Below are 47746 nucleotides of genomic sequence, written 5' to 3'. Positions count from 1 at the left end.
GAACCTATTGAAACCAACCCAGGAAAGCAAGAAGTTTCTCAACTCTTTCTTCCCCTCAAAACCCCCGAAACCGAAGCTCCGAAGCCCTCAGGGCCGGCCCGTTTCCGAGCGAGGCGGTCCTATACGGGCCACCCTTTTAGCCCGCAACCAGATTCTGACAGATCAGTGAAGATTCTCGCCAACTCCCGATCGGCGAACAGCCGCGCTTGCCGCAGGGGCGTCGGCCCGCGCGGCGCTGGAACCGGACGCCTGCCAGATTGTTCTTGATCCGAAGCTGGGCCTCAATGCTATCGAACTCCATGCTAACGCCCCCTGAGGCTGCGGCCGACGCCCTTTGACCCTGACGTTCTCGTCGTCGCCATGAGGACGGCTCTCGCAGCCGCCGCCTGGCAGATCGGCCGTCTGGCGCATCCAGCCTCGGCGACGGCTCTGGCCTTTTCGCGACGATAGTCCCTGTATGCCCCGCCGACCGAGGTCGGCTCTGTCGGCCCGGATCGAGGCCGTGCACCTGGACGGCGCGTCCGCGTGACAACCTCCGCGCGGACCCTGGGCGGAATCACTGCGGCGTGACGGCGATGGCGGAAAGATCGGTCTGTGGGTCCAGAGGGACGCCGACGGCCTTGCGCTCGGAATAGCGGTCGACCAGCTGGGTCGCGTGGGGCCGCAGCAGGATGGTGAAGCGCACCAGCTCCTCCATCACATCGACGATCCGGTCGTAATAGCTTGAGGACTTCATCCGGCCGTCGTCTTCGAACTCGTTGAAGGCCATGGCCACGCTGGACTGGTTGGGGATGGTGAACATCCGCATCCATCGGCCCAGCAGGCGCAGGGTGTTGACGGCGTTGAAGCTCTGCGACCCGCCTGAGACCTGCATCACCGCCAGGGTGCGGCCCTGGGTCGGCCGCATCCCGCCCAGGCTGAGCGGCAGATGGTCGATCTGCAGCTTCATGATCCCCGAGACCTGACCGTGCCGCTCCGGGCTGCACCAGACCATGCCCTCGCTCCAAAGGGCGTGTTCGCGCAGTTCATGAACCGCAGGATGGTCGTCCGCGACATGCTGGTCCGTCAGCGGCAGATCGCGCGGATCGAAGATCCGGGTTTCGCACCCCATCCATTGCAACAGCCGCGCCGCCTCCTCGACGCACAGACGCGAATAGGACCGGTCCCTGAGCGACCCGTAGAGCAGCAGGATCCGGGGCGGCGGGTCGTTCGGCCCCAGCCCCGCCGCCGGATCGCGCGCCAGATAGGCCGGGTCCAGGGCGGGCAGATGATCGGGGTCCGGCAGGGGCCGCAGACGGTCGAAACTCATGAAATGGCCTTGGTCATATAGGCGGCGGACGCCGGGCAGAGCGCCGCGAACTCGCGCGCCCGAAGGATGGCCTCGGGGGCCGTCTCACGCGCGCCGCGCACAAATCCTCGTCGAGCGAAGAAGGCCTCCGCCGTAGTCGTCAGCAGGTGCAGGGTCTCCGCCCCCAGATCCCTGGCCACGTCTTCTGCGGCGGTCAGGAGGCGCGCGCCTGCGCCCCGCGCCCGATGATCGGGAAGAACGACCAGCGACCGCAACAGCAGATGCCTTCCCTCGCCTTCCAGCCCGACATAGGCGACCAGATCGCCGTATTGCGTCGCGCCGAAATAGCGGCCGGCGCCAGGCTCGGGCAGGCCGGCCTCAGCCAGGGCTGCGATCAGGCCGCGATCGCTGGCGTCAACCACACGCAGGGCGACCATCAGGAGTCCGCCGGCGGGGCCGTGTCGGCGAACCAGCGCCGCCCCATCCACAGGGCGACCGACACCAGCAGGATCAGCACCGGCACCTCGACCAGGGGGCCGATCACCGCAGCGAAGGCGACAGGCGACGTCAGGCCGAAGGCGGCGATGGCGACGGCGATGGCCAGTTCGAAATTGTTCGAGGCGGCGGTGAAGGCCAGGGCCGTGGTGCGCGGATAATCCGCCTCGATCAGCTTGCCCATCAGGAAGCTGACGACGAACATCACCAGGAAATAGATCGTCAGCGGCACGGCGATCCTCAGCGCATCCAGCGGCAGGGCCACCACCTCGCCGCCCTTCAGGCTGAACATGGCGACGATGGTGAACAGCAGGGCGACCAGAGTCATCGGTCCGATGCGCGGCAGGAACCGGGTCTCGTACCAGGCGTCGCCCTTGCGCCGGATCAGGACCAGGCGGGTCAGGAAACCGGCCAGGAAGGGCACGCCCAGATAGATCAGCACCGCCCCCGCTATGGTCCAGAAACTGATCGCGACCACGCTGCCCTCCAGCCCGAACAACGGCGGCAGGACCGACAGGAAGAACCAGGCGTACAGGCTGAAGAACAGGATCTGGAAGATGGAGTTGAAGGCGACCAGACCGGCCACATACTGATTGTCGCCGCGCGCCAGCTGGTTCCAGACCAGGACCATGGCGATGCAGCGGGCCAGGCCGATCAGGATGACCCCGGTCATATATTCCGGCTGATCCCGCAGAAAGATCACCGCCAGAGCGAACATCAGCACCGGCCCCAGCACCCAGTTCTGGAACAGGGACAGCAGCAGCACCCGTCGGTCCGCAAACACCTGCGGCAGGGCCTCGTAGCGCACCTTGGCCAGGGGCGGATACATCATCAGGATCAGGCCAATGGCGATGGGGATATTGGTCGTGCCGACCGACAGCCCGTCCAGCCAGGCCGGCAGGCCGGGAACCAGGGCGCCCAGCAACACCCCCAGCCCCATGGCGACGAAGATCCACAGGGTCAGCCCGCGGTCGAGGAAGGATAGCCGCCGGGGCGCGGCCGCAGAGGCTGGGGCGACCGGCGTATCGACCATCAGCGAACCCTCCGCCCCTCGGCGTCGATCACCACTTCGCCGTCTTCCTTGACGAAGGGATTGAGCCCATCGTCGGGCAGCAGATCCAGCACCGCCTCGGACGGCCGGCACAGGCGCACGCCGCGCGGCGTGACCACGATCGGACGGTTCAGCAGCACCGGATGGGCCTCGACGGCGTCCAGCAGTTGGTCGTCGCCGACGGCTGGATCGCCCAGCCCCAGTTCGGCGAAGGGCGTGCCCTTTTCGCGCAGAAGATCGCGCAGCGGCGCGCCCGTCCGCGCGGCCAGGTCCTGGATCAGGGCGCGGCTGGGCGGCGTCTTCAGATATTCGATCACATGCGGCTCGATCCCCACGTGCCGGATCAGCGCCAGGGTGTTGCGCGACGTCCCGCAGGCGGGGTTGTGATAGATGATGACGTCCATGGATTCCTCAGTCGCGGCAGAGCGCGAGTTCGGCGAGTCTGGGCTCGCAAAGATCGGCGCGACCCTGGCAGCAGTCCTCCAGCAGAAAGACCGTCAGGGCGCGCAGGCGGCTCAGATCGGCGCGATAGATGATGGACCGGCTGCGCCGCTCGGCGCTGATCAGGCCGGCCCGCGACAGCACGCCCAGATGGGCCGACATGGTGTTGGCCGGAATCGCCAGCCGATTGGCGATCTCGCCGGCGGCCAGTCCCTCCGGCTCGTGCCGCACCAGAAGCCGGAACGTCTCCAGACGCGTGTTTTGGGCGAGCGCGGCCAGGGCGAAGATGGCTATCTCTGATTCCATATTTCCAATATAATGGAAATAATAGGCGCGACAAGTCGCATCCAAGTTTCGCCGCTCTGTTCAGCTAGTGGCGCGCCACATCCAAAATGCGATTCACGCTTTGCCCCGAGCGCGTCCTACAAGCGTATGAAGACCTTGCCACCCCATGCCGATGCCCAGAATGCACCTCACCGCATCACGCCGCCTTTCCGTGGCGCCTATGATGGACTGGACCGACCGCCATTGCCGGGCCTTCCACCGGGCCCTGACCGCTCGCGCCCTGCTCTATACCGAGATGGTGACGGCGCCGGCCGTCCTGCATGGCGACCGGGATTATCTGCTGGGCTTCGATCCGGTCGAACATCCGGTAGCCCTGCAACTGGGCGGTTCGAATCCGAAGGAGTTGGCCGAGGCGGCCAAGGTGGGCGAGTCCTATGGCTATGACGAAATCAACCTGAACGTCGGCTGTCCGTCGGATCGGGTCCAGTCCGGCAAGTTCGGCGCCTGCCTGATGCGCGAGCCCGAACTGGTGGCCGACTGTATGGCGGCGATCCGATCGGCGGTGTCGATCCCGGCCACGGTCAAATGCCGGATCGGCGTCGATGATCAGGAGCCGGAGGTCAGCCTGTTCGCCACGGTGGACGCCTGCGCCGCCGTGGGGATCGAGGTCTTCATCGTCCATGCGCGCAAGGCCTGGCTGCAGGGTCTGTCGCCCAAGGAAAACCGGGACGTGCCGCCGCTGGATTATGATCTGGTGCGCCGGCTCAAGCGCGAACGGCCGCATCTGAACATCTCCATCAACGGCGGGATCGCCAGTCTGGACGAGGCGGAGGCCCATCTGGCCGAGACGGACGGTGTGCGGCTGGACGGCGTCATGCTGGGCCGCGCGGCCTATCACGAGCCGGCCATCCTGGGTCAGGCCGACCGCCGCCTGTACGGCGCCGACACGGCGGACGTGGACGCCTTCGCGGCCCTCGACCGCTACCGGCCCTATATCGCCGCTCGGCTTGAGGAGGGGGTACGCCTGCCCGCCATCACCCGCCATATGCTAGGCCTGATGCACGGTCGTCCCGGCGCGCGCGCCTTTCGCCGCATCCTGACGGTAGAGGCCATTCGGCCGGGCGCCGGGTTGGAGGTGGTGGATCAGGCCGCCGACGCCGTGCGCGAGGCCGAGGCGCGTCGCGACGAGGCCGCCTGAGACACAGGCTTACGGAACCCCGACCCATGACGACGACTTCCGGAAGGAGATCCCTTTCCTCCTGGAGTCGACCGCATGAAAACCCTCGCCCTGACCGCCGCTTTCGCGGCCTTGCCGGCGGCGCTTATTGCGCCGGACGCCCTTGCCCAGGATGCCGGTCGAGGCCGTTTCGCTGTCGGCGCACAGGTCGGCACGCCCGGCGCGGGGGTCCAGGCCCAGTATTCGGTGAACGATTATATCGTCCTGAGGGGCGGCTACGACGTGCTGCAGTGGGAGACGGATGACACCTATGACGGCGTGGACTATGAGGCGGACATCGATTTCCAGTCGCCTGGCGCCTTTGTCGATCTGCACCCGTTTGGGAACGGCTTCTTTGTCTCGGCCGGGGCCTATTTCGGCGATCGTGGCGTCGATCTGACATCCGACCCGGATCAGGATGTCGAGATTGGGGGCTTCACCTTCACCCCCGAACAGGTCGGGACCCTCACCGGCCGGATCGATCTGGAAAGCACTGCGCCCTTCCTGGGCCTGGGCTATGACAACACATTCACGCGCGACGGCCGTTTGGGCTTCCGAATCCTGGCCGGGGCGGCCTTCGGGGACGCCCCTCAGGTGGACTTGAACGCATCGGGCGGAACCCTGTCGAACCAGGCCCTTTTCCAGGAATTACTGGTTCAGGAAGAGCAGGACATTCAGGACGAAGCGGACAATTACAAGGTTCTTCCGGTCGTGCAGATCGGGCTGAACTACCGCTTCTGATCGGCTCGCGGGAGGTAAGCTAGGGCCGGCGCGACAGCGCTTGCCCCTTTCTGGCCACAAGTTAACGCGACAAACCCGGCGCCGGCGGCGTTGGGAGCCGGTGCTGTCATGAGCAAATCAGATGATCGGCGCTTCCGCTGCCTTCGCCATTCTGTGGGCTGCCGTATCCTCGCTGTCGAGCGGACCGGTCCCTTACAATGTCGCTGTCGCGGCGGATGCTGCCAGGGTTGAAACCCCGGCGCCCGAGATCGGTTCCACCGACGCCTCGCCCGAGATCGTTTTTGATCTGGACGCCGTCCAGGCCGAGCTGATGGCCGGCGATCCGGACTGGCGCGCTTCGGCCCGCCTCTATCACGCAGGCGGCGGCGGGGCGACGGGCAATGATTCCCTGGGTTGCCGACCGATCGCCATGCGCACCGTCGCGGTCGATCCCCGCGTCATTCCCCGCCGCACCAAACTGTTCATCCGCGAGACGGTCGGCCTGCGCCTGGCCGACGGTTCGATCCACGACGGCTACTGGTACGCGTCCGACACCGGCGGCGCGATCAAGGGCCAGAAGATCGATCTCTACACCGGCAACGGCCGCGGCTCGATGGCCCAGGCCCGTCGCCTGAACATGCAGACCCTGACCATCGCCGACGCGGGCCGTTTCGACGGCTGCCCCCCGGCCTGGGAAAACGCCTCCAACTGATGACGTCGCGGTACGAAAAACGCCGGTGCGCCTCACGGCCGCCGGCGTCTTTGCGTTCGCCCTTGCGGTCGAACCCTATTGCAGTTCGCTGACCTTAAGCGTCGACTGCACCATGTCGTCGCCATAGGTGCCGACCCAGACGTCGTAGCGACCGCTCTGCGGATTGGTGATCAGCACCTTGGGGTTCACCCCACCGCCGCTGTCGTCGTCGCAGTACCAGCGACCGTTCGGGGCGTTGATCAGCAGGGTCGTGTCCTCGGACGCCTCGACGAGGAAGGTCAGGTCCAGGTCGCCCGGCTCGAAGACGACCTGATAGTCCGCCGCCGCACTGACCTTGCCCTCGCAGCCTGATTTGGCGCTGGCCGCCGGGATCGAACCGCCGGCCAGGATCGGCTTCTCGTGCGGGTCGGGCGTGAAACCGGTGCGCAGGTTCACCGAACCGAAATTGGGCTCCAATTCGGTGTTGGGCGCGCCGTCGCCGGACGCGTCCGATTCGCCCAGTTCGCTGATCTCCAGCGTCGACTGGACCATGTCGTCGCCATAGGTGCCCAGCCAGATGTCGTAACGCCCGCTCTGCGGATCGGAGATCAGGACCTTGGGGTTCAGGTCGCCGCCGTTGTCGTCATCGCACAGCCATTCCCCGCTCGGCGTATTGACCAGAAGCGTGGTGTCCTCTGACGCCAGCGCGCGGATGGTCAGGTCGAACTCGCCCGCCTCGAAGGTCAGTTGCAGGTCCGGCGCGGCGCTGACCGAACCTTCGCAGCCCGACCGGACGGCCGAGGCGGGCACGGAGCCGCCGGCCAGGATGGACTTGGTCCACGGATCCGGCGTGAAGCCGGTCTCTAGCGAAACCTCGCCATAGTTGGGATCAAGCGTGAAATCCGGCTTGGCGCCGCTCTTTTGCGCGACGCTGACGCCGGGTGCGAGCACGATTGCGGCGCTGGCCGCGATGGCGATGAGCTTCATGGACAAGGTCCCTCCCTTGCGGCCTCCCGCCGCAGGCCGATCCTATCCGCTTCAGCCGCAGGGCACAGCTTCAAATCACGCGGAGGTCGCTAGAATCCCCGCCGACCTGACGCCGTCTCGAAGAACAGACGGAAGTCGCCCATCAGGCTCCACAGCGGATATTTGAACGTGGCCGGTCGGTTTTTCTCGAAGAAGAAATGGCCGACCCAGGCAAAGCCGTAACCGACCAGCGGCATGGCCAGCAGCCACCAGGGGTTCAACGTCACGACGAAGGCGACGAAGGCCAGGATCACCAGACCGGTGCCGACGACGTGGATCCGCCGACAGGTCCGGTTGGAATGCTCGTGGATATAATAGGGATAGAAGGCCTCGAACGAGGCGTATCGTCCCGCAGGGTCCGACGGCGTGCTCATGGGCGGAGGGTGCGCCTCCGCCCACGATCAGGCAAGTCTCAGCCCTTGGGCTTGCCCTTGAAGCCGTCCTTCTTGAAGCCCGGCTTGGCGTTGAACGGCTTCTTGGCGAACGGCTTGTCGGCCGCCGCATTCGAGCGCGGGTTTCCGCCGCCGCCATCGGACTTCGGCGCCCAGGGCTTCTTCTTGAACGGCGGGCGGGCGTCGCCCTCGCCGCCGTCGGCGCGCTTGTAGGGGGTCTTCTTGAAGGGACGATCGCCCTCTTCGCGGTTCGGCTTGCCGGAGAAACGGCCGGCCTTCATCGACCCGGGCGTCGGGGCTTCCGACGACGTGATCTTGACCTCGTCGTTCGAGGCGGCGACGGCCTCGCGGAAGGCCTTTTCGTGGGTCTTGGCGATCTCGAACCGCGTCTCTTCCGGGAAGGTGCGGATGGCGCCGATCTGGGGCTTGGAGATGCCGCCGATGCGGCAGATCAGCGGGATCAGCCATTTGGGGTCGGCGTTCTTGTTGCGGCCCACGTCCAGGCGGAACCAGACCACGTCGTCCGCGCCCAGACGGTCGCCCGGCCAGGGCTGGGCGGCCGTGCCGTCTTCGTTGCGCACGGTGCGCTCGCGCTTGACGGGGCTGCGATCAGAGCCCGGATCGGACAGTTCTTCCGGCGCCGGCTGTTCCTTGCGCAGCAGACGCACCAGGGCGGCGGCGATCTCGTCGGGCGTGCGCTCGGCGATCATCCGCTTGGCGACAATCATGTCCTCGTCGGTGACTTCGGCTTCGAAAAATTCCGGCGACAGCAGACGGCCTTCGTCGGCCTTGCGGATCTCGTCGAAGGTCGGCGCGCCGGACCAGACGGCGTCGATCCCGGCGTCGTCCATCAGACGCTCGGCCTTGCGGCGGCGCGAGTGCGGCACCAGCATCACGGAGACGCCCTTTTTGCCCGCCCGGCCCGTCCGGCCCGAACGGTGCAGCAGACCGGCGCGGTTCATCGGCAGTTCGGCGTGGATGACCAGGCCCAGGTCCGGCAGGTCCAGACCGCGCGCGGCCACGTCGGTGGCGACGCAGACGCGGGCGCGGCCGTCACGCAGCGCCTGAAGCGCGTCGGTGCGTTCGCGCTGACCCATCTCGCCCGACAGGGACACGGTCGAGAAACCGCGTTCCAGCAGCGAGGCCTGAAGGTGGCGCACGGAATCCCGCGTCGAACAGAAGACCATGGCGCGCGGCATCTCGTACCAGCGCAGGGTGTTGACCACCGCGTGTTCGATCTCGTTGGGGGCGATGCGATAGGCGCGGTATTCGATGTCGGCGTGCTGGCGCGTCTTGTCGGTGGCGTCGATCCGCACCGCGTCCTTCTGGTAGCGCTTGGCCAGGGTGACGATCTCGCGCGCGATGGTGGCCGAGAACAGCAGGGTGCGGCGTTCGGCCGGCGCTTGGTCCAGGATGTGCTCCAGGTCCTCGCGGAAGCCCATGTCCAGCATCTCGTCGGCCTCGTCCAGGACGGCGACCTTCAGCTCGGACAGGTCCAGGTTGCCCCGGTCGATATGGTCCTTCAGGCGGCCGGGCGTGCCCACGACGATATGGACGCCAAAGCCCAGGGCGCGCGCTTCACGCCGCGCATCCATGCCGCCGACGCAGGTGGCGATCTTGGCGCCCGAGTCGGCGTACAGCCATTCCAGCTCGGCCGCGACCTGCATGGCCAGTTCCCGCGTGGGCGCGATGGCCAGGCACAGGGGCGCGCCGCCCGGACCGAAGATCGGCTTGTCGCCCAGCAGGGTCGGGGCCGCGGCCAGGCCAAAGGCGACCGTCTTGCCCGAGCCCGTCTGCGCCGAGACCAACAGGTCGCGTTCGGCGTATTCGACTTCCAGGACGGCGGCCTGAACCGGGGTCGGTTCGGCATAGCCCTTGTTGACGAGAGCGCGGTCGAGCGCGGGATGGACGGCGGGAAAGGGCATCGGCTACCTGGGACAACGGACAAGGCGGTCGTCGAAACGACCGCGCCCGGCCGAGGACAGTCCTCAGGCCGGGCGAGTAATGCCGCTCTATACACAGATAAAGGCGCGAGCGGGGCAAAAAACGCCGTTCACCACGACGCGCCGCTCAAGAACGACCCCGGATCAGACCCTGCACGACAGGAAACCGTCGTCCACCGCCACGGTTGAGCCCTCGACGGCGGAGCCGGCGTCGGTGAACTGTAAGAAGACGCCGGACCGGGACGAAACCCGATTTCCGACATTTCATCGTTCACCCTGTTTGTTTCCCGGGCGTTGACGGAGAGCATTCAGACTTCAGGCTGAAGGAGACCGTCATGCAGGTTATGCCCATCGCCGCCGGCGGAATGATGAACGCCCAATCGAGGTTCGAGGCCAGCGCCCGCCGCACCGCGACCGCGCCCCTGGACAACCTGGCCGCTGAGACGGTCGAGCGGATTCAGGCCAAGACCGCCTTCACAGCCAACGCCGCCGTGGTCCGCACCGCCGACGACATGAGCGGAACCCTGCTGGACATGCTGGCCTGACGGTCGTCGGCGGCGGTCCGCCGGTCTAGAATTCTTCCCAGCCGTCCGCCGACGGCGCTGCCTGCGCCTTGGGCGCCGCCCCGCCGCGCCCAAGGGTCTTCAACGCCGCCGCCATATGGGGCGCCCGCGCGGGCGCTGGAGCTGAGGCTCGAGGCTGAGGCGACGCCGATGCCCGCGCCGCCGCAGGGGCTCCGACCTGGAATTTCGCCACCGACGCCTGCAGGGCCTCGGCGTCCTGGGCCAAAGATTGGCTGGCGGCGGTCGATTGCTCGACCATGGCGGCGTTTTGCTGCGTGACCTGATCCATCTGGTTCACGGCCGTGTTGACCTGGGCCAGGCCCACGGCCTGTTCCTGGGCCGAGGCCGCGATTTCCGTGACCAGGGCGTCGATCTCGGCCACCCGGTCCACGATGCGCTGCAGGGCCTCGCCGGTCTGACCGACCAGTTTGACGCCCGAGCCCACCTGGGTGGTCGAGGTCGAGATCAGGGTCTTGATCTCCTTGGCCGCGTCCGCAGAACGCTGGGCCAGGGCCCGCACTTCGGAGGCGACGACCGCAAAGCCGCGCCCCGCTTCACCCGCCCGCGCCGCCTCGACGCCGGCGTTCAGGGCCAAGAGGTTGGTCTGGAAAGCGATCTCGTCAATGACGCCGATGATTTGGTTGATCTGGCTGGACGAGGATTCGATCGCCTGCATCGCAGAGACCGCATCGCCAACGATGACGCCCGATGTCTCGGCGTCGCCCTTCGCGGCCTGAACCACGTCCGAGGCCTGACGCGCGCCTGAAGCGGTCTTTTTCACCGTCGCCGTGATCTCGTCCAGGGCGGCGGCGGTCTCTTCCAGCGAGGCGGCCTGTTGTTCGGTGCGGCGCGACAGGTCGTCGGCGGCCTGGGAAATCTCGCCGGCGCCCGAGCGGATGCTGGCCACATTGCCGACCACGACCGACACGGCCTGCTGCAACTGGGCGATGGCGGCGTTGAAGTCCGACTTCAACTGTTCGGCGCGCGGGGCGACTTCAGTGGTGAATCGGTGGGTCAGATCGCCGTTCGACATGGCCGCAAGACCTTGGCCCAGAGCCGTCAGGGCGACACGATCCTCTTCGGCGATACGCGCCTTCTCGGCTTCGTTGGCGCGATGCTCGGCTTCGCTGATGGAACGCTGCGACTGGGTCTCGGCCTCCAGCCGGATCTTCTCGGCCGCATTGTCGCGGAAGGTGCCGACCGAGGCGGCCATGCGGCCGATCTCGTCGCCGCGGCCCTGGGCGGGAATGGCGACCTTCAGGTCGCCGGCGGCCAGTTGATCCATGGCGCGTGTCATGGCCACGATCGGCTGGCTGAGCGCCCGCACGAGCCACAGGGTCATGGCCGCCGCCACCAGAAGGGCCAGCACCCCACCTATCACCAGGGCGGCGTAGCCGCTGGTGAAGGCCGTGCGCTTCTCGGCGTTCTTGCGGGTCAGCACGCCTTGCGTCAGATCGTCGATCGACTTCACGGCGGCGCGGACATCGGTCAGGCGCGCCGTTCCAGTCAGCTGCGCCAACGCCTGCGGCCGCAGGGAAGGATCGCGGGCTAGGTCCATCAGGGCCTGGGACTGCTGGTTGAATGCGGCGGCCGCAGCCGTCATCGCCTGGAACCGACCGGCGTCGACGCCGTCGGCGTCGCTTGTCTTCAGAGACTGGACAGCCTGATCAAAGGCCGTCTTCGACTCCGCGTATTTCGTCAGGGATTCCGCCTCGCCCGTCGCCACATAGGAGCGCATGGCGTTCTGCTGTTCCACGGCGGCGGCCAGGGTCTGGTCCGCAGCCCGGCTGATCTGGGTGGCCGATCGTTCGGCGTCGTCAGATCGCTGCAGGGAGACCAGGCTGAACAGGACCACCAGGGTGGCCACACCGCAGGCGCTCATCATGGCGCCTAGGGCGATCATGAGTTTGATGGAAATAGACAAGGACTTGAACACGTCCGCCTCCAAAGCAACCTGAGAAGGTTGTGCTAAGGCTCAGGTGTTACCAAACCTTGCTAAGGTCACGCTTTCCGTCGCTTTTTCCGGGAGGTGGAAGAAGTCGATGAACCGCTCGAACACCCCCTGGTCTCCGTCAATCGTCATGTCCCCCCCCAGGGTCGCGAGCGGAACCTTGCCGTAGACAGCGGCGACGAGCAGCGGCGGCTGGGTCGTCACCGTCACGTCCACGCCCCCGATCTCGCCACGCCGCGCCTGAAGACGACCTTCGGACACCGTCACCTGGAAACTCTCGTCGCCGAAGACGAAACCGAGCGCCATGGCGGCCTTACCGGCTCGACCGGCGTCGAACATCGTCTTGAACGACAGCATGGTCGAGACGGCGCTGATCGGCAGCGTCGGATCATGCGCCGGCGACCGTGCGGCCCAGCGCCCCAGAACTATGAAGACCGGTTCGATTTCATACCCCCAGTCCGTCAGCTCATAGACCTGCACCGAGGCCGGCGGCGGCAGCTTGCGGCGACGCACCACGCCCGCCGCCTCAAGTCCCTCCAGCCGCTGCGTCAGCACATTGGCCGACAGGCCGCAGAGATCCTTTCTCAGATCACTGAACCGACGCGGCCCCATCATCAGTTCACGCACCACCAGAAGCGCCCAACGCTCGCCCACCAGATCCAGCCCGTGCGCGGCGCCGCAGGCGTCGTGATACCGCCGACCCGACTTGGTAGTTACTTTTTCTAACTTCATGGTTGACTGTTCTAATCTCACGCGGCACGGTTCGCAAACATAGGGAGAGGAGAGACGTATGACCCAGCTGATTTTCATCAATCTGCCCGTCGCCGACCTGAATCGGTCCATCGCCTTCTATGAAGCCGTCGGCACCACGAAAAACCCGATGTTCAGCGACGAGACGGCCGCCTGCATGGTCCTGTCGGACGTGATCCACGTCATGCTGCTGACCCACGACAAATGGCGCACCTTCACCGATCGCCAGATCCCCGACGCCCATGTCTCGGCCCAAGTGCTGCTTTGCTTGTCGCGAGACAGCCGCGAGGCGGTCGATGCGGTGGTGGCCCAGGCCGGGGCGGCAGGCGGAACGGCGGACCCCAACAGGCCCCAGGACTACGGCTTCATGTACGGACGCAGCTACGCGGACCCGGACGGCCATATCTGGGAGATGATGTGGATGGACCCCGCCGCCATTGCCGCCGCGCCAGAGACATTCGCCGCCAATGCACTGACACCGGCCTGAGCGGGAGACCTGACATGTCCGGCCGTTTCGAACTCGGCGTCACTCGCCTGATCCAGGCCTCGCCCGAAGCCGTGTGGAAGATCTATGTCGAGCGGACAGTGGAATGGTTCTGCCCCCGGCCCTGGACCACGCCCGTGGTCGATTGGGACCTTCGCACCGGCGGCCGCGCCAATGTGGAGATGCAGTCGCCCGAGGGCGAGCGCCACGCCTATTCCGGCATCTTCCTGGAGGTGGTTCACGGCCGGCGACTGGTCTCGACCGGCGCCCTGACCGAGGGCTGGGTCCCGCAGGCGGGTGAGATGAACTTCGTCCGCATCGACACCTTCGAACCCGAGGGCGAGGGTACACGCTATACCGCCGTCGCCCGGCACTGGGATGAAAAGGCGATGCAGACCCACCGCGCCATGGGCTTCGAACAGGGCTGGGGCGCGGTAGCCGATCAATTGGCCGAACTGGCCGAAACCAACAGCTGAGGAGGACGACCATGACCTATGTGACCGGGTTCGTGACCCCCGTAAAGACTGCGGACAAGGACGCCTATCTGAGGTGCGCCCAGGCCGCCGCGCCCATCTTCAAGGAGTTCGGCGCCCTCTCCGTCATAGAGAACTGGGGCGTCGACATTCGCGACGGCAAGCTGACGGACTTCAAGATGGCGGTGAAGCTGGAACCCGACGAAACCGTGGTCCTGTCCTGGATCGTCTGGCCCGACAAGGCGACCGGGGACGCAGCCGAGAAGAAGATGATGGAAGATCCCCGCTTCCACGAAATGGAAATGCCCTTCGACGGCAAGCGGATGGTCGTCGGCGGCTTCGAGACGATCTTCGAGGCCTGAGGTCGGTCTCCTTCGCTATCGTCCGTTCACCCCGTTGCAATACCTTCGCGGCAGACTTGCTCTTCCACGGGGAAGCTGCCCATGCCGAGCAGTCAGACGACGGACATCGCCACATTCGATGTGGCGCAGTTCTGTCAGGCGGTCGAACATTCACCCATCGGCACGGCCGTATTCGGGCTGGACGGCGTCTGGCTGAACGGCAACGCCGCCCTGCGTCGCTTCCTGGGATACAGCAGCGACGAACTCAGGAAGGTGAACTTCCGGGACGTGACCCATCCGGACGATCTGGACGCCGATCTCGTCCTGTTCGAACAACTGACCTCCGGCCGCATCCCGTCCTACGAGATCGAGAAACGCTATATCCGCAAGGACGGCCACGTCGCCTGGGCGGCTCGCACCGTCTCCCTGGTTCGCAGCGCGGTGGGCGAGCCCCTGTTCTATATCTCTCACGTCCAGGATATCGCCGGCCGCAAGGCGGCGGAAGCCGAGCGGCTCAAGCTGGCTGACCGCGCCACCCTGGCCGCCCGCGCCGCCCAGATCGGAATCTGGGAACTGGACCTGAACACCAACGCCCTGTCGTGGTCGCCGGAGATGTTCGACCTCTTCCTCACCCCGGCTCCGGACGTCCTGGACCTGGATTTTTTCACCAGTTTCGTTCTGGAGGATGATCGCGAAACGCTCCAAAGAGACACCGCCGCCGCCCTGAACGGCCTCCTGCTGGACACTGAGTTCCGCATACTCCGGACGGACGGCGAGATCCGGCACATCAAGGGATTCGGCAGCCTGGAGCGCGGCGTCGGCGGCGCGCCGGACAGGCTGGTCGGCGCCAACTGGGACGTAACGGAAATGCGGCGGCTCGCCGAACGGGCGGAGGCGGCCAGTCGCGCCAAGTCGCAGTTCCTCGCGGTGATGAGTCACGAAATCCGGACGCCCATGAACGGCATACTCGGCATGACCCAGGCCATGCAGGCCGATCCCCTGCCGGCCCTGCAACGCAAACGCCTGGATATCGTCGCCGAGTCCGGCGCCGCCTTGCTGACCATCCTCAACGACATCCTTGACCTGTCCAAGGTCGAGGCCGGCAAGATGGAGCTGGAAAGCGTGGCCTTCGATCTGGGGATCCTGCTGGGCAATCTCCGCTCGACCTATGCGTCCACCGCCGACGATCAGGGCCTGATCCTGGCCCTGGATCTCGGCGACGCCGCCGGCCTCTATCGCGGGGATCCGACCCGCCTGCGGCAGATCCTGTCGAACCTGATCTCCAACAGCCTCAAGTTCACGGCTCAGGGCCGCATCGATATCGCTGCGCGCCGCGACGGCCAGACCCTGGTCCTGACCGTCGCCGACACAGGCGTGGGCATGACGACCGAGGTCATCGCGCGCATCTTCAATCCGTTCGCCCAGGCCGACGCCTCGACCACGCGCCAGTTCGGCGGCACGGGACTGGGCCTGTCGATCGTGCACGAATTGACCCGACTGATGCAGGGCCGGATCGACGTCGACAGCCGGCCGGGCGAGGGCTCCCGATTCACCGTCGTCCTGCCCCTGCCCTGGCTCGGCCCAGCGGTCGGAACACCCGCCCCCTCCGCCTCCGACATCAGACAGGGCGGCGCCGGTCTGCGGGTTCTGGCCGCCGAGGACAACGCCATCAACCGCCTGGTCCTGCAAACCCTGCTGGGTCAATTCGGCATCGAGCCGACGATCGTCGAAAACGGCGCCCAGGCGGTCGAGGCCTGGCTGGGCGGCGATTGGGACATGGTCCTCATGGACGTGCAGATGCCGGTCCTGGACGGTTTCGGCGCCGCCCGCGCCATCCGCGAACGCGAGGCCGCCCAGGGTCTGCCCCGCACTCCGATCATCGCCCTGACCGCCAACGCCATGCCGCATCAGCGCGACGAGTGCCTGGCTCATGGCATGGACGCCGTCGTCGCCAAACCCATCGACGTCCGCGCCCTGATCTCGGCCCTGGAGACGGTGGGCCAAAAGGGCGCGCATCTGACGGAAAGCGGCCGCGCCACCGCCTGATCAGCCCCGGGCCGCCTTGAGGTTCCGGGTCAGCGTCTTGCGGCGCGCGCGATAGGCCTGTTCCAGGTCCGCCCGCTTCGCCTTCAGTGCTTCAAGCTGATCGTCGAAGGACGACGAAGCGGCCTGATGGTCGGCGTCCAGCCGGTCCAGCTCGGCTTGCAGTCTTTCGAGCTTCGCACGCCGGGCTTTCGACGGTTCTGCAGCCTTCGGCCTGGCCGCCTTTCCGATCTTGCCGACATCGATCGCCAGGCCGCGCTCGATCACCTCGCCCGGCGCCGCCAAGGCGGCGTCATGGTCGGGGCCGCCGCTCAGTTGGCTGGCCAGGCCCGTGGCGAATAGGTCCTGTTTCGACCCCCAGGCCTCCAGCGCCTTGGGGCGGGAGCTGGCGGCGACCGTGAAGGCGTGAAATCCGTCCGACCAGGTGAAGACCTTCAACCTCGGCGCCATACGTCTGTCCCTGACCGGGCGGACGCCGGAATGGCTCGCCGCCTAGCGGCAGAAACGCGTGTCGGTGGCTTCCAGATGCAGATGGTCGAAATGCACCGCATTATAGTCGGGGCTCAGGGTCGTGCCGAAGATGCGGCAAGCGTCGTCGCGGATGCGGCGCAGGAAACGGGCCTCGGCCCCCTCGCCGTTCCAGCCGTTCGTGACCGTGATGCGCCGCCCGTCGCGCAGCCGCACCCCGGCGAAGTCCAGGGCCGCCGCCTGCGAATGGGCGCTGATCCGGGTCGAGCCCGCGCCATTGTTCACATTGCGACAGGCGTAGGCGCCCATGTGATCGATCTGGACCACATCGGACCCCAGTATCTCGCGCGCCGCCGGCTCCAGCGACTGCCGCCGCCAGATGCTCAGGGCCAGGGCCGTCTGACAGGTCATCTGCACATCGCCCGGCGCCATCCGCGCCACCGTGCCCATGTCGGCGCCCAGCACCCCGCCCTGTCTCAGGCCGCAACTTGCGCTGTTGGTCCTGTCCGGCACGGGGCTGAACGTCACCCGCGCGGCGCTCAGTTCGGCCAGGCACCGGCCCAGGTCCGCGCCCACGCGCACCACGGCCCCCTGGGTTCCCCCATCGACAGGCCGGTCGATCAGCCCACCGACCAGGGGCGCAGGCGTCCGTCCCGGATAAGGCGACGGCCGCAGCGGCTCGGGCGCGCGTCGCACGCAGCCGCTCAGGATCAGCAGGACCGCCAGACCGACCGACACACGCATCATCAGGACATTGGAAGCCATCGCCCGAGTCCTATCCGATTCCCGCCGGGCGCGTCGGTCACGAGGCGGAGAGCGGCCTATCGCCGTTCCGGGGCCGCGCCGGCGGCCCGACACTGGTCCGAACAGAACCGCACCTGATCCCAGTCCCGCGCCCATTTCCTGCGCCAGGCGAAGGCCAGGCCACAGGCGGCGCAGACCTTTTGCGGCAGGTCGGCCTTGTCGGGCGCACGGCCCAGATTGACGTGTTTACGACCCATCAGCCTCCAGACCAGCGATTCAGGACGACAGCAAGTCCGACCTATTTCCGCGCCACTGGTGACCGCCCCAGGGAACGGCCGGACCCGTTGCGACCACCCCGAAAACTGATATATGCGCCCTGTCGCCTAGGCGATCGTAAGCGTCTCACGTCAGGCAACGCATCCATCCCGGTTTTCGGCCGGGGCCGGACTTTCCGGCGGATGCCCATTGCCGAAGACCAAATTGAGAGACGCACACATGCACCCTCACCCTGCGATCATCCGCTTCCGCCGACTGCCCGCGCGCTATGCGCCGGTCATCATGCCTCTGATCCTGTCACTGTTCATGACTTTCGTGGTCTCGGCCATCGCCACTGCGCGCAATCTGGGCTTTGTTCCAGCCTTCCCCTCCGCCTGGATGCAGGCTTGGGGCTGGTCCTGGCTGATCGCCTTTCCTGTCCTTCTGCTGATCCTGCCCCTGGTCCGGCGTATCGTCGCCGCCCTAGTCGAACCGGCGCGCTGAACGAAGAAGGGGCGGCCCTTTCGGCGCCGCCCCTGATCGTCTTCAGCTGTCCAGGAAGGAGCGCAGCTTGCGCGACCGGCTGGGGTGTTTCAGCTTTCTCAGCGCCTTGGCCTCGATCTGACGGATACGCTCGCGCGTCACCGAGAACTGCTGGCCGACTTCTTCCAGCGTGTGGTCGGTGTTCATGCCGATGCCGAAGCGCATCCGCAGGACCCGTTCCTCACGCGGCGTCAGCGACGCCAGCACGCGGGTGGTGGTCTCGCGCAGGTTCGACTGGATGGCGGCGTCGATGGGCAGGACGGCGTTCTTGTCCTCGATGAAGTCGCCCAGATGGCTGTCTTCCTCGTCACCGATGGGGGTTTCCAGCGAGATCGGCTCCTTGGCGATCTTCAGGACCTTGCGCACCTTCTCCAGCGGCATGGCCAGCTTCTCGGCCAGCTCTTCGGGGGTCGGCTCGCGGCCGATCTCGTGCAGCATCTGGCGAGACGTGCGGACGATCTTGTTAATCGTCTCGATCATGTGAACCGGGATACGGATGGTGCGCGCCTGGTCGGCGATCGAGCGGGTGATCGCCTGACGGATCCACCAGGTGGCGTAGGTCGAGAACTTGTAGCCGCGGCGGTACTCGAACTTGTCGACCGCCTTCATCAGGCCGATGTTGCCCTCCTGGATCAGGTCCAAGAACTGCAGGCCGCGGTTGGTGTATTTCTTGGCGATGGAAATCACGAGGCGCAGGTTGGCCTCGACCATTTCCTTCTTGGCCTGACGGGCTTCGCGCTCGCCCTTCTGCACCGTCTGGACGATGCGGCGATAGTCGTCGATCGGCAGGCCGGCTTCGAGGGCCACGGCGGCCACGTCGGCGCGGATGGTGGCGATCTGGGTGGCTTCGTTGTCGCTGAACTTGGTCCAGCGCACACCCTGTTCCTTGATCCGCTCGGTCCAGGTCGGGTCCAGTTCGGCGCCGAAATAGGCCTTCAGGAACTCGGGCCGCGAAATGCCGTAGCTGTCGGCCAGACGCAGCAGACGCCCTTCCAGACCGATCAGGCGCTTGTTGATCGCATAAAGCTGCTCGACCAGGGCCTCGATGCGGTTGTTGTTCAGCTTCATCGTCTTCAGACGATCCGAGATGGATTTCGTCAGCGTCTGATAGGCCTTGGAGTCCTTGGCGCTCAGCACCTCGCCCTTCAGGCGGGTCTGGACCAGCTTGTCCTGCAGGCCCCGAAACTCGCTGAAGTCGGCGGCGATGAGGTTCAGCACCTCCATCACCCCGTCGCGCAGCTCGGCTTCCAGCGCCGACACGGACATGCCGCCGCCGTCGTCGAAATCATCGTCGTCGTCGTCGTCGGACTCAGGCTTTTCTTCAGCGGCCGGCTTTTCTTCGGCCTCTTCTTCCTCTTCCGCCTCGGGCTGGACGGCGCCGGGCAGGGATGAGGGGTTCAGCACGCCATAGGTGGCGTCCAGGTCGATGACTTCACGCAGAAGGATGCGGTTGTTCTCAAGCTCGTCGCGCCACACCATGATGGCCTCGAAGGTCAGGGCGCTTTCGCACAGACCCGAGATCATGGCGTCACGACCGGCCTCGATCCGCTTGGCGATGGCGATTTCGCCCTCGCGGCTCAGCAGTTCGACCGAGCCCATTTCGCGCAGATACATCCGCACCGGGTCGTCGGTGCGGTCATAGGCGGCCTTGGCGGGCGCTTCGGCGACGGCGGTTCCGGCGGCGGCGGCGACGTCGGTGGACTGCTGCTCCTGCGCGTCCTCCTCGGCCTCGACGACGTTGACGCCCATTTCGGACAGCATGGCCAGGGTGTCTTCAATGGCGTCCGGCGTGACTTCCTCGGACGGAAGGACCTTGTTCAGCTCCTCCATCGTCACATAGCCGCGCGCCTTGGCCTGTTTGATGAATTTCTTGACGCCGGCGTCAGTCAGATCGAGCAGGGGCCCGTCGGTCGTAACCTCGGCGTCCTGCGTCTCGGTCTGTGCGTTCATATTCAGTCAGTCTCCGGCCGGAGGGGTGATCAATCCACCCCGGCGAAAAATACAATGCCTGACGAGCCGTAAGGTTACGCGCCCGTGCTGTCTTCCCAATTCCTTCCGGCTTTGATCGCATGGCGAAGCATGTTCCGCACGACCTTCCGTCGGCGAAACGCTTCATCCTCGCCCGAACGCATCACGCGCTGGGCTGAGGCGCCCGCCAACCCATCCAAACTCGGAGGTTGGAACGTCGAACGCCTGCGACCATCGGACCCTTGCCTCGGCGAGGGGCGCATTTGCGGCCAGGAATGGCGCGTCGGGCTTTGCCGCCGCCTTCTCGACCTCGCGCACTAAGGCATCATGATCCGATTGCGCCAGATGGCGTCGCAAGGCGGCAGAGTCAAGGCCGCCTAACCAGGACGCAGCCAGTTCTCAACCCGCAGTCCGGGCACACGCGAGAATTCACGTTCATTGTCGGTCACCAGGATACAGTCCAGCGCCAAGGCGTGCGCGGCGATCAGCAGGTCGTTGGCGCCGATGGGTCGGCCGGTCTTCTGAAGATCGGCGCGGATGAGGCCGTAGATGTGGTCGGCGGGAACATCCCAACCCTTGACCGACAAACCGGACAGCACCTTTTCCAGTTGCCACGCGATCCGGACCGATCCGGATTTGGCGACGCCGAAGCGCAACTCGGCCACAACGATAAGGCTGACGCAGATCTCGCCCGTGCCGATCACCGCCATACGCTGACCCACGGGGCCGACAGGATCGTACATGATGTCGGACACCGCATTGGTGTCCAGCATATAGCCGCTCAAAGATCGACCGGCTCAGGCGGCGGGTCCTCAAAGGGATCAAGCCGTTCGTCGATAGGCTCCATGGTCGACAGCACCGCCAGCAGCCGTTCGACCGACCCCATCCGCAGCCCCGCCCGCTCGATGATCAGCCGCTCCCCCTCCTGGCGCACCACGGCGTCGGCCGGGGCGGAGACGCCGCTCGGCAGGTGAACGACCTGGTGGTCGCCGTCGCGCGTGATCCTGACAGGTTGGGAACCGTCCATGGCGCCAATATATACCAGTACAGGGCGGCCAACCAACTGTTAGTGGACAGCAGCGGGCTCTGACCAGATTTCACCGCTGGAAATGAACCGGTCCAACGCATCGCGCTGGCCCTTCAAGCCGGCGAATGCCTGACTGTCGAAGCTATGCTCCGATTTCATCTCATTCATCGCTCGGCTCAATGCCAGAGACTGCAGGAGAACGTCTACAGCGCGGCTCAGTCCTGCCGCAGCGACACCAAGGGATGCGGCGCTATCTAAAAAAGGAGCATGAGCAATGGCAGCTGTACGGTCGATCCGTCTGAGCGTTTCTTCGTGGCCCATGACCAGAAGTCGCGACCTAATTAGACCGTTACTCATTGACTTCGCTTCGTAAGTCAAACTCACCAGATCACTAATCAAACGATCAAGGCCGGCATCGCCAAAGCTTTGGGTCGCCAGCGTCTCACCTCGTTCACTGACCATGTCAGGGTGGGTAATTAGTCCCTCGACGATGGCGGCCACCACTGGACGCGGCGCACGCGCCAATGTGATTGCGGCGGCGCGCGCCTCTGGCGTGACATCCATGATCGGCGCCATCGAACGCGCCTTTCGGTCTCTATAGATGACCCTATTCGCGGCCTTTCTTTCTTCCGGTGAAGGCCGCACTCGCTGATAAAAGGCCCCGACGAGGAAATCCTTGTAGGTTCTAGCAAGATCGGGATCAGCAATAGTCGCCGCCGCCTTCCGCAGGCGAACCAGCAGTCCGGCTTCCTTCTCAGGCGTGTCTAAAACACCGACCTCCGCCATTTCGCGGTCAAGCAGCATCCGCGAAAACGGGGTGGTCACAGTCATCGCTTCCCGCAGCGCCGGCGCACCCTTTTCCCGCAGCATGTCATCGGGGTCTTGCCCGCCCGTCAGCGTCACGAAGCGGAAGCTGCGCTCTGGTTTTAGAAGCGGCAGCGCACGCTCAACTGAACGGAAAGCCGCCCTCTGACCAGCCGGATCACCATCAAAGCAAAGGATGGGTTCCGGGCTGACACGCCACAGCAGCGCCATTTGCTCTTCAGTCAGTGCCGTACCCATCGGCGCCACCGCCGGCAGGCCCGCGCGCTGGCAGGCGATGACGTCCATATAGCCTTCGACCACGATGATGGCCTGATCGTTCTTACTCTCCGCCCCCAGGATGCGCCGCGCCTCTGGCAGACCGTACAGCGTCGCGCCCTTGTGAAAGAGCGGGCTCTCCGGGCCGTTCAGATATTTGGCCCGGTCGTCGGGGTTCATCGCCCGACCGCCGAAGCTGACGATCCGGCCGCGCCCGTCCAGGATGGGGAACATCAGCCGGTCGCGGAACCGGTCATAGGGCTGCCCCCCGCTTTCCGGCGAAATCAGCAGCCCTGCCTCGACCAGCTCGGCCGGTCGCGCCCCGCGCTGGACCAGGGCCTGTTTCAGCCCTTCACGGTCATTGGGCGCATAGCCCAGGCCGAACCGCTCCCACTGATCCTCGGGCAGGCCGCGTTTTTCCAGATAGTCGCGCGCCGCCTTGCCGGGCGTGCGCCGCAGATTGGCGGCGAACCATTTCTGGGCCAGGTCCATCCAGTCGGACAGACCCTGACGCTTCTGCTCACGCTCGGCCTCCTTGGGGTCTTCGGCGGGAAGTTGCATCCCGGCCTCAGCAGCCAGCCGTTGGACAGCTTCAACGAAACTCAGGCGCTCCGTTTCCTGAAGGAAGGAGATGATGTCGCCGTGCTTTCCAGACGAAAAGTCGTGGAAGAAGCCTTTGTCATCATTCACGAAGAAGGAAGGCGACTTCTCTTTCGAGAAGGGCGACAGCCCAGCATATTCCCGACCTTGACGCTTAAGCTTCACCGTCCGTCCGATGACGTCGGACGGGCGAAGGCGAGCCTTCAGTTCATCAATGAAACGGTCGTCAAAGCGCACACGAGCACAAGCCTTCGCTTAGCGCGAAAGTGAATGTCGAAAACCAGCCTCATCGCCAGTGTCCCCGATCCTGATTCGCACTGTGGGTAATATCGAGGATAAAGTCCGCCGACGCCAATATCGGTCGCAACAGTTTAACCAATATTGGAAAGACGATCAGGCGGTTCGTTCGGGCATCCCCCGAGGTCCGAACGAACCGCCGCATCGCAGAAGGCGTAAACCGCAGCGTCCCCCAACGCCTTGGCTTAACGAAGTCCTAACGCCTCGCGGACCTGCATCTGACGTGCAGACGCAGGACGTGTCGAGGGGGCGCCGGGTGCGCGGCGGCAGATCAAGGCGAGACTGTGTCTTTTGCGTCGCGGGCCGTTCGCCTCAGCCGCGACCGAAGGGAACCACCTTGTTGGCGTCGTCGTGCCCGATATCGGCCGGTCCCAGGAATTCTATGCCGGATCTCAGGCACCAGTATCGAACAATCTCCTCCGGAGTCTGTCCGAAATCGGGATCGTTTGGCGTGACATCTGAAACACGTCCCAGGCGAATTCCGGCCACACGTCGGATCGACTCCTGCCCCGTCAAGTGAAACATCATCCGGTCGATCCGATAGGCGGCCTCCGACACCTCCTCCAGCATCAGGACGTGGCCGGACAGATCGGGCTCAAGCGCCGTGCCGACCAGCTGGTCCAGGATGGTCAGGTTGAAGGCGACGGCGGGTCGCGGATCGGTCGCCAGCGAGGGTTCGATCCAGTCGGTTCGTCCGGTCGTCAACCAGGCCAGGGCGCCCTTCGCCGTAGCATCGTCGCGCACCGAATCCGAGGCCATGGGCCCGTGCGCCAGATGTTCGAACCCGGCCTTGTACATCCCGGCCAGCAGGCTGCCGGCGTCGGAATAGCCCATATAGCGCTTCTTGCGGGCCACGGCGTTCAGGCGCGGAATGACCGATTCGGCGATCCGGCAGGATCCATAGCCGCCGCGCGCGAACCAGATGGCGTCGATGCGGGGGTCGTTGGCGAACGCGACGAAGGCGTCGGCCCGCGCCCGGTCGTCCCCGGCGAAATGGCCGTGTTTCAGGAAACAGGCGGGGTGGAAGACCACCGTCACATCCCCGTCGGGATGGTGTTCGGTCATCCAGGCCTCGACGGCCTCGGCGCGCTCCTTCGAGAAGCGTGAACTGGCGCAGACGACGCCGATCTTGAAGCTGTTGCTGGTCACGTCCGTCTTCTTCGTCGAAATTGCGATCCGCCTCTGGCGGATCGGCCCGATCCCCTGTTCTAAGGGGGCATGAACCAAGACGCCTCCTATTTCTTCTGCGGCATCGGCGGGTCGGGCATGCTGCCCCTGGCCCTGATCGTCCAGGCTCAAGGCCATGCCATCGAAGGCTCCGACCGGGCGCTGGACCAGGGCCGCACGCCCGAGAAGTTCGACTGGCTGCGCGCCCACGGCGTGACCCTGCATCCCCAGGACGGTTCCGGCGTGACCCGTTCAACCCAGACCGTCGTGGCCACCGGCGCGATTGAAGAGACTGTGCCCGACATCGGCGCGGCCCGCCGCGTCGGCGCCGTCATCCAGACCCGGCCCCAGTTGCTGAGCCAGCTGTTCAACGCGGCCCCGACCTCGGTCGGCGTGGCGGGCACCAGCGGCAAGTCCACCATCACCGGCATGATCGCCTGGATCCTGGACCAGGGCGAACGCAACCCCACCGTCGTCAACGGCGCGGTGATGAAGAATTTCGCCGACGCCGACCATCCGTTCGCCAGCGCCCTGGTGGGCGGACCGGACCTGTTCGTGGCCGAGGTGGACGAGTCCGACGGCTCCATCGCCGGCTATGACCCCACCGTCGCGGTCGTCTCCAACATCTCGCTGGATCACAAGTCGATGGAGGAGCTGCGCGACCTGTTCGGCGGCTTCACCGCCCGCGCGACCACGGCGGTGCTGAACCTCGACAATCCCGAGACGGCGGCCCTGGCCCAGATTCTGCCGGTCGGCAAGGCGATCACCTTCGCCTTGGGCGGGGAAACCGCCGACCTGTCCGCCCACGACCTTCAGCCCACCCCCACGGGCATGAAGTTCCGCCTGATCGAGGGTTGGAGCGAATATGACGTCGTCCTGAACGTGCCCGGCGCCCACAATGTCGCCAATGCCCTGGCGGCCCTGGGCGCGGTCAAGGCGCTGGACGTGCCGATGGGCCAGGCGGTCAAGGCGCTGGAGACCTTCGCCGGCATCCGTCGCCGGATGGAGGTGGTCGGGACCGTGAACGACATCACCGTCATCGACGACTTCGCCCATAACCCGGACAAGATCGCCGCCACCCTGAAGACCCTGCACGCCTTCGACGGCCGCCTGCTGATCCTGTTCCAACCCCACGGCTTCGGCCCGCTGAAGCTGATGCGGCAGGAATTCATCAACGGTTTCGCCGGCCTGATGCGCGAGGACGACGTCCTTCTGATGCCCGAGCCGGTCTATTACGGCGGCACCACCGACCGCAGCGTCGGCTCGGAAGACATCGCCTCGGGCGTCCGCGCCGCCGGCCGTCAGGCGGAGGCCCTGCCGACCCGCGCCGACTGCGGCGACCGGATCGTCGAGATCGCGCAACCGGGCGACCGGATCGTCGTCATGGGCGCCCGCGACGACACCCTGTCCAGCTTCGCGGCCGAGCTGCTGGAACGGCTACGAGAATAACCGCTCATCCCGGCTTTCGCCGGGATGAGCGGAACAGGTCAGTACACGTCCCGCCGATACCTGCCGTTCTCGAGCATCTCCAGCAGAACCGCCTCGCCCAGCGCCGCCTCCAGCGCTGCATGGACGCCCTGCGACATCCCCTCCAGACTGCCGCAGACATAGAGGACCGCGCCGCGCGCCACCCAGTCGCGCAGTTCGTCGCCCGCCGTCGCGACCAGATCCTGCACATACCGCCCGTCGCCTTCGTCGCGCGAGAAACACCGGTCCAGCCGGCGCAGCACGCCCGACTCCAGCCACCCCTGAAGCTCGGCGTCGAAGAAGGCGTCGTGCGCCCGCGTCCGCTCGCCGAACAACAGCCAGGCCCCGCCGCTCGCCGACGTCCGCGCCTTCAGGTGCGCCCGCAATCCCGCGATCCCCGTGCCGTTGCCTATCAGGATCATCGGCGTCTCGTCCGCCGGCCCATGGAAACTGCGGTTGGTCCTCAGCCGCATGCCGATCTCGTCGCCGATCGCCAGATCCTGCGTCAGCCACCCGGACGCCAGGCCCGGCGTCCCATCCGGATGGCGCATCAGCCGGATCAGGCACTCAACCCGCCCGTCAGACGGCAGGGAGGCGATGGAATACTCACGCGCGCCAGGCGTCGCCCCGTCCCGTTCCGGCAGACCGATCTCGGCGATGTCGCCCGCCGCCCAGTCCGGAGCCGACCCAACCGGCTCGAACGCCAGATGATAGGCCGCGCCGCCCGGACTGCCCGGATTGACCAGGGTCCGCTCGACCAGCCGCCACGGATCGAAGGCGGCCGGGGCCCAGTCGGGGGCGGCGACGCTGCCGGTGATCTGGTTCAACTGGTGCTGCCAGTGACGAATGGCGCCGGCCTCGCCGTTGTCGACCTCGACCAGATCGAACAGGGCTTCGGCGCCCGACCGGCGCAGCCAGCCGTCCACCGCATGGCCGAAGCCGCAGAACTGGTCATAGCTGCGGTCGCCCAGGGCCAGCAGGCCGAAGCGCAGGCCCGCCAGATCCGCCCCCTGCCCCATGGTCTTGCGCACGAACCGCGCCGCCGCGTCGGGCGGATCGCCCTCGCCCGTCGTGGACACGATCAGCAAGGCCCGGCCGGCCGTCTTCAGCGTCGCGCTGTCCAGATCGGCGAAGGACAAAACCCGCGCCCCCAGCCCGCCGTCCTGCAGGGCCTTGGCCGTCATCCACGCCAGTTGCTCGGCGAATCCCGTCTGGCTGGCGAAGGCGACCAACACGCTCTCGCCGTCTCCGACCATCGCCTGCGACCGCGCGCGCGCCGCCGCCTTCGCCCGGCGTTCGCGCCAGACGATGAAGCCGGTCAGGACCAACCACAGGGCCGTCGCTCCGACGGCCCACAGCCAACGCGCCGGCTCGTGCGTCAACCGGGCCCCTCCACGGCGGGGTCGTCCATCATGGCGGCGAAGGCGGGCGTCATCCGCTCGACCAGGCCGCGCTCGGTCCGCTCGACGAAATGGGCGGCCAGGCCGACCGCCTCGGCGTAGTCCGGCCCCTCGAACGGCCCCATGACCGTCAAGGCCGTGGCGTAGGCGTCGGCCTTCATGGCCGAGGCGTGCAGCACCGTCACCGAGGCCAGGGCGTTGCTCACCGGCCGCCCGGTCGCGCCGTCCAGCGTATGCGGATACAGGCGGCCTTTATGTTCGAAGGCGCGGCGATAGTCGCCGCTGGTCGCCATGGCCAAATCGTACAGGGCCGCCACGGTGCGCGGCGCGGTCGAACTCTCGACCCGCTCGATCTCGACCCACCAGGGTTGGGCGTCGGGCTTGACGCCGCGCCCCTTCAACTCGCCGCCGATCTCGACCAGGTGCGAGGTCGCGCCCATGGCCCTCAGCCGGTCCGAGACCCGGTCCACCGCATGCCCCTTGGCGATGCCGGAGACGTCCAGCCTCATGCCGCCCAACTGCATGACCGCGCGCGCGTCGCGGTTCAGCCGCAACTTCCGCCAACCTGACAATTTCAGCGCCGCCTCGACCTCTTCGTCCGAGGGCACGGGCAGCAGGGGCGAACGCGGTCCGGGCGGGCCGAATCCCCACAGGTCGACCAGGGCGCCCAGGGTCGGATCGACCGCGCCGTTCGTCTCGTCGCCCAGGTCCATGGCGGCGTCCAGCAAATCCCAGAAGGGCTGGGACACCGCCCACACGCCTTCGGGCGCGGCGTTGAAGCGGCTGATCTCGCTGGACGGCTCCCACGGACTGAAGACCGCGATCACCGCCGCCAGTTCTTCCTCCACCGCCGCCTGGACCGCCGCCTCGCTCAGGCCCGGCGGGCCGATCACCCGCGCGCTCCAGGTCGTTCCCATGGTCGGGCCGCCCAGCGACAGGATCCGGTCGCCGGGCGGACGGGGCGGAACCCCGTCCATCGGCGGAATCAGCACCCGGTTGTCGGCGCGGTCCGCGAGCGGAACCGGGTCGCCGAGGGAGACCGTGGGCGGGGCCGCGCGGGATCCGCGCGAGAAGGGGGTGTCGGACATGCCCGTGGCTTAGGGCAGGACTTCCACGACCGCCACATAGGAAGCGTTCGAAGCTATCGTGTCGCCCTCAGCCGCGGTGCGGACTGAAGCGTTCAGCCAGTACAGGCCCGCTTCCGGCCAGGTGACGGTGAAGGCGCCGTCGACGCCGGTGGTCACCGTCGATTCCTCGGGATTGTCGCGATAGCGGAGGCCGCCACGCGCCACCGTCACTTCCAGGCCGGCGGCCGGCAACCCGTCTTTCGACAGTTTGAAGGTCGCCGGTTCGCCCGCCACCAGATCATTCGGGTGGGTGACCGGGATCATCTCCAGACCGTCCCGCGCATTGGTGAAGACCGTGTCGGTCGGGTTGTTCAGGGTGACGAAGGTCTCGATCCGGCTTGATGTACGGGTCGCCTGCACGTTGGTCGCGCCCTGCGGCAAGGCCGAAGGGAACTCGGCCGCCGAGCCGCGCCAGCGCTTTTGTTCACCGTTCAAGGTGTAGCTGGCCATGATGCCGTTCATCACATTGGCGACCTTGTAGGTGCCGTTCTGCGTCAGATGGACATCGAAGGTGGTGCGGTACTGGCCCTGCATCAGGTGCTCGGGCTGAACGGCCGAGCCGTCCGGCGCCGTCACCACCAGGCCGTTCATCCGCATGGCGGCGTGATCGGGGATGAAGACCCCGTTGGACATGCCGGCGTCGAACCCAACCCAGGCGTCATTGCCCGACAGGCTGGTCGAGGTCGGCGCCATCCAGGCGCGGTGGGCCTGGGCGGCCATGGGCGCGGCCAGAGCGGCGGCGAAGGCCAGAAGCGTGATCGTCTTTTTCATGGATCTGTTCCTCAGCGAGAGACGGTGACGCGCACGGCGCCCAGTTCGGTGGAGCCGGAAGCATTGGCGGTGTTGGCGCCGCCCCAGCGGAAGGGCACGCGCACGACCTCACGGCCGCCCAGTTCGCGCGCCGCCTCGACAACGACGGTGTACTGGCCCGGCTGCAGGCCGCGCAGGCGGGCGGCGGGCACGGTGATGGTCTGGCGCCCCGGCGCGCGGGTGGCGCCCGAGACCCCGTCGGCCGGCAGGCTCATGGCCCGGCCGCCCTTGCGCCACCAGGTGCGCAGGTCTTTCAGCCAGTCCTTGCCGTCGCCCTCGTTGTTGCGGGTCTGTTGGTACCAGACCGCCAGGGTCTGGACCGCCGTCTGGTCCGGCCGTTCGATCCACACCGCCACATAGGGCCGATGATAGGAGGCGGTGTTCAGGCGCGGCACATCGACCGTGACCGACAGGTCCGCCGCCAGGGCGGGCGCGGCGGCGGCCAGGCCGACGGTGGTGACGACGATGGGGAGAAGGCGCATCCGGGACACTCTTAGTGAATGAAAATCAGGGCGATGACGACGGGGATAAGCAGGCCCAGGGCCGCCAGCGGCCAGGTGGACGGCCGCCCCTTGGCGTGCAGCCACATCAGCCCCAGGCCCGTCAGGGCGAAAATCGTGCAGGCCACGGCGAAGACGTCGATGAACCAGAACCAGACCGTCCCGGCGTTGCGGCCCTTGTGCAGGTCATTCAGGTAGGCGATCCAGCCGCGCGTCGTCTTCTCGTGCAGCACATCGCCCGTCGCACGGTCGATGGTCACCCATCCGTCGCCGCCGGGCGTAGGCAGGGCGACATATATTTCTTCGGGCGTGGTCTCGGTCGGCTTGCCGGCGATCTCGACCTTCAGGCTCTCGGCCGCCCAGCGGGCCACGGCGTCCGGCGCCGGGTCGGTCGTCTCCTGAGGAAACTCCGCCAGCCGTTGCAGCAGGGGCGCCGGAAGGGCCGCGGTCTGTTCCACCGTCACCGGCTCGGCCGGGATCGAGGCGGCGTGGTTCAGGGTGATGCCGGTGACCGCGAACAGGATCAGCCCCACAAGACTGACCGCCGCCGAAATCCAGTGCCAGGAATGAAGCTGTTTCAGCCAGAAGGACCGCGCGCCGTTCAGCGCCGCCTTCGGCTTTTTGGAACCCTTGGCAGGAGGCTCCACAGGGTGTTGTGCGGCGAGTTCGGTCACGAAGTGGCTGTGCCACTGTTGCGAACCGTTTTCAATAGCAAGAGACGGACGAAATCGCCGCAGAGATCGTCAGTAGCTGAATCTCACCCCAGCCCGAACCGTGCGCGGCGGGGCGTAGCCGGCGACGTCGGTCCCGGTCATCGACACCTCGACCTCCTCGTCGAAGGCGTTGTCTACAGCGGCCCAAACCATGACCCCGTCGCGGGCCGCCCACTCGGCGCGGGCGTCCAGGGTCACGGCGGCGTCCAGCGACCGGCTGTTCAGGTCATCGTCGAACCGCGCCGATTCATACCGCGCCGCCAGGCCCAGGGTCAGCCGCTCCGTAGCCCGCCAGTCCAGACCCGCCGTCGCGCTCCATTCCGGCGCCTGGGCCGGACGCAGGCCGGTCAATTGCGGCGCCGCCGTCCCGCCGTCCACCTCGGCGTCGGTCCAGGACAGGGCCGCGTTCAGCGACAGGGCCTCGGTCGCCTGGACGGACCCGTTCAGCTCGACGCCCCAGGCCGCGATGGTCCCGGCGTTCTGGCGCTGGCGCAGCACCCCGCCGGCGGGCACGAAGCCCGCGCGGGGGAAGGTCCCCGGCCCCTCGCCGATCGTGACATTGACGATGGCGTCCTCGATCTCGTTCCAGAAGACCGTCGCCCCCCAGGCGATCCCGTCCCGGTCATAGGCCAGGCCCGTCTCGATGCCGCGCAGGGTCTCGGGCTCCAGCGCCGAATTGGCCTCGGTGATGTCGTTGCCGACCCGGAACGGCCGGTGCAGTTCGTTCAGTGTCGCCGGCCGGAAACCGGAATAGGCCGCGGCCCGCCAGGCGTAGCCAGCGCCCAGCAGGCTGCTCAGATCCCGCCGCGCCGCCAGGCGGGCGCTGAACACCTCGCCCGACCGGTCCTCGGCCGTCTCGTTCAGGATCGGCGCGCCGGTCGCCAGCGTGTATTCGTAGCGGAAGCCCGCCTCATTCCTCCACTGGTCGTAACGCAGTCCGCCCGCGATCAGCCAGTTCCCGCCGGTCCACGACCCGTCCACATAACCGCCGGCCACCGACGTCTCGCCGCCCGCCCGACGCCCGCGCGCAAAGCCGGCGCCGGTGGGATTGCTGAAGAACTCGTTGGTCTCGCCCTCGTTGAACCGGGCGTCGGCCCCGACCTCCCATTCCAGCCGCCCGCCGGCGAACTCGGACACGCGGCGGCGCAGGGCCGCGTTCAGCCCCCAGCCCGTCGCGGGGGTCTTGTACTGACTGTTGGCCGGCGTCGTGGTTGATCGATCCGCCGCGACCGAGGCCGAGGTGTTTGCGAAATCGCTCTCGATCCGCCAGGCCTGCAGCCGCCAACCGTATCCGTCGACGGGCGGCGCCTTGGCCGCCGTGGCGCTCAGGCTGTGCCCGCTGGCGTTGGACCGAGTGTTCAGCAGGCCGGACCCGCGATCCTCCTCCCAGGTCGCCGCCCGCAGCGACAGGTTCGCTCCCTCGAGATTGAGCCCGTCCAGCGGCGCATCGACCCGCAGGGCCGCGCTGCGGCTGTCCAGATCCAGCGGCGTATCCGCCGCCCCGGCCGCAGATCCGCGCACCGGCGTATAGCCGTCGCTGGTCTCGTACAGGCCCGACAGGGTGACACCGAAAAGCCCCATCTGGGTCGAGCCCGAGCCCGCCACCCGCGCCCCGCCGCGCTCGCCGACCGAGGCGTCCAACACCCCGCCGCCGGCCCGTTCCGTCAGACCGATGGTCCCCGTCAGGGCTCCGGCGCCATAAGGTCCCGCCCCCGCGCCGCGCACGATATCCACTCGCTCCAGCGATTCCGGCGCGACCTGGGACCAGATCACCCAACCACCGAACGGATCGTTCAGCGGAACCCCGTCCAGCGTGACCAGGGTCCGACCCGCGCCCGACGGCGCGATGGCCCGCAGCGAAATCCCCTGGGTCGTCGGATTGGCGGCCAGGCTGGATGTCCGCCGGAACAGGGACACGGCCGGCACAGTCCGCAGCGCCTCGTCCAGCCGGGCGGATCGCTCCAGCACCCTCTGGTCCAGCCGCACCACCGAAAAGGCGGCGTCGGCGGCGGCGGGCGGCAGACGGGCCGCCGTCACCGTGATTTCAGACAATTGAGCGGGCGGTGCGGGGGGCGCGTCTTGGAACATCCCGGTCACAATAGACCAGCTTCGCCTTGGTTCACCGCTGCGACCTTATAACTCCGATTGCGGCCCCGAGGTCACAGGGACCAGGCCGGCGTCAAACCTCGGACCAGCGCCGCAGCAGGTTGTGATAGACCCCGGTCAGTTCGATCACCGCCTGATCCTTCGGCCCCTTCTCCGTCGCCACCCGCTGGGTCGCCACGTCCAGCCGGAACAGCATTTCCCGGTCGCCGTCGTCGCGGATCAGGCTCTGCATCCACATGAAGGATGAAACCCGCGCCCCGCGCGTCACCGGCATGACCTTGTGCAGGCTCTTGGATGGATACAGCACCAGATCCCCGGCGGGCAGCTTGACGGACTGCGGCCCGTACATCTCCTCGATGATCAGCTCCCCGCCGTCGTAGTCCTCGGGCTCCGACAGGAACAGGGTCGCCGAAAGGTCGCTCCGTACACGGACAGCACCGCCCCCTCGCTGCTGACGAATGGCGTTGTCCACGTGCAGCCCGAACTCGCCCCCGCCCTCATAGCGGTTGAACAGAGGGGGAAAGATGGTGTGCGGCAGGGCGGCGGCCACAAACATCGGATTGGCGTTCAGCGCCTGAACGATCAGGGCCGAGACCTCCTTGGCCACGTCCGAGTCTTCCGGCAGTTGCTGGTTCCGCTTCGCCGTCGCCGACTGGTGGCCCGAAGTCATATTGCCGTCGGCCCAGGGACCGGCGTCCAGCCGCTCGCGCAGGGCCTTCACTTCGGCCTTGGAAAAGACTTCGGGGATCTGGAGCAGCACGGTCGGGTCTCGCTCGAAAAGAAAAGACGGCCCCGCCGGAAGGACGGGGCCGCCAGATATAGGCCGGGGATCGTGGCCCTTAGAAGCGCAGGTTCAGCGCCAGGATCGCCTGCCGCCCCGGAGCGGGGTCGGCATGGTGAACCCCATTGGTCCGCATGATGTATTCCTCGTCCGTGGCGTTCTTGACGTTCAGCTGCAGGCTGGCGCGATCGGTCACGTCATAGGAGGCGAACAGGTCCAGGCGGGTGTAGCTGGGCGCATAGACGGCGGCCGAACCGCCGCCGGCCCCGCCCTGGTTTCCGCCGAACCGGTCGTCCACATAATAGACCCCGCCGCCCAGGCTCAGCTTGGGCAGGACGCGATAGGTGGTGAACAGGCTGAAGCTGTTCTTGGGCGTATTGGCCAGCGGATCGCCGAGGTTGACGTTGTCATAGGCGCCCTTGACCAGTTCGGAGTCCATGTAGGTGTAGCCGCCGAACACGGTCCAGACGGGCGTGACGCTGCCCGAGAAGCCCAGCTCCAGTCCCTTGACCTCGGTCTCGCCGGCCTGTGCATACACCCCATTCGAAATCAGGATCTGCGCATTCTTGCGCGTCGTCTGGAACAGGGCGCCGCTGAGGGTCAGCCGCTGGCCGAACAGTTCGGCCTTGGCGCCGATCTCATAGTTCTCGGTGTCTTCCGGATCGAGGAGCTGGCCCGACAGATTGCCGCTGCCCTCGCCGCCGCTCGCGCCGTTCTGGTCGCCGCCGGACACGGTGGGCGGCGTCGAGGAGGTGGCGTAGGACGCATAGACGCTGGTGTTGGAGGTGGGCTTGTACACTAGGCCGACCTGATAGTTGACGAAGTCCCACTCGCCCTCGTGGAAGGTCGGCGTGGTGGCGCCGCGGGCGATGGACGTGCCTTCGGTCTCGTAACGGTCGTAGCGCAGGCCCAGGTTCAGCAACCACTTCGGCCCAAAAGCGATGGAGTCGGCGCCATAGACGCCCCAGCTGGTGGTGTTGGAGTGGGTTTCGGCTCCGCGCGCGATCGAGCCGGTCCACGGATCGTTCGGATTGGGATCATAGACCGGCGTGCAGTCGAAGCCGCCGACCGCGGTCGGACAGGCCGAGCCGCTGGTGGTGGTGATGTTGTAGGAGGCGTTGCGGTTGATCTCGCGCGAATATTCCACGCCCAGGTCGAAATCATGCTTCAGCCCGCCCGTGGTGAAACTGCCGTACAGGTCGGTGACATTGGCGAAGGTCTCGGCCGGGTTCCAGCGCGACTTCAGTCCCCGCTTCATCCACCAGGTGTCGCCGACCAGAACCGCCGTGCCGCCGTCGCCCGGATTGGTCAGCACATAGTCGTTCAGCGTCTCGGAATAGCGGGTCAGGTTGCGCACGGTCAGGGTGTCGCTGAACTTGTGCTCCAGCTTGACCGTCACGCTATCGACCTCGTTGCGCATGTAGTCGCGCGCCTTCAGACCGTAGAAGGTGTCGTAGGGCACGTTCAGGATCCGGCTGTCCGTCGTCTTGATCGCCCAGTTGTTGTCCAGCTTTCGGTCCAGCGGAATGCCGTAGTCCGGCATCGAGTCGGCGGTCAGGTGGTAGTAGTTGATCGTGGCCGAGGTGTCGGTTCCCAGGCCGAAGCCCAGGGCCATGGCCAGGCCGTACTTCTCGAAGTCCACCGCGTCCCGGCCCGGGACGTCGCCCTCGGTCGCCATCAGGTTCAGACGGAAGGCGCTGGTGTCGTTCAGGCGCCAGTTGCCGTCCACGGTGGCGCGGTAATAGCTGTCCGTGCCGGCGCCGAGGCTGGCGCTGACGGCGTCGGCCAAGCGCGGCTGCTTGGAGCTGAGATTGATGCTGCCGCCGCCCGAGCCCCGGCCCGAATAGACGGAATCGGCGCCCTTGATGACCTCGACCTGCTCCAGGTCGAAGACCTCGCGCTGCTGGCCGCCCGCGTCGCGCACGCCGTCGACGAAGATGTTGTTGCCCGACGACTGGCCCCGGATGAAGGGCCGGTCGGCCAGCGGCTGGCCGCCTTCGCCCGCGCCGAAGGTGATGCCGGGCGAGTTGCGCAGCAGGTCTTCCAGCGAGGTCGCCGCCGTCTGGGTGATGACCTGTTCCGGGATGATCGTCACCGAGCGGGGCGTGTCCAGCAGGGGCGCCACGAACTCGGGGCTTTCCGGCTGACGCTTCTTCAGTTGGCCGTTGACGTCGATCGTGCCGAGATTGGCCGGCTGCTGTTGCTGATCGGCGGTGACGATCACGCCGCTCTCGGGCGTCACATCGGCAGCCAGGGCGGGCGCGGCGACCAGCATGCCGGCGGCGCTAGAGGCGAACAGAAGGGAACGAAGCGCGGCGGCGCGGGACTCGGACATATTGAGGCGACCTTTTGGCCTGATTTTGCGATGCGGTCGCAATAGCCAGCCTAGCAAGTTCGCACAAGAGGAATTGCGACTTAATCGCAGACGCACGGTTTTCCTGACGGGTGCGCGCTCTGGCGGTGGTCGCCTCACCCTCCGCGAGACGGCCTGAGACGGCGGCGGGACCGCCCCTGGCTCAGATGACGATGCTCATGTTCCGCATCGGCGGCGACAGGTCCAGGTCCAGCCAGGTGGGATCGGGCATGGCCTTGTGGGCCGAGGCAAGGGCTTCCGACCAGCGCCGGCCCAGGTCGCGGAAATAGGGATCGTCCACGTCGATCCGGCGCTCCATCCCCGTCAGGTGGTCGCGGGGAATGACGATCAGGTCCAGCGGCGGCCCCACGGCGATGTTCGAGCGAATCGTCGAATCGAACGAGATCAGCCCCAGTTTGACCGCCTCGGACAGGGGGGTGGAATTGTGCAGCGCGCGATCCAGGATCGGCTTGCCGTACTTCAGCTCACCGATCTGCAGATAGGGGGTGTCCGGCCCGCATTCGATGAAGTTGCCCTGCCCATAGATCAGATACAGACCCATCTTCCCGCCGGCGATCTGGCCGCCCAGCAGCATGGAGGCGTTGACGTTCAGGGCGTCGGCGGTGGGCGAGGCGGGCGTGTTGATGGTGGCCCGCACCATGGCCAGGGCATGCCCCAGGATCTGGGCGGCGCGGAACAGGGTCGGGGCGGTCTCCAGCGTCTCCAGCGCGGTCGAGTCGGGCAGTTTCACCCCCTCCGCCACCATGGCCAGGGCCGTCTGGGTGACCGACAGATTTCCGGCCGTCGCCACCGCCAGTATCCGCTCGCCGGTGGTCTTGAAGATATGCAGCTTGCGATAGGACGAGATGTTGTCCACGCCCGCATTGGTGCGGGTGTCGGCGATCATCGCCAACCCCTCGTCCACCAACATGCCCACGCAATAGGTCACTTCGCTCTATCCGCTCCCGGTTCCGCGAATCGTTCGACGCTAGCAGATTCCCCGCCCATGGCGATCAGGACCATCCCTTGGATTGATGTTGCTGCTGACTCTGTTGCACAGGCCGCACATGCAGGGCGACCGTCAGCGTCCCAATCCCGCCGCCGTAGCTGGTGCCCCGGATCGGCGTCGCCCCCAGGGCGTCCAGGCCCGTGGCGATGCGGACATAGTTGTCGGTCGGACAGATTCCGTTGGCCGCATCGAACCCGACCCAGCCCAACCCCTCGATCCAGGCCTCGGCCCAGGCGTGGGCGGCGTCCTGATCGTGCTGGCCGTCCGACCGGTTCAGGTGGCCCGAAACATAGCGGGCCGGCACGCCCAGGGTCCGGGCGCAGGTGATGAAGATCTGGGCGTGGTCCTGGCAGACGCCGCGCCGGATGGCGAAGGCTTCGGCCGCCGTATGGGTCGCGGACGTGGCGCCGACCTCGAAGGCCACCCCGCCGTGGATCGCCCCCATCAGCCGGTGCATCCGCTCCAGCGGCCCGCCCTCGCCGATCCCGCGCGCGAACTCGACCAGGGCGGGATCGGCCTGGGTCAGGCGGGTGTCGCGCAGATAGACGCCCGGCTGCAGCCGGTCGTTCTGGCCCCGGATCACCCCGCCGGTGTCCACGGTAGAGACCTCGCCCGTCACCCGGATGGTCAGGGCGTCGGTCGGCCGCTCGGTATAGAGGCTGTGAACGATGTTGCCGAAGGCGTCCTCGCTGCGGCGCAGCCGGGCGTCGACGTCGGTCTCGATACGCCATTCGCGCACCTGCTGGCTTTCGCACGACTTGGGCGTCAGCCGCAGCATCTGCACGATGAACCGCGCCGGTCGGGCGTAGGCGTAGCGGGTGGAGTGATCAATCCGGATCCGCATGGTCAGACCAGATACTGTTCTTGGACGGCGGCGGCCAGGGCGTTGTTCTCGTTCAGGAAGCCCTGGATATATTCGTGCAGGCCGGACTGGAAAATGTCCTCGATCCGGGCCTCGTTGAACTGGGTCAGGCGGTTGGAGGCCAGCCGCTGAGCCGGGCCGCGCCGGCCGTAGTCCGTCGCCAGCCGCTCCAGATAGCTGACGATCATGCCCTGGCACGACGCCAGTGACCGCGGCATCTGCCGGTTCAGCACCAGCAGGTCCGCCACCAGCCAGGGCCGCACCGATTCCCGATAGACCCAGCGATAGGCGGTCAGGGCCGAGACTTCACGCAAAAGGGTGGTCCACTGGAAATAGTCCAGCTGTCCGCCCACGCGTTCGCCGGGCGGCAACAGCAGGTGATATTTCACGTCCAGCAGGCGGGCGGTGTTGTCGGCCCGCTCGATCGCCATGCCCAGCCGCAGGAACCAGTAGGCGTCGTTGCGCAACATGGTCCGCGAAGAAGCGCCCTCAACCGCCAGCGACGTCGACTTCACAAAGTCGAGGAAGTTGGTGAAATCGTCCCGCTTGGTCGGCTCGCCCAGTTCGTTCAGCCCGTTCCAGGCGCCGTTGATCGCCTCCCACAGCTCGATGGTCAGGGCGGTTCGCACCGAACGGGCGTTGGTCCGCGCCTTGGTGATACAGGCCTTGATCGAGGTCGAGTTGTCGGCGCCGAAGGCCAGATATTCCCGGACGGACTTCTCCGACACGGTCCGGCCCGAAGCGTCGAACCCGCTCTTGACCCCCGACGAGGCGATGGCGCCGGCCCAGGCCGTGACCGTGGCCTGATCCTTGGCCGGCAGGGCGGCCAGGCGAATGGCGGCCTCCAGAATGCGCGCGAGAAAGTCCGCCCGCTCCATATAGCGGCCGGTCCAGTACAGGCTGTCTGCGGTGCGTGAAAGCATCAGTTATCCAGCACCCAGGTGTCCTTGGTTCCGCCGCCCTGGCTGGAGTTGACCACCAGCGACCCCTCTTTCAGCGCCACCCGCGTCAGCCCGCCAGGCGCCACCCGCACCCCAGCCGGGCTGGACAGGACGAAGGGCCTCAGATCGACGTGGCGCGGCGACAGGCTTCCGCCGTTCAGGGTCGGCGCCGTCGACAGGCTCAGCGTCGGCTGGGCGATGAAGTCGTCCGGATCAGCGATCAACTTGGCGCGAAACGCCTCGATCTCGGCCTTGGTCGAGGTCGGCCCGACCAGCATGCCGTAGCCGCCGGAGCCGCCGACCTCCTTGACCACCAGTTCGTCCAGCTTGCCCAGCACCTCCTTCAGCGCATCCGCCTCGCGGCAGCGCCAGGTCGGCACATTCTTCAGGATCGCGTCCTCGCCGGTGAAGAAGCGGATGATCTCGGGCATATAGGTATAGACGGCCTTGTCGTCGGCCACCCCCGTCCCGACCGCATTGGCCAGGGTCACACGGCCCGCGAAATAGGCCGACATCAGCCCCGGCACGCCGACCGCCGAGTTCGGCATGAAGGTCAGGGGATCGATGAAGTCGTCGTCGATGCGGCGATAGATGACATCGACCCGCTTGGGCCCCTCGGTCGTGCGCATATAGACGGTGTCGTCATTGACGAAGAGATCCCCGCCCTCGACCAGCTCGACCCCCAGCTTGTCCGCCAGGAAACTGTGCTCGTAATAGGCCGAGTTGAACGGCCCCGGCGTCAGCACGACGATGGTCGGATCCTCGCCCGCCCCCGACGGCGCCGAGGCCTGCAAGGACCGCAGCAGCATGTCGGTATAGATCTCGACCGGCCGCACCGCATGTTCGGCGAACAGGTCGGGGAACAGCCGCATCATCATTTCGCGGTTCTCCAGCATATAGGAGACCCCCGACGGCGTGCGGACATTGTCCTCCAGCACATAGAAGCCGTCCTCGCCGGTGCGGACCAGATCGACCCCGGCGATATGGCACCAGACGTCGCCCGGCGGCCGGCGGCCCTGCATCTCGGGCCGATAGTGGGGATTGGTCAGGATCAGGTCGGCGGGCACGATCCCGGCGCGGATACAGTCCTGCGGTCCATAGATATCTTTCAGGAAGGCGTTGATGGCGGTGACCCGCTGCTTCAGCCCCTTCTCCAGCCCGCCCCATTCGTCGGCGCCGATGATGCGCGGCACGACGTCGAACGGGATCAGCCGTTCGTTGGATTCCTCGTCGCCATATACGGCGAAGGTCACGCCCATCCGGCGGAAGAACAGCTCCGCCTGGCGCGAGCGCGCCTGCAGCAGATCCGGCGGGGCGTTTTCCAGCCAGGCCGCCAGCGTTTTGTAGCTGTCGCGGATCGTCCCCGATCCGCCGCCGTTCATTTCGTCGAAAGCTCTCGTCATTCGCCCCCGCCGCGTTGAGATCGCAGCTTGATCGATCCCCAACGAAAAGCGCAACAGTTTTGTTGCACTGCGGCGACGACTACTTGCCCGCAAACAGACCCTCTCCCGCTTGCGGGAGAGGTGGCCCGTCGTCCGCGCAGCGGACCAGGGTCGGAGAGGGAAGTCTCGTTTTACTAAAGGAAGACTTCCCCCATCGTCAGGCGTGTCGCTTCGCGCCACGGCCTGACACTTCCCCCGCAAGCGGGGGAAGGTCTGGAGAAAATCAGATCCCCACCGCCTTCATCGACACCGCCTGATCCGCCAGCTTCGCCACATCCACCGACGTCCCCTTCCCGATCAGCTGTTTGCCCGCCATGAACTCCGGCGGCGCATTGACCGCCTCGACGCAGACCACCCGGTCGCCGTTCAGGTGAAACACCGCAAAGCCCCCCGCCGTCGGATCGCCCCGCACCACCTGGCGGTCGGCGTCAAACGGCAGGCCCGCGATCTGAAGTTTGAAGTCGTACTGATCGGACCAGAACCACGGGACCTCAGCCGCCGGTCCCGGCCGTCCGACAATGGCAGCCGCCGCCTGCTTCGCCTGTTCCAGCGCATTGGGCACGCTCTCCAGCCGGTGCGATACGCCGCCGTGCACGGGAATCGGCCGCCGCGTCATGTCGCCGACGGCGAAGATGACGGGATCACTGGTCCGCGCCTGCTCGTCCACCACCACCCCGTCGTCGCACCTCAGGCCCGCCGACCGCGCCAGGCTTTCGCAGGCCAGGGCGCCCACGCCGACCAGCACCGCATCCGCCCGCACCACCGATCCGTCCGCCAGGGTCACGCCGTCATGCGCGACGGCGACCACCTCGGCCCCGGTCATAATCTCGACCCCATGCGCCCGATGCTGGGCGGTGAAGAAGGTCGACAGGGTCTCCGACGCCACCCGCGCCAGCACGCGCGGCGCGCGCTCGATCACCACCGCCTCGGCGCCCAAGGCGCGGGCCGAGGCCGCCGCCTCCAAGCCGACATAGCCGCCGCCGACCACCGCCAGCCGCTTGCCCGGCCCCAGCACGGCCTTCAGCCGTTCCGCGTCCTTCAGCGTCCGCAGCTCCAGCAGATCAGGATGATCCCCGCCCGGCACAGGCAGTTTCCGCGCCGTCGATCCCGTCGCCAGCACCAGGACGTCATAGAACTCGCTCGATCCGTCATGGAAGGCGACCGTCTTCGCCTCCGGGTCCACCGACACGGCGACAGTCGACGGCCGAAACTCGATACCCTGTTCTTCATAGAAGCTCAGCGGCCGCAGCAGCAGCGTCTCCAGATCCGCCTCGCCCTTCAGCCAGGCTTTGGACAGAGGCGGCCGCTGATACGGCGGCGCATCCTCCTCGCCCACCAGCACGATCGGCCCTTCATGGCCGTACTGCCGCAGAAACGCCGCGACGGAGCCGCCGGCATGTCCGGCGCCGATGATGAGGATCTTGGTCATGGGCGGACAGATAGAGCGGCGCGCGGGCGGGCGTAAGTCGTGATTGGTGAATCGTCAGTCGTGACTGGAGCCCGCGCGCGCCCAATCACGAGTCACGACTCACGATTCACGCCCCTTGACCGTTCCACTGTTACAGCATAGTGGAACGCGCATGACGACCCCGCCCGCCCGCGACGCCCTCTATGACGCCCTGCTGTCGATGCAGACGCGCGAGGAGATCGACGCCTTCCTCGCCGACCTCTGCACCCCGGCGGAACTGCGCGCCTTCGCCGAGCGCTGGCAGGTGGCGCGCCTGCTCGACGCCGGCGGAAAATCCTATCGCGAGATCGCGGCCGAAGCCCACGCCAGCCCCACCACCGTCGTCCGCGTCGCCCGTTATCTCAAAGACATGCCGCACCAGGGCTACCGCATCGCCCTGGACCGCCTGAAGAACACGAACTGAGTATCCGAACATGAGCACTGTCCAAGGCCGGCTTCGCATCGCCGTCCAGAAATCCGGCCGTCTGGCCGACCGCAGCCTCGACCTGATCCGCGACGCGGGTCTGAAATGGGTCAAAGGCCACAACGACCTGCTGTATCGGGTCGAGAACTATCCGATCGACCTGCTGCGCGTCCGCGACGACGACATCCCCACCTTCGTGGCCGACGGCGTCTGCGACCTGGGGATCGTCGGCGAGAACGTGCTGGAGGAAGGCCGCAACGGCGGCGCCAATGCGTCTGTCGTCATGCCCCTGGGCTTTGGCCGCTGCACCCTGAAGATCGCCACGCCCCCGACCCTGGCCTATGACGGCCCGGCCTCGCTGGACGGACTGCGCATCGCCACCTCCTATCCCAAGATCCTGCGCCGCTTCCTGGATGAGCGTGGGGTCAAGGCCGACATCGTCGTCATGCGCGGCGCCGTCGAGGTCGCGCCCCGGCTAAAGCTGGCCGCCGCCATCTGCGACCTGGTCTCGACCGGCGCGACGCTGGAGGCCAACGGCCTGGGCGCCAAGGACACGGTGCTGGAAAGCCAGGCGGTCCTGATCCAGTCCCCCGTCGCGCCCGAGCCCGCCCTGCAACACCTGCTGGACAGCATCATCGAGCGGATGTCGGGCGTGGTGTCCTCGCAAGGCGCCAAATACGTCATGCTGAACGCCCCGCGTTCGGCGCTGGATGAGATCACGGCCATCCTGCCCGGCGCCGGTTCGCCCACCGTCATGCCCCTGATGGGCCGCGACGACGCCGTCGCCGTCCACGCCGTCTGCCAGGAGGCCGTCTTCTGGGAGACGCTGGAGAAGCTGAAGGCCGCCGGCGCCTCGGCCATCCTGGTCCTGCCCATCGAGAAGATGATGTGATGAAACTGATCGACTGGTCTTCCCTCGACGCCGCCGGGAAAAAGGCGGCCCTGGCCCGCCCCGCCCAGCGCACCGCCGGCGACGTGACCGAGGTCGTCCGCACCATCCTGGACGATGTGCGGATGCGCGGCGGCGCGGCGGTCACCGACTGGTGCCTGAAGCTGGACAAGGCCCCGCCCCGCCGCATCGCCATCACGCCCGAGGCTGTGGCCGAGGCCCGCAACGCCCTGCCCCCCGGCGACGTCCGCGCCCTGCGCATGGCGGCCGAGAATGTCCGTGTCTTCCACCAGGCGACCAAGCCGGAAGACACCCCCTTCATCGAGACCACCCCCGGTGTGCGCTCCAAACTGGCCTGGCGTCCCATCGCCTCGGCCGGCCTCTACATCCCCGGCGGCACCGCCCCCCTCTTCTCCTCCCTGCTGATGCTGGCCATCCCGGCCGGCGTCGCCGGCGTGGGCCGGCGCGTCGCCGTCACCCCGCCGAACAAGGACGGCGGAATCCACCCCGCCATGATCCTGGCCGCCGCCGAGGCCGAGCTGGACGCCATCTGGCTGATGGGCGGGGCCCAGGCCATAGCCGCCCTGACCTTCGGCGTCGAACTGGAGGACGGCGTCATCCCCGCCTGCGACAAGCTGTTCGGCCCCGGCAACGCCTATGTCGCCGAAGCCAAGAAACAGGCCTCCGCCCTTCCCGGCGGCCCCGCCGTCGACATGCCCGCCGGCCCGTCCGAACTGATGGTCATCGTCGACCGCGACGCCGCACCCGAGATCGCCGCCGCAGACCTGCTCAGCCAGGCCGAGCACGACGCCGATGCCCAGGTCATCCTGGTCTCCACCAGCCGCGCCACCATCGACTACATCCTGTCGGAGGTTGAGACCCAGGTCGCCACCCTGCCGCGCGAAGCCATCGCCCGCGCCTCGCTGAACGAGGCCCGCGCCATCCTGGTCCGCGATCTCGACGCCGCCGCAGAGGTCGCCAACCTGTATGGCCCCGAACACCTGGCGATCCAGATCGACGATCCCGAGCCCCTGGTGGACTCGATCAAGGCCGCCGGCGCCGTCTTCGTCGGTCGGTTCGCGGCCGAGACCCTGGGCGACTACGCCGCCGGCCCCAGCCACGTCCTGCCGACCGACGGCGGCGCCCGCACCCTGGGCGGCGTCACCACCGCCAGCTTCATGACCACCATGTCGGTCCAGCTGGTCACGGAGGCCGGCGCCCGCGCCCTGGCCCCCATCGCCGCCCGTCTGGCCCGGATGGAGGGCCTGGAAGCCCACGCCCGCGCCGCCGACCTGAGGGCCGAAGGATGACCCTGCCCGCCCCCTATCCCCCGCTGGTCTCCGGCGGCGAAGGCCTGGACCGCTATCCCGGAGAGCCTGCCGCCCTCGCCGCCCGCATGGCGGCGATCTACGCCGTGCCCGCCGACCAGGTCCTGCCGGTGCGCGGCCTGACCCACGGGCTGGAACTGGCCTATCGCCTCGCCGCCCGCGACGGCGGTTCGGTCGAGGCGCCCAAGGCCGAACCCTATGACAGTCTCGCCGCCATCTATCCGGCCAAGGGTGAACCCGCTGTGGTCGTCATCCGCGCCCTCGGCTCGCCCGAGGCCGTCGCCGAAATGGCCGCCCGCGTCGCCCCCGCCCTGCTGGTGGTGGACGAGGGCCTGATCGAATTCTCCGACAGCGTTTCCGCCGCCACCGTCGTCGCCGACCAGCCGAACCTGGTCGTGCTGCGCAGCCTGTCCCTGGCCTATGGCCTGGCCGGCGCCCGCGTCGGCGCCGCCATCGCGCAAGCCCCGACCCTGGCCCGCCTCGCCTCGGTGCTGGAGCCCTACGCCCTGCCCGAACCCCAGGTGCGGCTGGCGCAACAGGCGCTGGACCCGTCGCGGATGATCGAGACCGCCGAGCGCATCGCCTCGGTCCGACGCGAGCGCGAGCGGATCGCCCGCGAACTGGGCCGCCAGATGCCGGTCGAGCCCGGCGTCGGCCCCATCGTCATGGCTCGGCCGGAAGACCCCGCCGCCGCCCTGGCCGCGTTGGCCACCTATGGCGTCGTGGCCGACCTGTCCGGCGAGCGCCTGCGCCTGCCGGTCTCGATCAAGCCCGAGGTCAACGACCGGCTGCTGGCCGCCTTCGGCCTGACGCCCGCGAAGCGCCGCCCGGCCCGCGTCGGCCAGGCCGTGCGCGATACGAAAGAGACCCGCATCGTCTGCGCCGTCGACTTGGACGCCCCCGGCCCCATCAAGATCGAGACCGGCGTCGGCTTCTTCGACCATATGCTTGAGCAGATCGCGGCCCACGGCGGCTTCTCACTGCGACTTCAGTGCGAGGGCGACCTGCACACCGACCCGCACCACACCATCGAGGACAGCGCCATCGCCCTGGGCCAGGCGCTGAAACAGGCGCTGGGCGAGCGCAAGGGCATCGCCCGCTACGGCTTCGTCTTGCCGATGGACGAGGCCAACGCCACCGTCTCCATCGATCTGTCCGGCCGTCCCTATCCGCTGTTCGAGGGCACGTTCGAGACCCCCTTCATCGGCGACTACCGCACCGACCTGACGGCCCACGTCTTCCGCTCGCTGGCCGAGGCCATGGGCGCCGCTGTCCACATCAAGGTCACGGGCCAGGACGACCACCACAAGACCGAGGCCGTCTACAAGGCCTTCGGCCGCGCCCTGCGCCAGGCCATCCGGGTCGAGGGCGACGCGGTGCCGTCCACCAAGGGGGTGCTGTGACCGAGGTCGCCGTCATCGCCTATGGCGCCGGCAACGTCGCTTCGGTCCAGTTCGCGCTCGAGCGTCTGGGCACCACCGTGCGCCTGACCGACGATCCCGCCGTGATCGCCGAGGCCGAACGGGTCATCCTGCCCGGCGTCGGCGCGGCCGGCTACGCCATGAGCCGCCTGGCCGAACTGGGTCTGGTCGAACCGATCCGCGCCTTCCCCCGCCCCCTGCTGGGCGTCTGCCTGGGCCAACAACTGCTGTTCGAAACCAGCCAGGAGGGCGAGGGCGTCGATCTGCTGGGCTTCATCCCCGGCGCCGTGTCCCGACTGGAGCCTGCGGGCGCCCTGCCCGTCCCGCACATGGGCTGGAGCCGGCTGACGCGCGACCACGACGACCCGCTGCTGGAGGGGGTGGCCGACGGGGCCTACGCCTATTTCGTCCATAGCTATGTCTGCCCCGACGGCCCCGCCACCCTGGCCCGCGCCGACTATGGCGGCCCGGTCCCCGCCATGGTCCGCGCCGCCAACCGCTGGGGCTGCCAGTTCCACCCCGAACGCTCGGCCGAGGCCGGTGCGACCATCCTCAGGAACTTCCTGGGCCTGCCCGAGGATCCATCATGCTGATCTATCCCGCCATCGACCTGAAGGACGGCGTCTGTGTGCGCCTGATGCACGGCAAGTTCGACCAGGTGACCCGTTACGACGAACAGCCGGCCACCCGTCTGAGCGCCTTCGCCGCAGAGGGGGCGGAATGGATCCACGTCGTCGATCTGGACGGCGCAGAGGCCGGCGAAGCCGTGCAGCACGCCCTGATCGGCGAACTGACAAAGGCCATCGACGTCAAGATCCAGTCCGGCGGCGGGGTGCGCAGCGCCAACGACGTCGCCAAACTGCTGGACTCGGGCGTCTCGCGCGTCGTCGTCGGTTCGCTGGCGGTGACCCAGCCGAATGACGTCGCCGCCTGGCTGAAGGGGTTCGGCGCCGAGCACATCACCCTGGCCTTCGACGTCAAGATCGAGGACGGCGTGCCCGTGCCCGCCCTGAAGGGCTGGACCCAGTCATCGGGCGTCGATCTGTGGACCGCCCTCGACCGCTATCCCAAGGGACTCTTCAAACACCTGCTGGTCACCGACGTGGGCCGTGACGGCGCCATGACCGGCCCCAATCTGGAGCTTCTGGCCGAAATCCGCCGCCGTCGCCCGGATCTGGTGCTGCAAGCTTCCGGCGGGGTCTCGTCGCTGGACGACATCGCGGCGGTCAAGTCGCTGGGCTGCAACGGCGCCATCGTCGGCCGCGCCCTTTACGAGAACCGCTTCACCCTGCCCGACGCCATAGCGACGGCGGCATGACGGCCCAGTCTTCAGCCAGGAGGACGGTCCAATGACCGCCCGGCGCATAATCCCCTGCCTGGACGTCAAGGACGGCCGGGTGGTCAAGGGCGTGAAGTTCGTCGGCCATACCGACATGGGTGACGCGGCGGAGCTGGCCGCCCGATACCGCGACGCGGGCGCCGACGAACTGGTCTTCTACGACATCGCCGCCAGCCCCGAGGGCCGGACCCTGGACTATGGCTGGATCAAGGACATCGCCCGGCTGCTGGACATCCCCTTCTGCGTCGCCGGCGGCATCCGCAGCGTGGACCAGGCGGCCCGCTGCCTGGACCACGGGGCGGACAAGGTGTCGATCAACTCCCCCGCTCTGGAGCGCCCGGAACTGATCGCCGACATGGCCGCCCGCCTGGGCAGCCAGTGCGTGGTCGTCGGGGTCGACAGTCGTCTGGAGGACGGCGAATGGGTGGTCCACAAATACACCGGCGACCCCGACGCGCGCCGCCGCGCCGGCAAGCGCACACTCGACTGGCTCGATGAGGCGCAGGGCCTGGGCGCCGGCGAGATCGTGCTGAACTGCATCGACCAGGACGGGGTTCGACGCGGCTACGACATTGAACAACTGACTGCGGCTAGAGGGCGGCTGACCATCCCCCTGATCGCCTCGGGCGGCGCCGGCGCGCCCGAGCATTTCAAGGCCGTGTTTGAACAATCGGACGTCTCCGGCGCCCTCGCCGCCAGCGTCTTCCACACTGGCGCGATAGCCATCCCGGACCTGAAGGCCTATCTGGCGGGCGAAGGCTTGGAGATGAGATTGTGACCCGCCCCCCGCATTCCTCCCCCCTTGGGGGAGGGGGACCGCCGCGCCTCTTGCGCGGGGGTGGAGGGGGCCGGCCCGCGCACCGCCGCCCGACCTCCAACACCCCGCACGCCCTGGGGGGGGGGGGGGGGGGGGGGGGGGGGGGGGCGGGCGGGGCGGGGGGGGGGGGGGGGGGGGGGGGGGGGGGGGGCGGCGGGGGGGCCGCCCCCCCCCCCCCCCCCCCCCCCCCGCGGCGGGGGGGGGGGGGGGGGGGGGGGGGGCGGGGGGGCCGGGGGGGGGGGGGGGGCAGGGGTGGTGTGGGGGGGTG

Annotated in this window: 48 protein-coding genes; 17 read left to right on the top strand and 31 right to left on the bottom strand. The window is 67.3% G+C overall.

Annotation, left to right across the window (positions count from 1 at the left end):
- Positions 1-556 precede the first annotated feature (556 nt).
- Genes arsH through GGR11_RS16535 form a run of 5 tightly spaced genes read right to left on the bottom strand, consistent with a single transcriptional unit; the run spans position 557 to position 3581 of the window.
- Entirely contained in the window at positions 557-1309 is a 753-nt protein-coding gene (arsH, locus tag GGR11_RS16555; RefSeq protein WP_183198890.1) for an arsenical resistance protein ArsH, read from the bottom strand.
- On the bottom strand, positions 1306-1725 hold the full coding sequence (gene arsN2, locus GGR11_RS16550) for an arsenic resistance N-acetyltransferase ArsN2 (RefSeq protein WP_183198888.1): 420 nt from the start codon (positions 1723-1725) through the stop codon (positions 1306-1308). The genes arsH and arsN2 overlap by 4 nt, the downstream gene beginning before the upstream one ends.
- On the bottom strand, positions 1725-2816 hold the full coding sequence (arsB, locus tag GGR11_RS16545) for an ACR3 family arsenite efflux transporter (RefSeq protein WP_183198886.1): 1092 nt from the start codon (positions 2814-2816) through the stop codon (positions 1725-1727). The genes arsN2 and arsB overlap by 1 nt, the downstream gene beginning before the upstream one ends.
- Positions 2816-3238: an arsenate reductase (glutaredoxin) gene (gene arsC, locus GGR11_RS16540; protein WP_183198884.1), complete on the bottom strand. Its 423-nt coding sequence runs from the start codon at positions 3236-3238 to the stop codon at positions 2816-2818. Before arsC ends, arsB begins: the two co-directional genes overlap by 1 nt.
- Positions 3239-3245: 7 nt before the next feature.
- On the bottom strand, positions 3246-3581 hold the full coding sequence (locus tag GGR11_RS16535; RefSeq protein ID WP_183198882.1) for an ArsR/SmtB family transcription factor: 336 nt from the start codon (positions 3579-3581) through the stop codon (positions 3246-3248).
- Between the two features lie 160 nt (positions 3582-3741).
- Between GGR11_RS16535 and dusA the strand changes: the two genes are divergently transcribed.
- The 3 genes from dusA (at position 3742) to GGR11_RS16520 (ending at position 6208) form a co-directional block, all read left to right on the top strand.
- Positions 3742-4758 (top strand): tRNA dihydrouridine(20/20a) synthase DusA, encoded by a 1017-nt coding sequence (gene dusA, locus GGR11_RS16530; protein WP_183198880.1) that lies wholly within the window; start codon positions 3742-3744, stop codon positions 4756-4758.
- A 75-nt stretch (positions 4759-4833) separates the two neighbouring features.
- Positions 4834-5517 carry a hypothetical protein gene (locus GGR11_RS16525; protein WP_183198878.1) on the top strand — a complete coding sequence of 228 codons (684 nt, stop codon included), beginning with the start codon at positions 4834-4836 and terminating at the stop codon, positions 5515-5517.
- Between the two features lie 121 nt (positions 5518-5638).
- Entirely contained in the window at positions 5639-6208 is a 570-nt protein-coding gene (locus GGR11_RS16520) for a 3D domain-containing protein (protein ID WP_183198875.1), read from the top strand.
- 75 nt (positions 6209-6283) lie between these two features.
- Here the strand turns inward: GGR11_RS16520 and GGR11_RS16515 are convergent, their stop codons facing one another.
- The 3 genes from GGR11_RS16515 to GGR11_RS16505 all read right to left on the bottom strand — a co-directional run bounded on the left by GGR11_RS16515 (position 6284) and on the right by GGR11_RS16505 (position 9530).
- Positions 6284-7174 carry a hypothetical protein gene (locus tag GGR11_RS16515; protein WP_183198873.1) on the bottom strand — a complete coding sequence of 297 codons (891 nt, stop codon included), beginning with the start codon at positions 7172-7174 and terminating at the stop codon, positions 6284-6286.
- Positions 7175-7263: 89 nt separating this feature from the next.
- Positions 7264-7587: an Mpo1-like protein gene (locus GGR11_RS16510; RefSeq protein WP_183198871.1), complete on the bottom strand. Its 324-nt coding sequence runs from the start codon at positions 7585-7587 to the stop codon at positions 7264-7266.
- A gap of 38 nt (positions 7588-7625) precedes the next feature.
- On the bottom strand, positions 7626-9530 hold the full coding sequence (locus tag GGR11_RS16505; RefSeq protein ID WP_183198869.1) for a DEAD/DEAH box helicase: 1905 nt from the start codon (positions 9528-9530) through the stop codon (positions 7626-7628).
- 353 nt (positions 9531-9883) lie between these two features.
- Between GGR11_RS16505 and GGR11_RS16500 the strand changes: the two genes are divergently transcribed.
- Positions 9884-10093: a flagellar basal body rod C-terminal domain-containing protein gene (locus GGR11_RS16500; protein WP_183198867.1), complete on the top strand. Its 210-nt coding sequence runs from the start codon at positions 9884-9886 to the stop codon at positions 10091-10093.
- 25 nt (positions 10094-10118) lie between these two features.
- On the opposite strand, the gene GGR11_RS16495 is transcribed toward GGR11_RS16500, so the two are convergent.
- A complete protein-coding gene (locus GGR11_RS16495) occupies positions 10119-12014 on the bottom strand; it encodes a methyl-accepting chemotaxis protein (protein ID WP_246331975.1) in 1896 nt (631 codons plus the stop codon).
- A 72-nt stretch (positions 12015-12086) separates the two neighbouring features.
- A complete protein-coding gene (locus tag GGR11_RS16490) occupies positions 12087-12794 on the bottom strand; it encodes a winged helix-turn-helix transcriptional regulator (protein ID WP_183198863.1) in 708 nt (235 codons plus the stop codon).
- 58 nt (positions 12795-12852) lie between these two features.
- On the opposite strand from GGR11_RS16490, the gene GGR11_RS16485 reads away from it, so the two are divergent.
- The 4 genes from GGR11_RS16485 (at position 12853) to GGR11_RS16470 (ending at position 16156) form a co-directional block, all read left to right on the top strand.
- Positions 12853-13299 (top strand): VOC family protein, encoded by a 447-nt coding sequence (locus GGR11_RS16485; RefSeq protein WP_183198861.1) that lies wholly within the window; start codon positions 12853-12855, stop codon positions 13297-13299.
- 14 nt (positions 13300-13313) lie between these two features.
- The gene (locus tag GGR11_RS16480; RefSeq protein WP_183198859.1) at positions 13314-13772 is read left to right on the top strand and encodes an SRPBCC family protein; all 459 of its coding nucleotides are present in this window, start codon (positions 13314-13316) and stop codon (positions 13770-13772) included.
- A gap of 11 nt (positions 13773-13783) precedes the next feature.
- Positions 13784-14131, top strand: coding sequence for a DUF1428 domain-containing protein (locus GGR11_RS16475; protein WP_183198857.1), 348 nt, complete (start codon positions 13784-13786; stop codon positions 14129-14131).
- A gap of 81 nt (positions 14132-14212) precedes the next feature.
- Entirely contained in the window at positions 14213-16156 is a 1944-nt protein-coding gene (locus GGR11_RS16470) for an ATP-binding protein (RefSeq protein ID WP_183198855.1), read from the top strand.
- Here GGR11_RS16470 and GGR11_RS16465 read toward each other — a convergent pair whose 3' ends face one another.
- From GGR11_RS16465 to GGR11_RS16455, 3 genes are read right to left on the bottom strand one after another with little or no spacing between them, the layout of a single operon-like run.
- A complete protein-coding gene (locus GGR11_RS16465; RefSeq protein ID WP_183198852.1) occupies positions 16157-16603 on the bottom strand; it encodes an OmpH family outer membrane protein in 447 nt (148 codons plus the stop codon).
- A 42-nt stretch (positions 16604-16645) separates the two neighbouring features.
- Positions 16646-17386 (bottom strand): extensin-like domain-containing protein, encoded by a 741-nt coding sequence (locus GGR11_RS16460; protein WP_183198850.1) that lies wholly within the window; start codon positions 17384-17386, stop codon positions 16646-16648.
- A 56-nt stretch (positions 17387-17442) separates the two neighbouring features.
- A complete protein-coding gene (locus GGR11_RS16455; RefSeq protein ID WP_183198848.1) occupies positions 17443-17622 on the bottom strand; it encodes a DUF2256 domain-containing protein in 180 nt (59 codons plus the stop codon).
- Between the two features lie 238 nt (positions 17623-17860).
- Here GGR11_RS16455 and GGR11_RS16450 point away from each other — a divergent pair, with 238 nt between their 5' ends.
- On the top strand, positions 17861-18124 hold the full coding sequence (locus GGR11_RS16450) for a DUF2798 domain-containing protein (RefSeq protein WP_183198847.1): 264 nt from the start codon (positions 17861-17863) through the stop codon (positions 18122-18124).
- A 42-nt stretch (positions 18125-18166) separates the two neighbouring features.
- Here the strand turns inward: GGR11_RS16450 and rpoD are convergent, their stop codons facing one another.
- The 5 genes from rpoD to GGR11_RS16425 all read right to left on the bottom strand — a co-directional run bounded on the left by rpoD (position 18167) and on the right by GGR11_RS16425 (position 24284).
- A complete protein-coding gene (rpoD, locus tag GGR11_RS16445; RefSeq protein WP_183198845.1) occupies positions 18167-20113 on the bottom strand; it encodes an RNA polymerase sigma factor RpoD in 1947 nt (648 codons plus the stop codon).
- Positions 20114-20508: 395 nt separating this feature from the next.
- Positions 20509-20904, bottom strand: coding sequence for a type II toxin-antitoxin system VapC family toxin (locus tag GGR11_RS16440; RefSeq protein WP_246331972.1), 396 nt, complete (start codon positions 20902-20904; stop codon positions 20509-20511).
- A gap of 8 nt (positions 20905-20912) precedes the next feature.
- Positions 20913-21158 carry a hypothetical protein gene (locus GGR11_RS16435; protein ID WP_183198841.1) on the bottom strand — a complete coding sequence of 82 codons (246 nt, stop codon included), beginning with the start codon at positions 21156-21158 and terminating at the stop codon, positions 20913-20915.
- 39 nt (positions 21159-21197) lie between these two features.
- A complete protein-coding gene (gene dnaG / locus GGR11_RS16430; RefSeq protein ID WP_183198839.1) occupies positions 21198-23075 on the bottom strand; it encodes a DNA primase in 1878 nt (625 codons plus the stop codon).
- 372 nt (positions 23076-23447) lie between these two features.
- Positions 23448-24284: an LD-carboxypeptidase gene (locus GGR11_RS16425; protein WP_183198837.1), complete on the bottom strand. Its 837-nt coding sequence runs from the start codon at positions 24282-24284 to the stop codon at positions 23448-23450.
- Positions 24285-24353: 69 nt separating this feature from the next.
- On the opposite strand from GGR11_RS16425, the gene GGR11_RS16420 reads away from it, so the two are divergent.
- Positions 24354-25751 (top strand): UDP-N-acetylmuramate--L-alanine ligase, encoded by a 1398-nt coding sequence (locus tag GGR11_RS16420; RefSeq protein ID WP_183198835.1) that lies wholly within the window; start codon positions 24354-24356, stop codon positions 25749-25751.
- A 38-nt stretch (positions 25752-25789) separates the two neighbouring features.
- Here the strand turns inward: GGR11_RS16420 and GGR11_RS16415 are convergent, their stop codons facing one another.
- The 13 genes from GGR11_RS16415 to GGR11_RS16355 all read right to left on the bottom strand — a co-directional run bounded on the left by GGR11_RS16415 (position 25790) and on the right by GGR11_RS16355 (position 41242).
- Positions 25790-27151 carry a sulfite reductase subunit alpha gene (locus GGR11_RS16415; RefSeq protein ID WP_183198833.1) on the bottom strand — a complete coding sequence of 454 codons (1362 nt, stop codon included), beginning with the start codon at positions 27149-27151 and terminating at the stop codon, positions 25790-25792.
- A complete protein-coding gene (locus GGR11_RS16410; protein WP_183198831.1) occupies positions 27148-28257 on the bottom strand; it encodes an FAD:protein FMN transferase in 1110 nt (369 codons plus the stop codon). The genes GGR11_RS16415 and GGR11_RS16410 overlap by 4 nt, the downstream gene beginning before the upstream one ends.
- 9 nt (positions 28258-28266) lie before the next feature.
- Positions 28267-29067, bottom strand: a complete 801-nt coding sequence (locus GGR11_RS16405; protein ID WP_183198829.1) for a DUF4198 domain-containing protein — start codon at positions 29065-29067, stop codon at positions 28267-28269.
- Between the two features lie 11 nt (positions 29068-29078).
- Positions 29079-29588 carry a DUF2271 domain-containing protein gene (locus GGR11_RS16400; protein WP_008262166.1) on the bottom strand — a complete coding sequence of 170 codons (510 nt, stop codon included), beginning with the start codon at positions 29586-29588 and terminating at the stop codon, positions 29079-29081.
- A gap of 11 nt (positions 29589-29599) precedes the next feature.
- Complete coding sequence (locus GGR11_RS16395; RefSeq protein ID WP_183198827.1) at positions 29600-30280, bottom strand: PepSY-associated TM helix domain-containing protein; 681 nt, start codon at positions 30278-30280, stop codon at positions 29600-29602.
- Between the two features lie 69 nt (positions 30281-30349).
- On the bottom strand, positions 30350-32407 hold the full coding sequence (locus tag GGR11_RS16390; RefSeq protein ID WP_183198825.1) for a TonB-dependent receptor: 2058 nt from the start codon (positions 32405-32407) through the stop codon (positions 30350-30352).
- 91 nt (positions 32408-32498) lie between these two features.
- Complete coding sequence (locus GGR11_RS16385; RefSeq protein ID WP_183198823.1) at positions 32499-33185, bottom strand: Fe2+-dependent dioxygenase; 687 nt, start codon at positions 33183-33185, stop codon at positions 32499-32501.
- 79 nt (positions 33186-33264) lie between these two features.
- Positions 33265-35541 (bottom strand): TonB-dependent receptor, encoded by a 2277-nt coding sequence (locus tag GGR11_RS16380; RefSeq protein WP_183198821.1) that lies wholly within the window; start codon positions 35539-35541, stop codon positions 33265-33267.
- A 181-nt stretch (positions 35542-35722) separates the two neighbouring features.
- Positions 35723-36508: a proteasome-type protease gene (locus GGR11_RS16375; protein ID WP_154725632.1), complete on the bottom strand. Its 786-nt coding sequence runs from the start codon at positions 36506-36508 to the stop codon at positions 35723-35725.
- Positions 36509-36572: 64 nt separating this feature from the next.
- The gene (locus GGR11_RS16370; protein WP_183198819.1) at positions 36573-37412 is read right to left on the bottom strand and encodes a transglutaminase family protein; all 840 of its coding nucleotides are present in this window, start codon (positions 37410-37412) and stop codon (positions 36573-36575) included.
- A 2-nt stretch (positions 37413-37414) separates the two neighbouring features.
- Positions 37415-38353 (bottom strand): alpha-E domain-containing protein, encoded by a 939-nt coding sequence (locus tag GGR11_RS16365; protein WP_183198817.1) that lies wholly within the window; start codon positions 38351-38353, stop codon positions 37415-37417.
- Positions 38353-39774 (bottom strand): circularly permuted type 2 ATP-grasp protein, encoded by a 1422-nt coding sequence (locus GGR11_RS16360; protein WP_183198815.1) that lies wholly within the window; start codon positions 39772-39774, stop codon positions 38353-38355. The genes GGR11_RS16365 and GGR11_RS16360 overlap by 1 nt, the downstream gene beginning before the upstream one ends.
- A gap of 262 nt (positions 39775-40036) precedes the next feature.
- Positions 40037-41242, bottom strand: a complete 1206-nt coding sequence (locus tag GGR11_RS16355) for an NAD(P)/FAD-dependent oxidoreductase (RefSeq protein WP_183198813.1) — start codon at positions 41240-41242, stop codon at positions 40037-40039.
- A gap of 151 nt (positions 41243-41393) precedes the next feature.
- Here GGR11_RS16355 and GGR11_RS16350 point away from each other — a divergent pair, with 151 nt between their 5' ends.
- Genes GGR11_RS16350 through hisF form a run of 7 tightly spaced genes read left to right on the top strand, consistent with a single transcriptional unit; the run spans position 41394 to position 47439 of the window.
- Positions 41394-41684, top strand: a complete 291-nt coding sequence (locus GGR11_RS16350; protein WP_183198811.1) for a YerC/YecD family TrpR-related protein — start codon at positions 41394-41396, stop codon at positions 41682-41684.
- A gap of 10 nt (positions 41685-41694) precedes the next feature.
- Complete coding sequence (hisG, locus tag GGR11_RS16345) at positions 41695-42576, top strand: ATP phosphoribosyltransferase (protein WP_183198808.1); 882 nt, start codon at positions 41695-41697, stop codon at positions 42574-42576.
- Positions 42576-43883 carry a histidinol dehydrogenase gene (hisD, locus tag GGR11_RS16340; RefSeq protein ID WP_183198807.1) on the top strand — a complete coding sequence of 436 codons (1308 nt, stop codon included), beginning with the start codon at positions 42576-42578 and terminating at the stop codon, positions 43881-43883. The genes hisG and hisD overlap by 1 nt, the downstream gene beginning before the upstream one ends.
- Complete coding sequence (hisB, locus tag GGR11_RS16335; protein ID WP_183198805.1) at positions 43880-45304, top strand: imidazoleglycerol-phosphate dehydratase HisB; 1425 nt, start codon at positions 43880-43882, stop codon at positions 45302-45304. The genes hisD and hisB overlap by 4 nt, the downstream gene beginning before the upstream one ends.
- Complete coding sequence (gene hisH / locus GGR11_RS16330) at positions 45301-45915, top strand: imidazole glycerol phosphate synthase subunit HisH (protein WP_183198803.1); 615 nt, start codon at positions 45301-45303, stop codon at positions 45913-45915. Before hisB ends, hisH begins: the two co-directional genes overlap by 4 nt.
- Positions 45909-46640: a 1-(5-phosphoribosyl)-5-[(5-phosphoribosylamino)methylideneamino]imidazole-4-carboxamide isomerase gene (hisA, locus tag GGR11_RS16325; protein ID WP_154726402.1), complete on the top strand. Its 732-nt coding sequence runs from the start codon at positions 45909-45911 to the stop codon at positions 46638-46640. Before hisH ends, hisA begins: the two co-directional genes overlap by 7 nt.
- Positions 46641-46671: 31 nt before the next feature.
- Complete coding sequence (gene hisF, locus GGR11_RS16320; protein WP_183198801.1) at positions 46672-47439, top strand: imidazole glycerol phosphate synthase subunit HisF; 768 nt, start codon at positions 46672-46674, stop codon at positions 47437-47439.
- Positions 47440-47746: the final 307 nt, after the last annotated feature.

It is taken from the genome of Brevundimonas mediterranea (assembly GCF_014196125.1).
Lineage (GTDB): Bacteria > Pseudomonadota > Alphaproteobacteria > Caulobacterales > Caulobacteraceae > Brevundimonas > Brevundimonas mediterranea.
This window is presented reverse-complemented; position numbering and strand designations above follow the sequence as displayed.

What these genes read in the sequence shown, in the direction of transcription:
- arsH (WP_183198890.1), bottom strand. Translation starts at nt 1,309, where the DNA reads ATGAGTTTCGACCGTCTGCGGCCCCTGCCGGACCCCGATCATCTGCCC.
- arsN2 (WP_183198888.1), bottom strand. Translation starts at nt 1,725, where the DNA reads ATGGTCGCCCTGCGTGTGGTTGACGCCAGCGATCGCGGCCTGATCGCA.
- arsB (WP_183198886.1), bottom strand. Translation starts at nt 2,816, where the DNA reads ATGGTCGATACGCCGGTCGCCCCAGCCTCTGCGGCCGCGCCCCGGCGG.
- arsC (WP_183198884.1), bottom strand. Translation starts at nt 3,238, where the DNA reads ATGGACGTCATCATCTATCACAACCCCGCCTGCGGGACGTCGCGCAAC.
- GGR11_RS16535 (WP_183198882.1), bottom strand. Translation starts at nt 3,581, where the DNA reads ATGGAATCAGAGATAGCCATCTTCGCCCTGGCCGCGCTCGCCCAAAAC.
- dusA (WP_183198880.1), top strand. Translation starts at nt 3,742, where the DNA reads ATGCACCTCACCGCATCACGCCGCCTTTCCGTGGCGCCTATGATGGAC.
- GGR11_RS16525 (WP_183198878.1), top strand. Translation starts at nt 4,834, where the DNA reads ATGAAAACCCTCGCCCTGACCGCCGCTTTCGCGGCCTTGCCGGCGGCG.
- GGR11_RS16520 (WP_183198875.1), top strand. Translation starts at nt 5,639, where the DNA reads ATGATCGGCGCTTCCGCTGCCTTCGCCATTCTGTGGGCTGCCGTATCC.
- GGR11_RS16515 (WP_183198873.1), bottom strand. Translation starts at nt 7,174, where the DNA reads ATGAAGCTCATCGCCATCGCGGCCAGCGCCGCAATCGTGCTCGCACCC.
- GGR11_RS16510 (WP_183198871.1), bottom strand. Translation starts at nt 7,587, where the DNA reads ATGAGCACGCCGTCGGACCCTGCGGGACGATACGCCTCGTTCGAGGCC.
- GGR11_RS16505 (WP_183198869.1), bottom strand. Translation starts at nt 9,530, where the DNA reads ATGCCCTTTCCCGCCGTCCATCCCGCGCTCGACCGCGCTCTCGTCAAC.
- GGR11_RS16500 (WP_183198867.1), top strand. Translation starts at nt 9,884, where the DNA reads ATGCAGGTTATGCCCATCGCCGCCGGCGGAATGATGAACGCCCAATCG.
- GGR11_RS16495 (WP_246331975.1), bottom strand. Translation starts at nt 12,014, where the DNA reads ATGATCGCCCTAGGCGCCATGATGAGCGCCTGCGGTGTGGCCACCCTG.
- GGR11_RS16490 (WP_183198863.1), bottom strand. Translation starts at nt 12,794, where the DNA reads ATGAAGTTAGAAAAAGTAACTACCAAGTCGGGTCGGCGGTATCACGAC.
- GGR11_RS16485 (WP_183198861.1), top strand. Translation starts at nt 12,853, where the DNA reads ATGACCCAGCTGATTTTCATCAATCTGCCCGTCGCCGACCTGAATCGG.
- GGR11_RS16480 (WP_183198859.1), top strand. Translation starts at nt 13,314, where the DNA reads ATGTCCGGCCGTTTCGAACTCGGCGTCACTCGCCTGATCCAGGCCTCG.
- GGR11_RS16475 (WP_183198857.1), top strand. Translation starts at nt 13,784, where the DNA reads ATGACCTATGTGACCGGGTTCGTGACCCCCGTAAAGACTGCGGACAAG.
- GGR11_RS16470 (WP_183198855.1), top strand. Translation starts at nt 14,213, where the DNA reads ATGCCGAGCAGTCAGACGACGGACATCGCCACATTCGATGTGGCGCAG.
- GGR11_RS16465 (WP_183198852.1), bottom strand. Translation starts at nt 16,603, where the DNA reads ATGGCGCCGAGGTTGAAGGTCTTCACCTGGTCGGACGGATTTCACGCC.
- GGR11_RS16460 (WP_183198850.1), bottom strand. Translation starts at nt 17,386, where the DNA reads ATGGCTTCCAATGTCCTGATGATGCGTGTGTCGGTCGGTCTGGCGGTC.
- GGR11_RS16455 (WP_183198848.1), bottom strand. Translation starts at nt 17,622, where the DNA reads ATGGGTCGTAAACACGTCAATCTGGGCCGTGCGCCCGACAAGGCCGAC.
- GGR11_RS16450 (WP_183198847.1), top strand. Translation starts at nt 17,861, where the DNA reads ATGCACCCTCACCCTGCGATCATCCGCTTCCGCCGACTGCCCGCGCGC.
- rpoD (WP_183198845.1), bottom strand. Translation starts at nt 20,113, where the DNA reads ATGAACGCACAGACCGAGACGCAGGACGCCGAGGTTACGACCGACGGG.
- GGR11_RS16440 (WP_246331972.1), bottom strand. Translation starts at nt 20,904, where the DNA reads ATGCTGGACACCAATGCGGTGTCCGACATCATGTACGATCCTGTCGGC.
- GGR11_RS16435 (WP_183198841.1), bottom strand. Translation starts at nt 21,158, where the DNA reads ATGGACGGTTCCCAACCTGTCAGGATCACGCGCGACGGCGACCACCAG.
- GGR11_RS16420 (WP_183198835.1), top strand. Translation starts at nt 24,354, where the DNA reads ATGAACCAAGACGCCTCCTATTTCTTCTGCGGCATCGGCGGGTCGGGC.
- GGR11_RS16410 (WP_183198831.1), bottom strand. Translation starts at nt 28,257, where the DNA reads ATGTCCGACACCCCCTTCTCGCGCGGATCCCGCGCGGCCCCGCCCACG.
- GGR11_RS16405 (WP_183198829.1), bottom strand. Translation starts at nt 29,067, where the DNA reads ATGAAAAAGACGATCACGCTTCTGGCCTTCGCCGCCGCTCTGGCCGCG.
- GGR11_RS16400 (WP_008262166.1), bottom strand. Translation starts at nt 29,588, where the DNA reads ATGCGCCTTCTCCCCATCGTCGTCACCACCGTCGGCCTGGCCGCCGCC.
- GGR11_RS16390 (WP_183198825.1), bottom strand. Translation starts at nt 32,407, where the DNA reads ATGTTCCAAGACGCGCCCCCCGCACCGCCCGCTCAATTGTCTGAAATC.
- GGR11_RS16380 (WP_183198821.1), bottom strand. Translation starts at nt 35,541, where the DNA reads ATGTCCGAGTCCCGCGCCGCCGCGCTTCGTTCCCTTCTGTTCGCCTCT.
- GGR11_RS16370 (WP_183198819.1), bottom strand. Translation starts at nt 37,412, where the DNA reads ATGCGGATCCGGATTGATCACTCCACCCGCTACGCCTACGCCCGACCG.
- GGR11_RS16365 (WP_183198817.1), bottom strand. Translation starts at nt 38,353, where the DNA reads ATGCTTTCACGCACCGCAGACAGCCTGTACTGGACCGGCCGCTATATG.
- GGR11_RS16360 (WP_183198815.1), bottom strand. Translation starts at nt 39,774, where the DNA reads ATGACGAGAGCTTTCGACGAAATGAACGGCGGCGGATCGGGGACGATC.
- GGR11_RS16355 (WP_183198813.1), bottom strand. Translation starts at nt 41,242, where the DNA reads ATGACCAAGATCCTCATCATCGGCGCCGGACATGCCGGCGGCTCCGTC.
- GGR11_RS16350 (WP_183198811.1), top strand. Translation starts at nt 41,394, where the DNA reads ATGACGACCCCGCCCGCCCGCGACGCCCTCTATGACGCCCTGCTGTCG.
- hisG (WP_183198808.1), top strand. Translation starts at nt 41,695, where the DNA reads ATGAGCACTGTCCAAGGCCGGCTTCGCATCGCCGTCCAGAAATCCGGC.
- hisD (WP_183198807.1), top strand. Translation starts at nt 42,576, where the DNA reads ATGAAACTGATCGACTGGTCTTCCCTCGACGCCGCCGGGAAAAAGGCG.
- hisB (WP_183198805.1), top strand. Translation starts at nt 43,880, where the DNA reads ATGACCCTGCCCGCCCCCTATCCCCCGCTGGTCTCCGGCGGCGAAGGC.
- hisA (WP_154726402.1), top strand. Translation starts at nt 45,909, where the DNA reads ATGCTGATCTATCCCGCCATCGACCTGAAGGACGGCGTCTGTGTGCGC.
- hisF (WP_183198801.1), top strand. Translation starts at nt 46,672, where the DNA reads ATGACCGCCCGGCGCATAATCCCCTGCCTGGACGTCAAGGACGGCCGG.